The organism is Rhizobium sp. 05L429, assembly GCF_056397645.1.
The window spans coordinates 1-57,671 of sequence record NZ_JBFTNV010000031.1; the positions used below are offsets into that span (position 1 = coordinate 1).

The 57,671-nt window shown below is 61.0% G+C and carries 47 protein-coding genes and 1 pseudogene; 22 read left to right on the top strand and 26 right to left on the bottom strand.

The features are described 5' to 3' along the window. Nucleotides 1-826 precede the first annotated feature (826 nt). Complete coding sequence (locus AC1DNW_RS26700; RefSeq protein ID WP_477854893.1) at nucleotides 827-1,846, bottom strand: 1-aminocyclopropane-1-carboxylate deaminase/D-cysteine desulfhydrase; 1,020 nt, start codon at nucleotides 1,844-1,846, stop codon at nucleotides 827-829. Between the two features lie 165 nt (nucleotides 1,847-2,011). On the opposite strand from AC1DNW_RS26700, the gene AC1DNW_RS26705 reads away from it, so the two are divergent. Next, a complete protein-coding gene (locus AC1DNW_RS26705; protein WP_477854894.1) occupies nucleotides 2,012-3,847 on the top strand; it encodes an ABC transporter ATP-binding protein in 1,836 nt (611 codons plus the stop codon). An 84-nt stretch (nucleotides 3,848-3,931) separates the two neighbouring features. On the opposite strand, the gene AC1DNW_RS26710 is transcribed toward AC1DNW_RS26705, so the two are convergent. The 6 genes from AC1DNW_RS26710 to AC1DNW_RS26735 are packed head-to-tail and all read right to left on the bottom strand — an operon-like array spanning nucleotide 3,932 to nucleotide 10,372. Next, nucleotides 3,932-4,753 carry a sulfurtransferase gene (locus AC1DNW_RS26710; RefSeq protein ID WP_477854895.1) on the bottom strand — a complete coding sequence of 274 codons (822 nt, stop codon included), beginning with the start codon at nucleotides 4,751-4,753 and terminating at the stop codon, nucleotides 3,932-3,934. A 26-nt stretch (nucleotides 4,754-4,779) separates the two neighbouring features. Then, complete coding sequence (locus tag AC1DNW_RS26715) at nucleotides 4,780-5,763, bottom strand: hypothetical protein (protein WP_477854896.1); 984 nt, start codon at nucleotides 5,761-5,763, stop codon at nucleotides 4,780-4,782. Continuing rightward, entirely contained in the window at nucleotides 5,760-7,115 is a 1,356-nt protein-coding gene (locus AC1DNW_RS26720) for a M20 family metallopeptidase (protein ID WP_477854897.1), read from the bottom strand. Before AC1DNW_RS26720 ends, AC1DNW_RS26715 begins: the two co-directional genes overlap by 4 nt. Beyond that, entirely contained in the window at nucleotides 7,112-8,032 is a 921-nt protein-coding gene (locus AC1DNW_RS26725) for an ABC transporter permease (protein ID WP_113295935.1), read from the bottom strand. The genes AC1DNW_RS26720 and AC1DNW_RS26725 overlap by 4 nt, the downstream gene beginning before the upstream one ends. A 5-nt stretch (nucleotides 8,033-8,037) precedes the next feature. After that, the gene (locus tag AC1DNW_RS26730) at nucleotides 8,038-8,877 is read right to left on the bottom strand and encodes an ABC transporter permease (protein ID WP_113309937.1); all 840 of its coding nucleotides are present in this window, start codon (nucleotides 8,875-8,877) and stop codon (nucleotides 8,038-8,040) included. 7 nt (nucleotides 8,878-8,884) lie between these two features. Next, the gene (locus tag AC1DNW_RS26735) at nucleotides 8,885-10,372 is read right to left on the bottom strand and encodes an ABC transporter substrate-binding protein (protein WP_113295913.1); all 1,488 of its coding nucleotides are present in this window, start codon (nucleotides 10,370-10,372) and stop codon (nucleotides 8,885-8,887) included. Nucleotides 10,373-10,587: 215 nt separating this feature from the next. On the opposite strand from AC1DNW_RS26735, the gene AC1DNW_RS26740 reads away from it, so the two are divergent. Both AC1DNW_RS26740 and AC1DNW_RS26745 read left to right on the top strand, forming a co-directional pair. After that, the gene (locus tag AC1DNW_RS26740; protein WP_477854942.1) at nucleotides 10,588-11,238 is read left to right on the top strand and encodes an FCD domain-containing protein; all 651 of its coding nucleotides are present in this window, start codon (nucleotides 10,588-10,590) and stop codon (nucleotides 11,236-11,238) included. Next, nucleotides 11,235-13,547, top strand: coding sequence for a molybdopterin-dependent oxidoreductase (locus AC1DNW_RS26745; protein ID WP_477854898.1), 2,313 nt, complete (start codon nucleotides 11,235-11,237; stop codon nucleotides 13,545-13,547). The genes AC1DNW_RS26740 and AC1DNW_RS26745 overlap by 4 nt, the downstream gene beginning before the upstream one ends. 113 nt (nucleotides 13,548-13,660) lie before the next feature. Here AC1DNW_RS26745 and AC1DNW_RS26750 read toward each other — a convergent pair whose 3' ends face one another. From AC1DNW_RS26750 to AC1DNW_RS26785, 8 genes and pseudogenes are all read right to left on the bottom strand, one after another. Next, nucleotides 13,661-14,512, bottom strand: a complete 852-nt coding sequence (locus tag AC1DNW_RS26750; protein WP_477854943.1) for a substrate-binding domain-containing protein — start codon at nucleotides 14,510-14,512, stop codon at nucleotides 13,661-13,663. Between the two features lie 24 nt (nucleotides 14,513-14,536). Beyond that, nucleotides 14,537-14,803, bottom strand: a pseudogene (locus tag AC1DNW_RS26755) (LacI family DNA-binding transcriptional regulator); the annotation flags it as partial. After that, a complete protein-coding gene (locus AC1DNW_RS26760) occupies nucleotides 14,772-15,626 on the bottom strand; it encodes a DeoR/GlpR family DNA-binding transcription regulator (protein ID WP_477834957.1) in 855 nt (284 codons plus the stop codon). The gene AC1DNW_RS26760 and the pseudogene AC1DNW_RS26755, both read right to left, overlap by 32 nt. Nucleotides 15,627-15,728: 102 nt before the next feature. Further along, nucleotides 15,729-16,151 (bottom strand): RidA family protein, encoded by a 423-nt coding sequence (locus AC1DNW_RS26765; RefSeq protein WP_113295909.1) that lies wholly within the window; start codon nucleotides 16,149-16,151, stop codon nucleotides 15,729-15,731. Nucleotides 16,152-16,186: 35 nt separating this feature from the next. Beyond that, nucleotides 16,187-17,836, bottom strand: coding sequence for a hydantoinase B/oxoprolinase family protein (locus AC1DNW_RS26770; protein ID WP_477854899.1), 1,650 nt, complete (start codon nucleotides 17,834-17,836; stop codon nucleotides 16,187-16,189). Continuing rightward, nucleotides 17,833-19,887: a hydantoinase/oxoprolinase family protein gene (locus AC1DNW_RS26775; protein WP_477854900.1), complete on the bottom strand. Its 2,055-nt coding sequence runs from the start codon at nucleotides 19,885-19,887 to the stop codon at nucleotides 17,833-17,835. Before AC1DNW_RS26775 ends, AC1DNW_RS26770 begins: the two co-directional genes overlap by 4 nt. Before the next feature lie 37 nt (nucleotides 19,888-19,924). Then, the gene (locus tag AC1DNW_RS26780) at nucleotides 19,925-21,238 is read right to left on the bottom strand and encodes an NAD(P)/FAD-dependent oxidoreductase (protein WP_477854901.1); all 1,314 of its coding nucleotides are present in this window, start codon (nucleotides 21,236-21,238) and stop codon (nucleotides 19,925-19,927) included. A gap of 22 nt (nucleotides 21,239-21,260) precedes the next feature. After that, nucleotides 21,261-21,974 (bottom strand): SDR family NAD(P)-dependent oxidoreductase, encoded by a 714-nt coding sequence (locus AC1DNW_RS26785; protein ID WP_113309942.1) that lies wholly within the window; start codon nucleotides 21,972-21,974, stop codon nucleotides 21,261-21,263. A 276-nt stretch (nucleotides 21,975-22,250) separates the two neighbouring features. Here AC1DNW_RS26785 and AC1DNW_RS26790 point away from each other — a divergent pair, with 276 nt between their 5' ends. Genes AC1DNW_RS26790 through AC1DNW_RS26805 form a run of 4 tightly spaced genes read left to right on the top strand, consistent with a single transcriptional unit; the run spans nucleotide 22,251 to nucleotide 27,312 of the window. After that, on the top strand, nucleotides 22,251-23,960 hold the full coding sequence (locus tag AC1DNW_RS26790) for an ABC transporter ATP-binding protein (RefSeq protein ID WP_477854902.1): 1,710 nt from the start codon (nucleotides 22,251-22,253) through the stop codon (nucleotides 23,958-23,960). Beyond that, nucleotides 23,960-24,931, top strand: a complete 972-nt coding sequence (locus AC1DNW_RS26795) for an ABC transporter permease (RefSeq protein ID WP_113295904.1) — start codon at nucleotides 23,960-23,962, stop codon at nucleotides 24,929-24,931. The genes AC1DNW_RS26790 and AC1DNW_RS26795 overlap by 1 nt, the downstream gene beginning before the upstream one ends. Then, on the top strand, nucleotides 24,931-25,755 hold the full coding sequence (locus AC1DNW_RS26800; protein WP_113295903.1) for an ABC transporter permease: 825 nt from the start codon (nucleotides 24,931-24,933) through the stop codon (nucleotides 25,753-25,755). The genes AC1DNW_RS26795 and AC1DNW_RS26800 overlap by 1 nt, the downstream gene beginning before the upstream one ends. A gap of 27 nt (nucleotides 25,756-25,782) precedes the next feature. Beyond that, the gene (locus AC1DNW_RS26805; RefSeq protein WP_477854903.1) at nucleotides 25,783-27,312 is read left to right on the top strand and encodes an ABC transporter substrate-binding protein; all 1,530 of its coding nucleotides are present in this window, start codon (nucleotides 25,783-25,785) and stop codon (nucleotides 27,310-27,312) included. Between the two features lie 186 nt (nucleotides 27,313-27,498). On the opposite strand, the gene AC1DNW_RS26810 is transcribed toward AC1DNW_RS26805, so the two are convergent. From AC1DNW_RS26810 to AC1DNW_RS26830, 5 genes are all read right to left on the bottom strand, one after another. Then, nucleotides 27,499-27,669, bottom strand: a complete 171-nt coding sequence (locus AC1DNW_RS26810) for a substrate-binding domain-containing protein (protein ID WP_477854904.1) — start codon at nucleotides 27,667-27,669, stop codon at nucleotides 27,499-27,501. A gap of 167 nt (nucleotides 27,670-27,836) precedes the next feature. Further along, complete coding sequence (locus AC1DNW_RS26815; protein WP_477854905.1) at nucleotides 27,837-28,358, bottom strand: sarcosine oxidase subunit gamma; 522 nt, start codon at nucleotides 28,356-28,358, stop codon at nucleotides 27,837-27,839. Beyond that, entirely contained in the window at nucleotides 28,351-31,284 is a 2,934-nt protein-coding gene (locus AC1DNW_RS26820; RefSeq protein WP_477854906.1) for a sarcosine oxidase subunit alpha family protein, read from the bottom strand. Before AC1DNW_RS26820 ends, AC1DNW_RS26815 begins: the two co-directional genes overlap by 8 nt. Next, nucleotides 31,281-31,559: a sarcosine oxidase subunit delta gene (locus tag AC1DNW_RS26825; protein WP_477854907.1), complete on the bottom strand. Its 279-nt coding sequence runs from the start codon at nucleotides 31,557-31,559 to the stop codon at nucleotides 31,281-31,283. The genes AC1DNW_RS26820 and AC1DNW_RS26825 overlap by 4 nt, the downstream gene beginning before the upstream one ends. A 12-nt stretch (nucleotides 31,560-31,571) precedes the next feature. After that, nucleotides 31,572-32,822 (bottom strand): sarcosine oxidase subunit beta family protein, encoded by a 1,251-nt coding sequence (locus tag AC1DNW_RS26830; protein WP_477854908.1) that lies wholly within the window; start codon nucleotides 32,820-32,822, stop codon nucleotides 31,572-31,574. A gap of 88 nt (nucleotides 32,823-32,910) precedes the next feature. Between AC1DNW_RS26830 and AC1DNW_RS26835 the strand changes: the two genes are divergently transcribed. The 8 genes from AC1DNW_RS26835 (at nucleotide 32,911) to AC1DNW_RS26870 (ending at nucleotide 40,780) form a co-directional block, all read left to right on the top strand. Then, complete coding sequence (locus tag AC1DNW_RS26835) at nucleotides 32,911-33,870, top strand: GlxA family transcriptional regulator (RefSeq protein WP_477854909.1); 960 nt, start codon at nucleotides 32,911-32,913, stop codon at nucleotides 33,868-33,870. A gap of 74 nt (nucleotides 33,871-33,944) precedes the next feature. Then, the gene (locus AC1DNW_RS26840) at nucleotides 33,945-34,628 is read left to right on the top strand and encodes a helix-turn-helix domain-containing protein (protein WP_037098373.1); all 684 of its coding nucleotides are present in this window, start codon (nucleotides 33,945-33,947) and stop codon (nucleotides 34,626-34,628) included. Nucleotides 34,629-34,718: 90 nt separating this feature from the next. Next, nucleotides 34,719-35,615 carry a class II glutamine amidotransferase gene (locus AC1DNW_RS26845; protein WP_113309949.1) on the top strand — a complete coding sequence of 299 codons (897 nt, stop codon included), beginning with the start codon at nucleotides 34,719-34,721 and terminating at the stop codon, nucleotides 35,613-35,615. A gap of 55 nt (nucleotides 35,616-35,670) precedes the next feature. Beyond that, complete coding sequence (locus AC1DNW_RS26850) at nucleotides 35,671-36,357, top strand: GltB/FmdC/FwdC-like GXGXG domain-containing protein (protein ID WP_113309950.1); 687 nt, start codon at nucleotides 35,671-35,673, stop codon at nucleotides 36,355-36,357. Nucleotides 36,358-36,374: 17 nt separating this feature from the next. After that, entirely contained in the window at nucleotides 36,375-37,703 is a 1,329-nt protein-coding gene (locus AC1DNW_RS26855) for an FMN-binding glutamate synthase family protein (protein WP_477854910.1), read from the top strand. An 80-nt stretch (nucleotides 37,704-37,783) separates the two neighbouring features. After that, a complete protein-coding gene (gene glnT, locus AC1DNW_RS26860) occupies nucleotides 37,784-39,091 on the top strand; it encodes a type III glutamate--ammonia ligase (protein ID WP_113309952.1) in 1,308 nt (435 codons plus the stop codon). A gap of 102 nt (nucleotides 39,092-39,193) precedes the next feature. After that, nucleotides 39,194-40,078: a formyltetrahydrofolate deformylase gene (gene purU / locus AC1DNW_RS26865; RefSeq protein WP_477854911.1), complete on the top strand. Its 885-nt coding sequence runs from the start codon at nucleotides 39,194-39,196 to the stop codon at nucleotides 40,076-40,078. Nucleotides 40,079-40,081: 3 nt separating this feature from the next. Continuing rightward, nucleotides 40,082-40,780: a tetrahydrofolate dehydrogenase/cyclohydrolase catalytic domain-containing protein gene (locus AC1DNW_RS26870; RefSeq protein WP_477854912.1), complete on the top strand. Its 699-nt coding sequence runs from the start codon at nucleotides 40,082-40,084 to the stop codon at nucleotides 40,778-40,780. Between the two features lie 5 nt (nucleotides 40,781-40,785). On the opposite strand, the gene AC1DNW_RS26875 is transcribed toward AC1DNW_RS26870, so the two are convergent. Then, nucleotides 40,786-41,805, bottom strand: coding sequence for a substrate-binding domain-containing protein (locus tag AC1DNW_RS26875; RefSeq protein ID WP_113311558.1), 1,020 nt, complete (start codon nucleotides 41,803-41,805; stop codon nucleotides 40,786-40,788). 291 nt (nucleotides 41,806-42,096) lie between these two features. Between AC1DNW_RS26875 and AC1DNW_RS26880 the strand changes: the two genes are divergently transcribed. The 6 genes from AC1DNW_RS26880 to AC1DNW_RS26905 all read left to right on the top strand — a co-directional run bounded on the left by AC1DNW_RS26880 (nucleotide 42,097) and on the right by AC1DNW_RS26905 (nucleotide 49,137). Then, nucleotides 42,097-43,458 (top strand): ABC transporter substrate-binding protein, encoded by a 1,362-nt coding sequence (locus AC1DNW_RS26880; RefSeq protein WP_113300722.1) that lies wholly within the window; start codon nucleotides 42,097-42,099, stop codon nucleotides 43,456-43,458. A gap of 170 nt (nucleotides 43,459-43,628) precedes the next feature. Next, a complete protein-coding gene (locus tag AC1DNW_RS26885) occupies nucleotides 43,629-44,642 on the top strand; it encodes a carbohydrate ABC transporter permease (RefSeq protein WP_113300721.1) in 1,014 nt (337 codons plus the stop codon). A gap of 1 nt (nucleotide 44,643) precedes the next feature. Further along, the gene (locus AC1DNW_RS26890) at nucleotides 44,644-45,807 is read left to right on the top strand and encodes a carbohydrate ABC transporter permease (RefSeq protein WP_113311557.1); all 1,164 of its coding nucleotides are present in this window, start codon (nucleotides 44,644-44,646) and stop codon (nucleotides 45,805-45,807) included. A 35-nt stretch (nucleotides 45,808-45,842) separates the two neighbouring features. Then, nucleotides 45,843-47,495 carry a beta-galactosidase BglA gene (bglA, locus tag AC1DNW_RS26895; protein ID WP_113311556.1) on the top strand — a complete coding sequence of 551 codons (1,653 nt, stop codon included), beginning with the start codon at nucleotides 45,843-45,845 and terminating at the stop codon, nucleotides 47,493-47,495. 21 nt (nucleotides 47,496-47,516) lie between these two features. Next, nucleotides 47,517-48,608, top strand: coding sequence for an ABC transporter ATP-binding protein (locus AC1DNW_RS26900; protein ID WP_477854913.1), 1,092 nt, complete (start codon nucleotides 47,517-47,519; stop codon nucleotides 48,606-48,608). Between the two features lie 175 nt (nucleotides 48,609-48,783). After that, on the top strand, nucleotides 48,784-49,137 hold the full coding sequence (locus AC1DNW_RS26905; RefSeq protein WP_477854914.1) for a hypothetical protein: 354 nt from the start codon (nucleotides 48,784-48,786) through the stop codon (nucleotides 49,135-49,137). Between the two features lie 124 nt (nucleotides 49,138-49,261). Here the strand turns inward: AC1DNW_RS26905 and edd are convergent, their stop codons facing one another. From edd to AC1DNW_RS26930, 5 genes are all read right to left on the bottom strand, one after another. Next, nucleotides 49,262-51,091, bottom strand: a complete 1,830-nt coding sequence (gene edd / locus AC1DNW_RS26910; protein WP_113311554.1) for a phosphogluconate dehydratase — start codon at nucleotides 51,089-51,091, stop codon at nucleotides 49,262-49,264. Between the two features lie 67 nt (nucleotides 51,092-51,158). Next, nucleotides 51,159-51,857, bottom strand: a complete 699-nt coding sequence (pgl, locus tag AC1DNW_RS26915) for a 6-phosphogluconolactonase (RefSeq protein WP_113311553.1) — start codon at nucleotides 51,855-51,857, stop codon at nucleotides 51,159-51,161. A gap of 16 nt (nucleotides 51,858-51,873) precedes the next feature. Continuing rightward, nucleotides 51,874-53,349 carry a glucose-6-phosphate dehydrogenase gene (gene zwf, locus AC1DNW_RS26920; RefSeq protein WP_477854915.1) on the bottom strand — a complete coding sequence of 492 codons (1,476 nt, stop codon included), beginning with the start codon at nucleotides 53,347-53,349 and terminating at the stop codon, nucleotides 51,874-51,876. A gap of 135 nt (nucleotides 53,350-53,484) precedes the next feature. Further along, nucleotides 53,485-54,780, bottom strand: coding sequence for an NAD(P)/FAD-dependent oxidoreductase (locus tag AC1DNW_RS26925; RefSeq protein ID WP_113311552.1), 1,296 nt, complete (start codon nucleotides 54,778-54,780; stop codon nucleotides 53,485-53,487). A 9-nt stretch (nucleotides 54,781-54,789) separates the two neighbouring features. Further along, the gene (locus AC1DNW_RS26930) at nucleotides 54,790-56,226 is read right to left on the bottom strand and encodes a glutamine synthetase family protein (RefSeq protein ID WP_113300712.1); all 1,437 of its coding nucleotides are present in this window, start codon (nucleotides 56,224-56,226) and stop codon (nucleotides 54,790-54,792) included. Between the two features lie 129 nt (nucleotides 56,227-56,355). On the opposite strand from AC1DNW_RS26930, the gene AC1DNW_RS26935 reads away from it, so the two are divergent. Then, nucleotides 56,356-57,537, top strand: a complete 1,182-nt coding sequence (locus AC1DNW_RS26935; RefSeq protein ID WP_477854916.1) for a BaiN/RdsA family NAD(P)/FAD-dependent oxidoreductase — start codon at nucleotides 56,356-56,358, stop codon at nucleotides 57,535-57,537. Nucleotides 57,538-57,671 lie beyond the last annotated feature (134 nt).

Genomic DNA, 57,671 nt, shown 5'->3' on the forward strand with positions numbered 1-57,671 from the left:
CCGCAACGTCGCCCCCGCAACGTCGCCCGCGCATCGATCGCCCGCTGACCGCACAGCATTCACTCTTTGAAGCTGCTTGACGCCCGCTGATGATGCGGGCGTTTTTGCGTCGATGTCCACTGTCTGCGATCGAGTCCTGCCATCGATCTTTCCCGATCTTTTCGACTTGCCGTTCTTGCATGGGTGCAGTGCAACATAAGCAATAGTAAGTGGTTCGTAGTCGGCGTACAGATAACCGCATCGAAGCGATGCATCTCCTCCCGCAGAGCTTCGAGTTTCAGACGGCCCACTCCTCCTCCCAGGGTCGTCTGTATGAACAGCGGCACTCCTCCTCCCAGTCGCTGTTCAATTCTTTTCGAAAGCCTGCCGCACCTCCTCCCGCGGCAGGCCTTTTCGTTTTGGGCTATTCTCCCGAAGGTCAAGATTGAGTTGCAGTCGACATACGCTGCCTTCGAGGTTCGCGTCCGTCAGCAAAAGAGCGAGGGGCGCTCTAGTTGAGCAAATTTGCAGGAGGTTGTTCTCCTTCAGCGGGTTCTGAAAGAAGCTCGCAAATTTGCATCCAAGCACGCCCGCTATCTTTCCCAGGGAGCCAATCCCGAGGTTGCTTCCGTTCGATCTGAGAGATCGAGACCCTCTCTAAGTTAGCTTCCAGTGCAAGACGCTCCTGTGAGAGGCGGCGCGACCCCAACTTACGCGCATTCCAAGTGACCTGGGCTTCTGCCTACCGCTGCCCCCATAGGCAGCGGCGAGATTGGAACGGTTCGTGCAAAGTATGCAAGAGCCGCGCGCTGTGGTCTCTCTGATCAGGCTGTGGTCATGACGTCTGTCATAAGCCTGATAGTCTCGTCTGGATATCGTTTGTAAGCAGGCCCGCATAGGGGTAGAGCGCTGGCGAGCCGCCGCAATGAATGAAGAGGACGTGTGAGCCTTTTGCGATCGAGCCGTTCTCGACGCATCCGATGATGCCGGCGACAGCCTTGCCGGTATAAACTGGGTCGAGCAGCATGCCCTCGCGGTTACCGGCGAGCTTGATCGCCGCGTTGCCGGCTTCCGACGGGATGGAATAACCAGGGCCGATATAGTCGTTCTCGATGCGGATTTTGTCAGCGGTCCAGCGCTTGTCGAAGCCCAGCAGTTCGGCGCCAGCGTTGGCCATGACGGCGATACGCTCGCTGAAGGGAACGGCGCTGCCGGTGACCGCAATGCCGACGACTTCGGCCTTTGGCATGAACATGGCGCAGCCGATATGCAGGCCGGCCAGCGTGCCGCCCGAGCCGACGGGGGCGACGATATAGTCCGGCGCCGGGGTGCCGGCGGCGCGATACTGTTCGGCAAGTTCCTTGACCGCATTGACATAACCCATCGCGCCAAGCGCAGAGGCGCCGCCGAGCGGAATGATATAGGCCTTTTCGCTGCGCGCCTCGGCCTGGTCGGCGTGGTACTTCATGCGCGGATTGATCTCGGTGAAATAGGCATCCGGATCCAGGAAGTCGATTTCGKCGCCGAACAGATGGTCGAGAAGCAGGTTGCCCTGGTAGAGATCCGGGCGGTTGCCGCGCAGAACGAGGATCGGCTTCATGCCGTATTTGCGGGCGGCCGCGGCCGTCATGCGGGCATGGTTGGACTGGTGGCCACCGGTCGTGATCAGCACCTTGATGCCCTGCGAGACCGCATCAGCCATCAGATATTCCAGCTTGCGGACCTTGTTGCCGCCACCGCCGAAGCCGGTGAAGTCGTCACGCTTGACCGACAGGGAGATCCCCAGCTCGGCGCTGAGGCGCTCCAGTTTCTCGATCGGGGTCGGCAGGAAGCCAAGGGAAAGGCGGGGGATCTCTTCAAGCTTCATGAATTCGCTTCTTCCATTCTCACCCGCAGAAATCCCGCGGGCGATTTACTGACATCGATATATCATATATCCTGTATCCACGGTGGCAAGGCGCTTTTATTTGTGGCATGCAACATGGGCAGGCGGTGAGGGTGTCACCGCTCCGGAGTTCGAAAGGATCGGCGCATGGCAGAGACAGTGATCAGCGTTTCCAGCCTGAAGACCTCTTTTCGCCGGAAGGGTCTGTGGCTGCCGGTGGTGCGTGACGTCTCGTTCGACGTCGCCGCCGGTGAGACGGTGGCGCTGGTCGGTGAATCCGGCTCCGGCAAGAGCGTGACCGCCATGTCGATCATGCAGCTCTATGAGCGGCATGCCTGCCGCATCGAAGGTTCCGTCAGGCTGGAAGGCCAGGAACTGCTCGGCCTGCCGGAACGGAACATGCGCGACATCAGAGGCAATCGCATCGCGATGATCTTCCAGGAGCCGATGACGAGCCTCAATCCGTCACTGAGGATCGGGGACCAGATTTCCGAAGTGCTGGTAGCCCATCGTGGCCTCTCCTTCTCGAATGCGGCGAAGGAAGCGCTCGGCCTGATGGAAAAGGTGCGCATTCCCTCCGCCGCCAGGCGCATGCAGGAATATCCGCACCAGCTTTCCGGCGGCATGCGTCAGCGCATCATGATCGCGATGGCACTTGCCTGCCGTCCCAAACTGCTGATCGCCGACGAACCGACGACGGCGCTCGATGTGACGATCCAGGCGCAGATTCTTGAACTCATCAAGCTCCTGCAGGAGGAAGAGGACATGGGCGTGCTCTTCATCACCCATGACATGGGCGTGGTCGCGGAAATCGCCGACCGCACCATTGTCATGTACAAGGGCGAGGCGATCGAACGCGGCCAGACGGAAAACATCTTCGCCGAGCCCCAGCGCGCCTATACCAAGGCACTGCTCTCTGCCGTACCGAAGCTCGGGTCCATGAACGGCGCCTCCGGCCCGGCGCGCTTTCCGCTGATCGACGTGGAAAGCGGCGCTCCGGTCGAGATGCCGCCGGTCGAGGATACCGTTTCGGCAAAGCCGGTGCCGCTGATGCAGGTCCGCGATCTCGTGGCACGGTTTGACATTGGCGGCGGTTTCCTGGGTTCCACCTCCGGCCGGGTGCATGCCGTCGAAAACATCTCCTTTGACCTGAAGGCCGGCGAGACGCTGGCGCTGGTCGGCGAAAGCGGCTGCGGCAAGTCGACCACCGGCCGCACGATCATGCGGCTGCTCGATGCCAATTCCGGCTCGGTCAAGCTCGATGGCAGGGAGATCCTCGGCCTCACCGGCCGGGAAATGCGCGACATGCGCCGGCATATCCAGATGATATTCCAGGACCCGTTCGCCAGCCTCAATCCGCGTATCGAAGTGGGTGACGCGATCGCCGAACCGCTGCTGGCGCATGGCATCGCATCGGGCAGGCGCGACGCGCGTGAGCGGGTTGCCGACCTGATGGTCAAGGTCGGGCTGCAGCCGGACATGGCTTCCCGCTTCCCGCACGAATTCTCCGGCGGCCAGCGGCAGCGCCTCTGCATCGCCCGGGCGCTCGCAATGGCGCCGCAGATCATCGTCGCCGACGAAGCGGTCTCCGCACTCGACGTGTCGATCAAGGCRCAGGTCATCAACCTGATGCTCGACCTGCAGGAAAACCTCGGCCTCGCCTATCTCTTCATCTCCCACGACATGGCCGTGGTGGAGCGGATGAGCCATCGGGTGGCGGTCATGTATCTCGGCGAGATCGTCGAGATCGGCCTGCGCCGGGCGATCTTCGAGAACCCGCAGCATCCCTACACAAAACGACTTCTGGCCGCCGTACCGATCCCGGACCCGACGCGGCGCGGCATCCGCCGCGGGCTGAGCAACGATGAGATCAAGAGCCCTGTCCGGCCGCTCTCCTACGCGCCGCCGAAGCGCGATCATATCGAGGTCTCGCCGGGGCACCGGGTACAGGCCTGGGGCGACKAGTGGGGCACCGCGGCGTAAATTCTCCGGGCGGAGGATTTGACGCGATAACGGCCGCAGAACTGGTTGAAACCATCAGGGTCCAGGACTGGCCTCAAGCTAGCCTCAGACCTCCTCGGCCTGGCCGATCTCGATCGGCAGCGCCGCATTGCCGGCCCATTCGTGCCAGGAACCGGTATAGATCTTCACCTTGTCGTAGCCGGCGAGCCTGAGGCCATAAAGCGCCGTGGCGGCGCGGGCGCCACGATGACAATAGGTGATGACCTCGCGTTCCGGCGAAAGCCCCGCTGCTTTGGCAATCGCACGGATCTCGGCGGCGGAACGGTATCTGCCGTCCTGCAATAGATCCTCGTAGAAGGCGAAATGCGAATGCGGGATGCGGCCGGGCCTGGCGCAGCAGGGATGGACGAAAGTGCCTTCGAACTCGGTGCGGCGGCGCGTGTCGAAGACGTCGGCGCCATCGGCCTCATGGGCCAGGACCTGCTCCGTGGACGCGACGAGCTCGCGGCGGAACGGTATAGCCGATGGTTTGGCCTGGCGGATCGCATCCGCAGCGCCGGTTCCCGGCGCGGTCTCGCCGCCGGCGGCTTTCCAGGCCTGGATGCCGCCGTCGAGGATCAGCCCACCTTCCAGACCGACGAGTTCGTGGAACCAGAGGCCACGCGGCGAGATCATGCCGGTCTGTTCTTCGAAGAACACCGGGAAGCAGTTCTTGCCGAGGCCGAGCCGTTCGAAAGCGCCGCGCCCGCCGGCGGCCATGCCGGCAATACCGGCTTCGTCGCTCTCGGGTATGAAGTAGTCGTAGACGTTGAGGCTCACTGCCCCCGGCAGCGTCTCCTCGCGCCAGTCCGCCTCCGGGCGGACGTCCACCGGCACGAGTTTTCCTTGCGGCAATTGCGACATGAGTTCCGCGGCAGTGATGATCATGGCCGGATCCTTTCAGGGAATGCGTATCAGACGGAAGGCAGCACGGCGCCTATATTCAAGTCGGCCGCACGGTGCAGCAGGCGGGCGGCGAAGGCGATGTCGAAGACGTTGAGGCCGAAGCTGGAAAAATAGAGCGACGCGCCGGCAGATGGTTGCCAGCCGTCCAGAAGGATAGCTGGCAGATCTGCTGCCACGCTGTGGGGGCTGAACTCCCCCGCKCGATACATTTGAAACAGGCTCTTGGCGCTCTTCTCGGCAAAGTCGCCCCAGAGATCGACGGCGACGATATCCRTCGCCGCGATCGTTTCGAACAGAACCTCATGGAAGCCGATCTGCATGATCAGCCGGCCGGGCCGGACTGCCGACGCACCGATGAAGGGGGTTGGCGCCGAGGTGCAGGAGATCACAACGTCAGCCTCGCCCAGCGCCTCGTCGAGATCGTCATGTGCGAGGATACGCGTGGCACCCGGTGTCACCTGATCCAGCAACCGGTCGAGATGGGCTTTCGTGCGGTTCCAGAGATGGATCTCCCGGAGGAAAGGGTACAGCTGCAGCAGCATGTCCAGATGGGTTTCGGCATGGGCGCCGGCGCCGAGCAGTGTGACGGACGTTATCCCGCCCGGTTTCAGCGCCCGCATGGCGATGGCGGAAACGGCTGCCGTGCGCATGCGGGTCAGAAGCGCGCTTTCGACGCTGCCGACAGGCGCGCCGTCCGAGAGCCGGTTTATGATCGTAGTGCTGCTGATGCTCGGCAGGTCGCCTGTCGGCTCTGCTCGATGGACCGTCCATTTCAGGCCGGCTGCATCGTAGCGGCCACCGACGAAGGCCGGCAGGCTATAGGCCTTGTTGCGGGGATCGGCGCCAAGCGGCATGACACTTTCGGCAACCATGCCCGCCTGTCCGTCGCGCAGGAGCCTGATCGTTGCCTCGACGTCCTCGACGGCTGCCGCCCAGTCCAGGGCGCCGGCCTTGATCGCGTCCGCGCGGGAAAGGTGGAGGATGGTATTCACGGCGTAGTCTCCTCGGCTTCGTCGGCAACCAGATCGAGCCACAAGGCGATAGAGTCGATGAAGCGGCGGAAGCCCTCGAGTGTCATGAACTCATCGATGCCATGGGCATTGCCGCCACGGCCAGCACCGGCCAGCAGGAAAGATTTCGCATGGCGGGCAAAGGCGTAGGCCGGTGCTGCGCCGATTGCCCAGGGCCAGATCTGCGGGCGTGCAAACGCCGTCTTTTCGTAACTCTTCAGAAGCGGCCCGACACCTCGCGCATCGGCCGCGAAGCGGGAACCGGGATAGCTGTCGGCGACCGTCAGGACCGCGCCGGGGACCGCGTCGATTATCTCCCGATACCGGGCAAGAAAATCGGCGGGGTCGAGAGACGGTGGGGCACGGAGCTCGAAACTGGCTCGGGCACCGTAAGGTATGACGCCGTCGGAGCCCAGAGGCATGCTTTCAAGGCTGGAAATATTGAGGGAAGCGGTCGAAAGGACGTGCTCGAGCAAGGTGCGGCCATCGCCTTCCAGCGCGAAGCTTTCCGTTCTGCGGAAGCGCAGCTCGCCCGCAGGATCGAAGGTCGAGGCCAGTATCGCGACGACAGCCATCGCCTCCTCGTCTATCACGATCCTTGCAAGTTCGCCGGTCGGCGGCTTGCCGATCAGCGAAAGCACCTCGATCAATCGGCTGGCGGGATTGGCGATCCAGGGCGCGTTGCTGGAGTGGATTGCAGCCTTCGGCCCGCCCCAGGCACCGGATTCCACCTTTATTTCGCCCTTTGCGATGCCGGAGAAGCCGAGATAGATGCGCGGCGCTCCACCGCCATATTCGCAGAAGGACGGAAAGATTGCCGACACGCTCGGCCTTATCGGGCAGGCGGTGTCGGCGAGATAGTCACGCATCGCGCCGCTGCCGCTTTCCTCTTCGCCATCAACAAGGATTTCGACATTGACCCGAAGTTTTCCCGCATCGGCCAGCGCCTTGACGGCCAGAAGCATGCCGGCGAGCGGACCCTTGTTGTTCTCGGCCCCGCGGGCGACGAAGCTCTCACCGATGCCGGGCAGATCGACGATGCCGCCGCTGAACGGATCGACCGACCAGCCTGCCGGCGTCGCCGGCATCACGTCATACATGTTGTAGAGAATGACCGAGGCCTTGGCGCCGACATCGACGCGGGCGTGGATCACCGGCGGTCGGTTCCCCGACGGGTTGGAGCAGATGATCTCGGCGCCGAGCTGGTGCTGCAGCCAGCAGCGGATTTCGTCGGCCTGGGCGCGCAGTGCCCTGTCGTCGCCCTTGACCGAAGGGATGGCGCACCAGTCCTGCGTCAGTTGCAGCGCCTCGTCGACAGTCCAGTCGTCGATCATAGCCTTATCCTCGGGTTAAGCCAGACATAGGTAAGGTCGACCAGGAAGTTGACGACCACGAAGACGGCAGCGGCAAACAGCACGACGGCCTGCACGACGGGAAAGTCGCGGTTCTGGATGGCTTCGACGGCAAGCCGTCCGATGCCAGGCCAGGCGAAAATGATCTCGGTGATCAGAGCGCCGCCGAGCAGCGAGGCGAAATACATACCCTGAACAGTGATAACAGGGATCAGCGCGTTGCGCAGCGCATGGTGGACGATGATGCGCCAGGAGGAGATGCCCTTGGCGCGGGCGGTGCGAATGTAGTTCTCGCCCAGCACTTCGATGAGGCTGGCGCGCACGAGCCGGGTGATGGCACTCAGATAATAGGCGCCGAGCGCGATCGATGGCATGATCAACTGGGCGGCGCTGCCGATGCCGCTCGACGGCAGCCAGCGAAGCTTTAGCGAAAAGAAGATGATCAGCAGCAGTGCCAGCCAGAAGACCGGGATCGCTTGGCCGAGCAGCGAAATGATGCGGATTGCGAAATCGATGGCGCTGTTCTTGCGGATGGCAGCGATGGTTCCGAGCAGGAAGCCGAGCAGCGAACTCCAGACGAGAGCCACGCAGGCAAGCAACGCGGTGGCCGGCAGGCGTTCGATAAGGAGATCGAGCGCCGGGCGATGAAAGCGCAGCGAGCTGCCCAGCTCTCCCGTCACGGCACTTGCAAGGAAGCGACCATACTGGACCCAAATCGGATCGTTGAAGCCCATCGCCTGGCGGAAGGCCTCGATTTCTTCACGCGACGCGTCCGGCGACATCATCAGCGCAGCCGGATCGCCGGTGAGGAACAAGGCAAAGAAGACGATCGCCGAGACGCCGAACATGACGACGATGCCCTGAAGCACTCGTCCGGTGATGAAACTCAAGGTCTTCATGGTCTTCAAGCGTTCCTGCTGTCGGCACGTCGCACGAGCCAGTCGCCAATAAGATTGCAGCCGACCACCAATGCGCCAATGACGAGGCCCGGATAAAGCACCAGCCAATTGGCAAGCAGGATATAGGAGCGGCCTTCGCCGATCAGGTTGCCGAGGGTCGGGGTGGGTGGCTGCACGCCAAGGCCGAGAAAGCCGACGGAGGCTTCCAGGATGACCAACCTCGGCAGGTCGAGCGTCATCAGCACCGTCTGCGGCCCGACGATGTTCGGCAGCACATGGCGGAAGATGATGACCATGTCGGACAGGCCGATCGATCGCGAGGCATCGATATATTCCAGCTCGCGGATTTCCAGCGTCTTGGCGCGGGCGACGCGGGCGAAGACCGCCCAGCCGGTGACGCCAAGCACGACGACGAGATTGCCCATGCTCGGGCCGATCACCGCAACGATCAACAGGATGAGAAGAATGAAGGGAATGGCGAGCTGCACGTCGACAGCGCGCATGATGATGATGTCGAACCAGCCGCGATAATAACCGGCGATCATGCCGAGCGTCGTGCCGAGCACGACGGAGATCACCGATGCAGCGACGACGATCGATAGAGAGATGGCTGTACCGAGGCCGAGCCGGGCGAGAAGGTCTCGCCCGAGCTGGTCGGTTCCGAGCGGATGGAATTGCCCGCCGATAACCGAAAGTGGCGGCTTGAATGTCGCAGTCAAGGTTCCCCGTACTGCGTCGACCGGCCAGAGGAGCGGCACGAAGACGCAGAGCACCAGAACCGCGACCAGAAGGAACGTTGCGAACAGGGCATCCGCATTGTTCCGGACATTCCAGAACCGTGTCATGCTTKACTTACTGCTTCCTGATGTCGAAGACTGGGATACGGGCATCGGGGCGCCCTTCGAAGGTAACCGACTTCGCCTTACCGTACAGCGCGTCTTCTTGGTAAAGCGGGATCACCGGAGCCTGTTCGGCAGCGAGATCCTGGATCTGGGCCAAGACCGCTTCACGTTTGGCAGGATCGACGATCGAGCGGCTTTCGTCGAGCAACTTGTCGAGTTCCGGAATGGACGCCGTGGAATAGGGTTCACCCGTCTTGAAGATGGCGTAAACGGCCGCATCGGCATCCAGCGTCTGGGTCGAGCCCCAGCCCAGCATGAAGATCGGCCCCTTGCGCGGAACCTGCTGGACATAGACGGACCAGTCGAGGACTTCCTGTTCGACCTTGACGCCGATATCGCCGAACTGCTGGGCGATCGCCTGGGCGACTTCGCCGTCCTTCATGTAACGGTGAGTAGACTGCATCTTGATCGAGAAGCCGTTCGGGAAGCCAGCTTCGGCCAGCAGGGCCTTCGCCTTCTTCGGGTCATAGGGGGTCACTGGCAGATCTTTGTAGCCGAAGTCGGCCGCACCCACCTGCGTGCCGCGGGGCGATGCCATGCCCTGCAGGATGTTGGTGACGATCGATTGGCGGTCGATTGCGGCGTTCAGCGCCTGGCGGACCTTGACGTTGTCGAGCGGCTTTTCGCTCATCACGAGGCCGAGATAGATGGTCAGGCCGCCGTTCTTGACCTGCACGAGGTCGGCGTCCGGGCTTTCCTTGATTATCGGTGCGATATCGACAGGGACGTTTTCGATCAGGTCGACTTCACCGGTGAGCAGCGCGGTGATACGGGCAGTCCCATCAGGGATGGCGCGCCAGGTGACCTTGTCGATCGACGGTGCGCCACGCCAGTAATCCTTGTTGGCTTCCAGAATGACGTGCTGGTCGGGAACGAACTCGACGAACTTGTACGGGCCAGTGCCGACCGGCTTGCGGGCGAAGACGTCGTTTCCGACTTCCTTCACGTATTTCGGCGGCACGATATAGGCCGGATAGCGGCTCATTCGGGTCGGCAGAAGCGGATCCGCGCTCTTGGTCTTGATGCGAACGGTTAGCGGATCGACCACCGAGACGCTGTCGATCGTCCGGATATAGGAAACCGTGGGAGACTTGGCATTCGGATCGAGAACGCGGTCGAGGGTGAATTTCACGGCTTCGGCATCGAAGTCCTCGCCGTTGTGGAACTTAACGCCCTCGCGCAGCTTGAACTCCCAGGTCGTGTCGTCGATCGCCTTCCAGGAGGTCGCAAGCCCCGGGACGAGCTTCATATCCTTGTCGCGCATGACCAGCGTATCGAAGATGTTGTCGACGATCGTCGCGCTTTCCCGCAGGAAACCGGGGTCCATCGCCGTGGTGGAGGCGCCGCGTCCGACGACGAGATCGGCAGCGGCAGCGATTGCCGTGGTCAGGGGCAGCAGCATGGACGCCGCAAGTGCGAGGGCAGCAAGTCTTTTCATGGGGCCTTCACTTCCTTTGGAGTTCGTATTCATATCCGATTTCAGCCCCAGGCTTCCTACAGGGAAGGGCTGTTGATAGGTGAACGATATATGATATATCCTATCTGGACAAGATATAGGCAGTTTCGAATCCGTGGTAAAAAACGGGCAAATTTTCTACCTGCGAGGATGATGTGAGTACGGCTTTGTTCAATGTGGCTCCGCGAAAGAGCCTTGTGACACATGTCGAGGATGAGATCCGCATGGCTMTTATCGAAGGTCGGCTGGAGCCGGGGACACGGCTTGTCACAAAGGACCTGGCCGACTCGCTMGGAATGAGCATTACGCCGGTGCGTGAAGCGCTGGTGCGTTTCGCAGCCTCCGGCGTGCTGACGGCGGAACCTGCGCAATCATTTCGGGTGCCGACGATGACAGTGGCGCAATATCGCGAGATTTCCGAGATCCGCAAATCGGTCGAGGGCCTTGCTGCATTCAAGGCTGCAAGCCAGATCAGCGGCAAAGAGATTGCGCAGATGCGGGTTCTTCTAAAAAAATACCTGGCAGCGAAGACGGCGAAGGACCAGCATCTGGCCCTTGCCCTGAACAAGGAATTTCGCTTCGTACTTTATGCCTCGGCTCGCATGYCGACCCTTCTGGGTGTCATCGAAATGCTTTGGCTGAAGGCGGGCCCCGGCTTTAATTATCTCTATCCGGAAGCCCAGTCCGCTTCCGACGATCATCACAATTATGACGATCTGATGCAGGCTCTGCAGGAGAAGAGCGCAGAGGCGGCCCGCGCCGCGATCGAACATGCGATCTCCGACGGTGCGCGGATCGTCATAGAAGCATTGAGGCAGCGCGAAGCGCCATTAGCGGCGGCGAGATGATGGACCACGCAAAAAGCTCCAACATCAAGATCCGTACTGCTGCCCACTGGGGCGTCTACGAGATCACGCCCGAAGTCACCGGCGGGGTGTCGATCCGCGGTGCGGCGGAGGATGCCGATCCGTCTCCGATTGGCCTCCATATGGCATCAGAAACGCTGAAGTCGGTGCGGATTGCAAAGCCTTCGATCCGCAAAAGCTGGTTGCAAAGTGGACCGGGCGCCAACCCGCATTTGCGCGGCCGCGAACCTTTCGTCGAGGTGGAATGGGACGAGGCGCTCGATCTTCTGGCGCGCGAATTTCAGCGTATACGCGAAAATTTCGGCAATGAGGCTATCTTCGGAGGCTCTTATGGCTGGGCCAGCGCCGGTCGGTTTCACCACGCGCAAAGCCACGTGCACCGTTTCCTCAACCTGTTCGGCGGTTATGTCGGCAGCGTCGACAATTATAGTCTGGCGGCCGGGCGGGTAATCCTGCCGCACGCGATCGCATCGACCGAGATCCTTCTCGACCAACACACGTCATTCGACGTGATGGCGCAGCATACCGAGCTGTTCCTCACCTTCGGCGGCGTGCCGGTGAAGAATGCCCAGATGTCTGCCGGGGGCGCCGGGCGCCATCGCGTGACGGCCGGCATGAAGGCGATGAAAATGGCTGGTACGCGCTTTGTCAATGTCAGCCCGGTGTCTGATAACATGCCGGTTGACAGCGAATGGCTGGCTATCCGCCCGAACACGGACGTGGCGCTGATGCTGGCGCTTGCCTATGTGCTGGATGCCGAGAAACTTGCCGATTTCTCGTTCCTGCAAAGCCATTGCGTCGGCTATGATCGTTTCAGGCCCTATCTCCTCGGCGAGAACGACGGCATTGCCAAGTCCCCGGAATGGGCATCCGTAATCTGCGGTATCGATGCCCGACGGATCACCTCGCTGGCGAGGGAAATGGCGACGAGCCGGACGATGATCAACGTCTCATGGTCGCTGCAGCGCGCCGTGCATGGCGAACAGCCATTCTGGATGACGGTGACCTTGGCGGCCATGCTGGGCCAGATCGGCCTGCCCGGCGGCGGTTTTGGCGTTGGCTACGGCGCCTTGAATTCCGTAGGCCACGACAATCCCCGCTTCAAGTTCGGTGCTTTTCCGCAGGGGCGGAACCCGGTTTCCATTTTCATTCCGGTCGCGCGCATCACCGACATGCTGCTCAAGCCCGGTGACGGCTTCACCTATAATGGCAAGGCTTTTGTCTATCCCGATATCCGGCTGGTCTATTGGGCAGGCGGTAATCCGTTCCATCATCATCAGGATCTCAATCGCCTMTTGCAGGCTTGGCAGAAGCCCGAGACCATCGTCGTCAACGAACCCTACTGGACGCCGACGGCGAAGCTTGCCGACATTGTGCTGCCTGTTACCACTCCGCTGGAACGCAACGATATCGCATCCTCCGGCGGCGAAGACCTGATCGTTGCGATGAAAAAGGTCCAGGAGCCTTTCGGACAGGCACGCAATGATTTCGATATTTTCGACGATCTTTCCAAGCGGCTCGGCATCGACTACTCGGAAGGTCTCGATGAAAGCGGATGGATGAAGCGCATCTATGCACTGGGCCGCGACAACGCCGCCGCAAGGAGCATCGATTTGCCCGAGTTCAGCGATTTTTGGGAGACCGGCCTCGTCGATCTTGCGCCGCAGGCGAAGCCGGTCGTGATGTTGGAGGCCTTCCGCCACGCGCCGGACGACAATCCCGTCCCGACCCCCTCCGGCCGTATCAAGATTTTTTCTGAAACCGTTGACAGCTTTGCACTTGAAGATTGCCCTGGTCACCCGACCTGGTTCGAGCCACCGGAATGGCTGGGTGCGGCTTCGCGGGGCGACCAGGAACTGCACATGATTTCGGATCAGCCCGTGCGCCGACTACACAGCCAGTTGGACGCCAGCCCGCACAGCAAAGCAGGCAAGATCAAGGGCCGTGAGCCGATCTTCATGAATTCGGAGGACGCGCAGGCCCGAGGAATTATCGGAGGTGATCTCGTCGAGATCCACAATAAGCGCGGGCGGGTAATCTCTGGTGTGGTGATTTCTGACGCGATCATGCCAGGTGTTGTGAGGCTGTCGACAGGCGCATGGTTCGACATGGATCACGAGCGCGATCTGGAGCGGCACGGCAATCCCAATGCCTTGACCCTGGATACACCGTCATCATCACTATCACAGGGTTGCAGCGCGCAAACCTGCCTTGTTCAAGTTAGAAAGATTGACGTTGAACATGCCGGAGTCGTCGAGGCGTTTGCTCAGCCTCATTTCGAAGCGAGATGAAATGCAAGCACTCGTGAACACGATCCCCCAGGTCGCGGCCACATTCGCATGGGCCGCCATCGTCCCGGTTCTTCAGGACTTGGATCTGGAAAGATGTGGTCGCCTGAACAGGGTTAGGACGTGACATTGTTTCTCCCACAGCTCGCCCGGACGAGAAATTCATATGGYACGAGCTGAGGCCCAGAGACTTCGTGATCGTCGCTCATCTGGCGCAGCAGCGTTTGTGCTCCCAGGAATCCGAGCCGCCGGCGTGGCACGGAAATCGTCGTCAACGCCGGACTGAAGGCTTCGCCAACCGGATGGTTGTCGAAGCCCATAAAGGCGACTTGGTCGGGCACCTTTATCCCGTGTTCCCTGGAGACCTGGATGGCGCCGAAGGCAAGCTCGTCGCTGGCGCACAGAATTGCATCGGGTAGATCACGTCTGCCGAGGATTGTGCGCATGGCATCACGCCCTGCCGCAATATCGAAGGAGCAGAGATGTTGCACGTCGGCGCGTTCTCCGAGGCCCGCCTGCTGCATCGCCATTCGATAGCCTAGCGCGCGGGCAGCGAAAATCGGGCTCTGTTCCGGACCGCCGATATGCACGATCCGACCACGGCCAAGTGACAGCAGATATTGTGTGGCTTCAATGGCTGCCTTTTTATTATCTATGCCGACGAAGGCGATCCCAGGGTTTTCTACCGGCCTGGAGATCGCAACGATTCTGCGATTGTAGTGCGACAGCTCTCCCAATTCTGTCGGCAGGTGGCCGTTAAGCAGGATGAGTCCGTCGGCTGTACCTGTGATCAATTGCCGGGCGAGGGCGATCTCCCTTTCTTTGCTTCCTTTGGTGCTGCCGACGATGACGCCAATATTGTGCTCTTCGAGAGCCTCCTCGATKCCTAATATGACATCGGGATGGGAGAAGGCGGCTATGTTGGGGACGATGACCAGGATCTGGCCGGCTTTGCGCGAGCGCAGCATGCGGGCATTATGATTTGCGACATAGCCGTTTTCCCTGGCAATGTCTGCGATCCGCGCGCGCGTCTGCGCCGTCACGGCCGATGACCCCGAAAGGGCTCGACTGACTGTCGACGGATTGACGCCTGCGAGCCTGGCAATATCGACGATCGTGACGTTCAAAGTCGATCGCGCTGCCTGTCCTGTCGACTTTTCTCTCGTCACGAGCAGCCAGCGCTGCCGTTTGAAAGAAAACGAGCGCTTTCCTGACGACCTCGCGAACTCATTCGGGCTCCTCCTGAACCACATCGACATAAGGTGCGATGATCAAGTCAGCCACGACAGCGGCGTATTTTGCCCTCTCGTCGGCATTCAGACCCTCATCGGTAATGATGCGATTGATCCTTTCGATCGGCGTCGTTCGGTAGATTGCCCGGCTGCCAAATCGACTGCTGTCGATCATGAGGGTTGTTTCGACTGACGCGTCGATCATGGCGCGCTGCAGTTGGACCAACTCCAGCGACGTGTCGCTGGCACATTCCGTATCCACTGCCTGCGAAGACAGGAACAGATGGTCGCAGCGCAACTCGCGAACGAAATTGATCGCGGTTTCCCCAAGCAGGGAATAGGCGCCCGGACGACAGATCCCGCCCGGCACTACAAGTTTGATATGGTCTTTATTGACGAGAACATCGGCCACATGCACGTCGTTCGTCACGACGGTCAGCGGCGTCGTCAGTTCTGCGATCACATAGGCGAATTGGTGAAGCGTCGAGCGGGAATCGATGAAGATGCTCTGCTCAGGTTGAAGTAGTTTTGCGGCCGCGACTGCGATCGCCCTTTTCTCCTCGACAGCCGTCTGGCGCGCTTCGTCGACCAGCTGTTCGAATGTCGTATTGCGACGAACGCGCACGGCACCGCCATGGGTCCTTCTCACGACACCCTGGGATGCGAGGAAATCGAGATCGCGACGGATCGTCGAGATGGAGGTGTTGAGACGCTTGGCGAGATCCTGGCTCGATGCGACCTGATTGGACGAAAACCATTCCATGATTTTCTCGCGCCGCTCGGCGGGCAAGAAGTCTTCTGATTGCGGTGTTTCCGTCTCAGCCAAGAGCAGACCCTCTTTCTTTCTCAATGGAGCGCGACCTTACAGAAACAGCAGCAAAACTGAAAGCAGAGGCAATGCCTCGCCGCGTGTGATCGGCCGCCCGGTCGTACCGGGCGGCCGGGATAGTTTCTAGAGGCTGACGTTGATATATTCCGAGCCAGCCGCGCCTACGCCCTTATACGCAGTCACCTCGATCTCGACACGGAAATCCGGGCCACCGAGCGGCGGGCACGTCACCGTGCTGCAGGGATCGACGCCGCGGAATTTTTCCCCGACATAGGCCATGACCGCCGGAGCGTCAGCAACGTTCGGTATGACGACGCGCGAACGCACGACATCTGCAAGCGTTGCGCCAACGGCTGCGAGAGCGCCTTCGATATTGTGAAAGCACTGCTTGGCCTGCTCGACTGGATCGGTCGACATTTCGCGGGTCTTGTAGTTGCGTCCGGCGGTATTTGACACGAACACCCAGTTGTCGACCGCGACCACGCGCGAATAGCTTTCCTTTTCCTCGTAGAGGCTGCCGGATTTGACTTTCGTTACCTTTACCACGGACAATATCCTTCCTTTGATGTGGGTTTGAGCGATCAGGCGGTTGCCGCCAGATTCGATTGTGTGGCGCCGAGGCCGTAGACTCGTTCGGCGAATTCGGCCGTGATACGCTCCTCCTTGACGTCTCGGCGGATGGCTTCCAGAGAGCGGCCGGAAGGCAAGCCGTAGCCGCCGCCGCCCGGTGTCACGAGCTCGACCACCTGCCCCGCCTTCAACTGCACGGTTCCCGGCAAGTTGTGCTCGCCGTTGCCGAAATCGAAATGTGACCCGCTCGCCTGCAGACCGCCCTCGAGCCCCCAGGGGTAGACCGACAGCCTTCCGCCCTCGACGCTGAAGCGGCAATCGGCCTCGATCCGATAGACGCGCCTCAAGCCCATGCCGCCGCGCCAGGTGCCGGCGCCGGCCGAGCCGTTGACGAGTTCATAGCGCAGGAGCGTCAGAGGATATTCGAGCTCGAGCGCTTCGACCGGAAGGTTGGACGTATTCGTCATGTGGACGTGCACGCCGCTGAGGCCGTCAGCCGTCGGGCGCGCACCGCCCCCGCCGCCAATGGTCTCGAGATAGACCCAGAGCGAACCGTCCTCGCGCGTGCCGGTAAACAGGGCACCGGTGCACGCACCGTTGCCAGCAGCCGTCACCCGGCCCGGTAGCGCCTTTGCGAGTGCGCCCTGGACAAGGTCGGCAACGCGCTGGCAGGCGGCGATGCGCCCGTCGACGGCGGCAGGATGCTTGCAATTGAGCAGCGATCCGTACGGTGCTTCGACGCTGATGGGGCGCGACAGGCCGGCGTTCGGTAGGATCGTCGGATCGATGACGGCCTTGACTGCGTAGTAGCAGGTCGCCAGAAGCGCGGTATAGATGACGTTCAGCCCGGCAGGCACCTGCGGCGGCGCATCGAAGGCGATGTGCATGGCATCGCCGTTGATGGTGATGTCGACGTTCAATTTCATCACATCGGCGAACTGGTTGCTGTCGAAATAGTCCGTAAAGCTGTAGACGCCATCCGGGATTGCGGCGATCCCAGCGCGCATCTTGCGCTCCGCATAGTCCTGCAGGGCATCGCCGGCGGCAAGGACGAGGTCTGCGCCGTATTTCGTGCACAAATCCTGCATGCGTTGGACGCAGAGCCGGTTTGCCGACATCTGGGCGCGAAGATCCGAAAGCCGCTCGTGCGGAACCTGGCAGTTCAGCAGGAACATGTCCTGCAGATCCTGTTGCAGCTGTCCCTGTCGATAGAGTCGTACCGGCGGGATGCGCAGGCCTTCCTGGTAAATATGGGCGTGGCCGCGATCGGCAAAGTCGGCGTGGTGGGCCGTATTGACGGCCCAGCCGACCATGATTTCGTCATGGTAAATAGGTTCGGCCAATACGATGTCCGGCAGATGCGTTGCACCTCCCTCATAGGCATCGTTGCCCATGAATACGTCGCCTGGTTTGATATCCTCAGCGGCGTAGCGCTTGTTAATGTGCGGGATGATACCGATGAAACTGCCGAGATGCATGGGAATATGCTCGGCCTGGCAAAGCGTGTTTCCGTGTCTGTCGAAGAGCGCAGTCGAGCAATCGCGTCGCTCCTTGATATTGGTGGAATAACTGGCACGCACCAGCGCTTCGCCCATCTCTTCGACGATCGACGTCAACGCGCTGCCGATAACTTCCACGGTGATCGGGTCGATCTTGCTCATGCCCGTGTCTCCAGAATGAGGTTGAGATAAGGGTCGACTGTCGCCTGCATGTCGGGGAGGATAACGGTGGTTGTGTCCATCTGCTCGACGATGGCCGGACCGGCGATGCGGTTGCCGGGCTTCAATTTTTCGCGGGCATAGACCGGGCAGGAGAGGAAGTCCTTTGCCTCATCCATATAGACCTGACGCGAGCCGATGACGGCCTCCTCACAGGTGGGGCCAGCATCCGGCAATGAGGCGAGTTCAGCCTTGTTGACGACGCCGGCCGCCTCAAGCCGCAGGGTCACGATCTGGATTGCCTCACCCTCGGCGACGAAGCCGAAGCGCTGCAGGTGAGCCTGTTCGAAGCCCTGCACCAAGGCAGCAAGGCTGTCCGGTCCCAGCGGACCCGCAGGCGCCTGGACCTGCAGTTCGTAATTCTGACCGACATAACGCATGTCAGCAGTACGATTGACGACACGCCGATCCGTCTCGATTGCCTCCTGATCGAACCACGCCACAGCTTGCGCTTCGAGCGTCTGGAAACCGTTGACCATTGGCTCGACGGCGCCTTCGTCGACCTTCATCAATCGGGATATGGCGAAGTCGGAGCGAAGGTCGGTCAAAAGCAGGCCGAGCGCGCAGAGCGTGCCGGGTGTGAGCGGCACGATGATGCGGCTCATATCAAGTTCCTTGGCGAGCCGGGCAGCGTGGAGGGGTCCTGCACCGCCGAATGCCATCAGCGCGTAGTCGCGCGGATCGTGTCCGCGTTGAACGCTGATCAGGCGGATGGCCTTTGCCATGTTTGCGGTTACGACCGAAATGATGCCCTGGGCCGTTTCCATCAGGCCGAGGCCGAGCTGATCGGCAAGGCGCTGGACGGCTTCGATTGCGAGGTCGCGGCGCACCTTCATGCGTCCGCCGAGGATTTCGACCGGGTTGAGTGTCTGCAGGACGATGTTGGCGTCGGTGACCGTCGCCTCCGTATTGCCACGCCCATAGCAGACCGGGCCGGGATCAGCGCCCGCCGAACGTGGACCGACCTTCAGGAGACCACCGCTGTCGACGAAGGCGATCGAGCCGCCGCCGGCGCCGACCGTATGAATGTCGAGCATCGGCGCCTTGATCGGATAACCGTGGACATTGGCTTCTCCGGTCAGCTTGCAGATGCCGCCCTGCAGCAGCGCCACGTCGCTCGAGGTGCCGCCGACATCGAAGGTGATGATATTGTCGAAGCCGGCCAGTCGTCCGACCGCCTGGGCCGCAACGACCCCGGTGCTCGGACCGGATAGCACGGTGCGAACCGGAAGCTGTGCGGCCATGTCAAAGCCAATCACGCCGCCATTCGACTGCGTCAGTTGCGGGGCGACCGGCACGCCGAGTTCGCTCAGGCGCAGCTTGAGCCGGTCGATATACCGCTGCATGACCGGACCGAGATAGGCATTGACGACGGTCGTCGACATGCGCTCATATTCGCGAAATTCCGGCGCCACCAGATGCGAGGCGCTGACGAAGACATCGGGCATTTCTTCACGAAGGATCTCGATCACGCGCTGTTCGTGGGCGCTGTTTAAAAACCCATAGAGGAAGCAAACGGCAATTGCCTTGACGTCTTCCTCTGCAAGCTTGCGCACGGCCTCTCGCAGCTTCTCCTCGTCGAGCCCGCGATCCGCCGACCCATCGCATTTGAGGCGTTCGGGAACTTCCTGGCGCCGGTCTCGGCTGACCAGCGTTTCCGGCTTTTCGGCATTCATGTCATAGAGGCTTGGGCGCTTCTGGCGGCCGATTTCCAGGAGGTCGCGGAAGCCGTCGGTTGTGATTAAGCCTGTCGCGACACCCTTCAGCTCGATGAGCGCATTGGTGGCGACCGTCGTTCCATGGCCAAGGAAGACGACATGGGCCGAGGTGCTGCCGACGGTGGCAAGTCCTTCGGAAACACCGTCCGAAATGCCACGCGAAGGGTCGTCGGGGGTCGACGGCACCTTCCAGATGTCGAGCTTGCCGGTTTCTTCGTCGAACAGGCAGACGTCGGTGAACGTGCCGCCGGAATCTACGCCAATTCTCAATGCCATGTCTTCACCCTCTTTGGCCAAGGTTTACGCGGGCGGATCAGGCCGCCTTGGTCTTCTTGAAACGATCGAAGCGGAATGGTGCCGGATCCACGCTCGGCTGCGCGCCGGTTACGAGATCGGCCATCAGCTTTCCAGCGCCGGGACCGATGCCGAAGCCATGGCCGGAAAAGCCGCTGGCAATGAAGAAACCGGGAATGCCGCCGGCCGCACCGATGACGGGAACTGCGTCCGGCGTCACGTCGATCAGGCCGGCCCAGCTTTGCGTGATGCGGCTTTCTGCAAAGGCAGGAAAGGCCTTGACGAGATGCGCAAGGCCCTCGCGGTTGAAGCGTTCAAAGGGGACGGGATCGAGAATGCGCACCTGCTCGAACGGAGAGATGGCATCTGCTGCCCAGGAGCTCGGCGTTCGCCATTCCTGGATGAAGCGGTTGCCGACCCGCAATTTCAGTTCGCGCCAGCTTTTGATGAAGGTCGGAACGAAATCGGCAAAGAGGCGGAAGCTGTCTGGCACGATGGGCGCAATATTGGCATTGCGCATGGCGATCGAGAAACTGCCGTCCAGCCGTCGCCGGAATGAGAAATTGTCCGCACCGACCGGTAGCTCGGGCACGCCGTTGACCGATGTCGCGCGCGCCACGGAACCGAGGATCTTCAGCTGGGGAAAATCAACGCCGATGTTTCCGCTKAAGAGACGCGACCAGGCGCCGCCGGCAAGCACGACGGAGGAGCAGGCAATGCGCCCGCGTTCGGTGATCACGCCGCTGACGGCACCTGCGGAGCGTTCAATAGACCGAACCGCACATCCCGTTATTACGTGGGCTCCGGCGCGGATGGCGCCACGGGCAATTGCCGGGGCGGCCTTGAACGGTTCGGCACGGCCGTCGGTGGACGTGTGCAGGGCGGCCGTAAACCCACCGGTCATGCCCGGAAGGTGCTGGCGCAATTCCTCGCTTCGCAGCAGCCGGGAATCGAGGCCGAATTCGCGGGCGTGCACCAGCCAGGCCTCATATTCGGCCTCCTGGCGTGCATTGCGGCACAGATAGGCGATACCGGTCTGTCGAAAACCGGTTTCCTCGCCAATACGCGTGTTCATGCCCTTCCAGAGTGACAGGCTTTCCATCGCGAGCGGCAGTTCCGAGGGGTCGCGGCCCATCTGCCGCACCCAGCCCCAGTTTCGGCCTGACTGCTCGCCAGCGATCAGTCCCTTTTCGCAAACCGCAACCGAGATGCCGCGTTCGGCAAGCTCCAGTGCTGTCGATATGCCGACGATTCCKCMGCCGATGACGACGACATCCACCTTTGCCGGCAGGGCCTGCGTGGAAGGGACGGCGTCGGGAATGATACGTGACATGGTTCTATCTCGCCGGCATTGATCAGAGCGTGTCTTCGAGCCGGCAATTTACCAGCATCTCGGCCATGGCCGCATTGTTGGGAAGTTCGATGGCGGTGCGCACGAGAGATGCAAGCGTCTCCGGCTGGATCATGTCCTCGGGCTTGACCTTGTTGGTGTAGGAGCTCATCTCCGTGCGCACGAAGCTCGGACATATGGCCGTTGCACGAACGCCCTTTTCCCAAGCGACATGACGGGTCGTGTGGGTCAGCCCCATCACCGCAAACTTGGTCATGTTGTAGCCGACGAAGGCGTTCCTGACCCGTTTTCCCGACAGCGAGGCTATGTTGACGATGCGCCCCGCGCCTGTCTGTTCGAGATGAGGCATGCAAAGGCGCGTGAGGCGCAAGGGAGCCTTCACATTGACGGCCCAGAGCCGGTCAAGGGCCTCGTCATTGTCGTCCATCAGCGAGACATGCTCGCCGAGGCCGGCATTGTTCACGAGAGCATCGATCCTCTGGAACTTTTCGGCAGCTGCAGCCACCCATCGCTCCGATGTGGCCGGTTCAAAAGCGTCGAAATGCGCATAATGTAACCTGCCGCTCTCAGGGCCGAGCTCGGCTTCGAGCGCCTGGATGTTGCGCGCGCCGAGGCTGAGACGGTAGCCGTGCCCGATGAGTTCGCGGGCGATCGCCAGACCAATGCCGCGGCTTGCGCCCGAAATCAGCACCACGCGTGAATGTTGTTGCGTTGTCATTGTCCATTCCCCTGTCGCGACTGCGTGGTCACGCATTCGTTTGCATGAACGGTATGCGCGCTTTCGGTTTCTGACAAGCCGGTATTTGATAGAAATTCCAAAAAAAGCTTCAAAAACTATCATCAATAGAAAGTTTCTACCAAAATACAAACGTGTGCTTGACGGAGTTTGGCGCTTTGTGCCTTAATACTCCAAAATATGCGCATAAGCGCTCAAAAACTACGGGAACGGGTCCGCCGATAACGGTGGGCAGAAATCGCAGATCGGATGTGCGGTATGCCGGGTAGGGAAATTCTGAAAATCGACAATCTTTCCGTCGCCTTCCAGACGGGCGAGGGCCTGCGCGCTGCGGTCAATGGCGTGTCGCTTTCGCTGGTCGCGGGTGAGATCCTGGGTCTTGTCGGCGAAAGCGGTAGCGGGAAAACCATTCTGTCGCTTGCGGCAATGGGGCTTCTGCCGCCCAATGCCGTCGTCACAGGCGGACGCGTCGAGTTCGACGGCGAAAACCTACTGACGGCTCGTCCGGACATCCTGCGAAAGCTGCGCGGCAAGCGCATCTCGATGATCTTTCAGGATCCGATGGCCTCGCTGGATCCGGTCTTTTCATGCGGAAGTCAGATCATCGAGGCGATCCTTTTGCATGAGCGGATGAGCCGTCGCCAGGCTGGCGAGTGCGCCGCCGATCTGCTCGCAAGGGTCGGGATCGTCGATCCAGCGCGCTGCATGCGCTCCTATCCACACGAGCTTTCCGGCGGTCAATGCCAGCGCGTCATGATCGCCATGGCGGTGGCCTGCAAACCGGACGTTATCATCGCTGACGAGCCGACGACAGCACTTGACGTTACTGTCCAAAAGCAGGTGCTCGGTCTGTTGCGCGACCTCAACAGGGAGATCGGCGCCGCTGTCCTGCTCATCACGCATGATCTAGGCGTCATCTACGAGGTCGCCGACCGCGTTGCCGTTATCTATCGCGGCGATCTCATGGAGGAAGCCGTCACCGGCAACCTCTTTGCAGCACCCGGCAGTCCTTATACCAAGGCGCTGATAGCCTCGATGCCGTCGGTTTCCGCGCCGAAGAGCCGGCTACCGGTCATCGGAAGAGACGCAAGCGGTGCGATCGCGAGCGTTGTGGCAGCGCGACCTGCCGAACGCAAGCTGCGGGCGCCGGGACCGGAAAACGGCATACTCCTCAATATCCGCAATCTGACGAAGACATTCTGGACACGCGAGAGCGCGCTGTCGCCGCCCCAACCCTTCCGGGCCGTCGATGCTGTCAGCCTTGTTATTCCGGCGCGCTCCACGCTCGGACTTGTCGGCGAATCCGGTTGCGGGAAATCGACGCTCTCCCGGCTGGTCATGCGCTTGATGCAGCCCGACAGCGGTGCGATCGAATTCGATGGACGCGATCTCGCCTCGCTCGACCGCGACCGGCTACGCGCTGCACGGCGCGACTTTGCGCTCGTCTTCCAGAACCCATATGGCTCGCTTAATCCGCGCCAGACTGTCATGGACCTTGTCGCCGCGCCGATCGACATCCACGAGAAGGGGCGCAATCGCCAGGCGACGGTCGCAAGGCTGCTGGATGCCGTGGGGCTGCCGCGCGATGCCATGCGTCGCTATCCGCACGAGTTTTCGGGGGGACAGCGCCAGCGTATCGTCATTGCCCGGGCTCTTGCCCTCAATCCGAAACTTCTCATCTGCGACGAGGCGGTCTCCGCGCTCGACGTGTCCGTTCAGGCACAGGTCCTCAACTTGCTTCAGGATCTTCAGGAAGAATTCGATCTGACCTATCTGTTCATTTCCCACGACATGTCGGTCGTGCGCCATGTCAGCGATACGATTGCCGTGATGCAGAAAGGCAGGATCGTCGAGACAGGCCCTGCCGCAGATGTCTTCGACAATCCCAGGGCCGACTATACCCGCACGCTTCTCAATGCCGTGCCCAAGATCGGCGCGACCCTACCAAATGCTCTGGAGGCGCGCTGATGGAAACCCTGTCGACATTCGTCATCACGCTCGGATCGAGGCTCGTCACGGCGCTGATCCAGCTCTGGGTCATCGCGACGCTCGTCTTCTCCATCATGTACATCATGCCGGGGGACCCGGTCTTGCTGCTGCTCGGGCCGGAGAGCAATCCTTCGCCTGAAACTGTTGCCGCCATGCGCCATCAGCTCGGTCTCGACCAGCCAGTCCTGTCCCAATATTTCAAATGGCTCGGCAATGCGGCAACCGGCGATCTCGGCAATTCTCTCGACGGCGTTTCCGTCATGGAATATGTGTCCTCCAGTCTTCCAAAGACTATGGAACTTGCGAGCGCTGCAATCGTCCTTGCCGCCATCATCGGAGTGCCCGTCGGCATCGCTGCCGCCCTGCGGCGCGGCCGATTCCTCGACGGTCTTCTGACATCGCTTTCGACTCTCGGCATTTCGGTGCCGGTCTATATTCTCGGGTCGCTTCTCATTTTGCTGCTGAGCCTCAAGCTCGGTTGGCTTCCCTCGAGCGGCTATACGGACATTTCGCGCAACGCCTTCCTGCATTTCCAGAAACTGATCCTACCGGCGCTCACACTCGGCCTCGGTCTCGCTGCCTCAATCGCCCGCATGACGCGCTCGTCCATGCTGGAAATCCTGGGGCGCGATTTCGTGCGGTCGCTTCGGGCGAGAGGCATGCGCGAACGGCGCGTCATCTGGCTCCATGTTCTGCGCAATGCAGCGATCCCGATCGTGACGATCATCGGCCTGCAGCTTGGCAATCTGATGGGCGGCACGGTGCTCGTCGAAGCTCTCTACAATTGGCCCGGGCTGAGTACCCTTCTCGTCACAGCCGTCTCCAACCGCAACTATCCCCTGGTGCAGGGCAGCATCCTGACCATCGCGGCCCTGTTCATCCTGATCAATCTGTGTGTCGACATCCTCTACAGCCTGCTCGATCCACGAATCCGCCGGAAGCGCGCCTGATGACGAACATCCTCTTTCGCCGACCGCTGGTCGCATCCAGTCTCATTGTCGTGGTGGCGGTGCTCGCGATAGCAGCGGCCGGTCCTCTGCTCGCCCCCCACGATCCCCTCGCCATCAACCAGAATGCGGTCAACCAGGCGAGTTCGACGCAATATCTGCTCGGCACCGACGAGTTCGGTCGCGATATCCTATCGCGTCTTCTGGTCGGCATCCGCCCGACCATCCTGGTAGCCGTCATTTCAACCATAATCGCCGCCATCGGCGGCACGGCTTGCGGCATCGTCGGCGCCTACAGTCGGCCGGTGTTGGCCTTTTTCGTCATGCGCGGCGTCGATATCATGCTGAGCTTTCCGGCAATCCTGCTGGCCTTGCTTGCCGTCGGTTTCTGGCGCAGCGGCGTCGTCAGCCTCAGTGTCGTCATCGGCATCATTTTCATCCCGCAATTTGCCCGCGTTGCGCAATCGGCCGCCCTTCAGGTGATCAGACAAGAGTTCGTCGAAGCCGAACACGCAATGGGAGCGCGCTATCTTCGGGTCGTCTTGCGGGCGATCCTGCCCAACATTCTCTCGCCATTGGTCGTTCAGGCCACATTGACGATCGCAGCGGCGATCCTGCTCGAATCCGGCCTGAGTTTTCTCGGTCTCGGCATCGTGCCACCCGAACCCTCATGGGGCCAGATGATCGGCACGGCGCGTGGTTATCTCAGCCAGAATCCGATGTATGTCGTCTGGCCCTCCCTCTGCCTTGCGGTCACCGTCCTCGCCATCAACGTCCTCGGCGACGCGCTTCGTGACCATCTCGATCCGAGACTTCGCGAAAACTGACAGTCATCAACAAAGAAAGGGAACATCATGAAGAGAATTCTCCAAATGGCTCTCGTTGCAGGCCTTCTGGGCTTGACCGCGACAAGTGCCCTCGCCGGCGGCACCCTCTATTTCGGGCTTTCGGGAGAGCCTTCGACCCTCGATACGGTCATTCAGCCCGGTACATCCGGCCGCACCGTCAAGCTCGCCATCCATCGCGGACTTGTTAATTATGGCGTCGATGGAAAGATCACGCCGGAGCTTGCCGAAAGCTACGACATCAGCCCCGACGCGAAGGAGTTCACTTTCCATCTCCGTCAGGCCAAGTTTCACGATGGTTCGCCGGTGACAGCTACAGATGTGAAGGCATCGCTGGAAAGAATTCTCGATCCAAAGGGAAAGGCGGCGTTCCGCAATGAGCTTTCGATCATATCGAAGATTGAAACCCCAGATGAAAAGACCGTAAAACTGACCCTGTCGAGCCCATCGGTTGCGCTTGTCGACTATCTGGCGCTGCCGGAATCCGTCATTGTGCCGGCGGCCTGGCTTGCCAAGAATGCCGACAATCCGACCGCCTCGCCGATCGGCGCCGGTCCCTTCAAATTCGCAGGTTGGACGCGCGGACGGGAGATCGTCGTCAAGAAATTCGACGACTACTACAAGCCAGGAAAGCCGGATCTCGACGAAGTCCACTACGTCTTCTACAGCGACGAAAATACCCGTGTGAACGCCCTGAAATCGGGTGACGTCGACATTATCGACTATGTTCCGGCTAAGGATGCAGCGGATCTCGAAAAAGGCCCCGATACTGAGCTTTTGAGAAACACGGGTCCCTTCATGGGGCTTCAGTTCAATACAAAATTTGAACCGTTTTCAAAACCAGAAGTTCGTCAGGCCATCGCCTATGCCGTGGACCGCAACGTGATCATCAATACTGCCTTCAACGGCCTCGGTAGCCCGATTTACGGCATCGCCATTCCAAAGGGCTATATGGGCTATTCCGAATCCAAGGCGAACTATTTTTCACACGATATCGAGAAAGCAAAAGCACTGCTCGCCAAGGCTGGATATCCGAATGGCTTCGAGGCGCGATTGCTCGCATCCTCTCAATATAGTTTCCACCAAAATACAGCGATCGCCATTCAGTCGGAGCTCGCCAAAATCGGCATCAAGGTCAAGCTCGATTTGCCGGACTGGGCTAGCCGCATGTCCAAGGCAACCTCTGCCGATTACGATTTTACGGTGCTCGGCAGCCTCGGCGAGATCACTGACGCCGATTGGCTGAGCAACTACTACTATGGTGGCGACAAGCTCGTTCGGACCAACAATTCTCCATATTTCAACGATCCGCAAATCRATGAGCTGCTCGACAAGGGCAGGGCGACCGTCGACAAGGACGAAAGAGCGAAGGTCTATGACGCCTTCGTCGACAGAGCGCTTGAACTGTCGCCGCTCGTCTATTTCATGTGGCGCGAACAGAACTACGCAGTGAAGAAAGGCGTGACMGGCTTTACGAATATGCCGGGCTTCCTGACGTTCCAGTCGGGCCTCAGCATCGAGAACACCAAAGTGGAATAAGACAACAGCTACCGGACGCTTTGGCGTCCGGTAGCATCAATCTTTGCCGTTCTTCATGGTCCATCATTTTAATCGGGGCTGGACGTTCGCCGCGGAGCAAGGACGAGCTTTCGCGGATGACGAGTGCGCCCGGAAGGAGCGTCAGGGTCGGAGGGGGCAAGGGACCGTGCGTCTCCATGAGTGTGATCAGCGTTCGACAGCCGCTTTGGCCAACGTTGCGCCGTTGTTGCGAACGCTGGTGAGAGTCGTATCAGAGAACTCTCCGAACTCGATGTTGTCACAGCCCACGATGGACAGCTCTTCGGGAACGGACACGCCATTGACCTTCGCCCAACGCGAGCTGCTGCACTCGGCCACGACACGGTATCGGCATTTTCCTAAGGTTTCTCGGCGCTTGCCATCGCGCTTGCGGTTACGATAGCCTGCATCGGCTAAGACCGAAGCATGTTCATCGATCCTTGCCCTGCACCGTACGCGGGACTTTCTTGTCCAACGGCGAACCCAGATCGGCAACGAGCTCGCGCTCAGGCTGCGACGACGCGTTCGAACATCTCATACAGATCCTCAGCAAAGCTGCGCAGCACCGTGAGCTCGAAGCGCATCGCCTGCGTGCGCGTCAGCTGGACGGAGACATGTCCGAAAAGTGTGACGGCCGATTGGCCGACGGGGAAGGCGGCGCGATCGAGATCGACTGCCGTTCCCCGAGCGAGCACGTCCGCAGCGCGGGGACCGGAAAGAGCGATGCGGATGCGGCCATGGCTCTGGTCGCAGACAAAGCCTCTGCCTCTCAAATGATCGGCAAGGAGCGTGATATGCGAGGGTGGCAGGCTTTCCTCGCCCGTTATGTACCATTGCTGATAACCGGCCTGCCGCACAGCGCTCGTTGCCAGTCCAGCGGCAGAGAGCGCGTTGATGAGGCTATCGCCATCGATTGCGCCCATGACATGCAGGAGGTGGCCCTCCGGCAGCGGCTCCAGCCGAATGCCGGAGCCTTCAACTGTCTCCTTGCCCGTGAGGGCCGGCTTGTGTTCGGGACGTTCAGGCATGGAGCTTCTCGTTATCGGGATCGATGAAAACGGGACTGCAGAGCACCGCCTCGGTGAATTCGTTTCTCAGGCCATTCCAGATTAAGACCTTTTCGCCTATTCGCTCCGGCCCGTGCTTGACGAGCGCAAGGCCGATCGTATGGCCAAGACTCGGCGAAAAAGCACTCGAGGTCACATAGCCCTGGTCGTTTTCAAGAGTGGCGGCGGCATGTTCGGCAAGGATGTGAGAACCGGTGCGGAAGCTCGTCGCGGGATCAAGCGGCTTGACGCCGACGAGGCGGGGGCGGTCCTCGGCCTGCAAACCTTCGCGGGCGAGCATCGCCCTGCCGATGAAGTCGGGCTTGGTGGCCGAAACCATGCGGGCGAAGCCGAGATCGCCTGGCGTCACCGTTCCGTTGATCTCGGCATGGGTGACATGGCCCTTCTCGATGCGCATGACCCCGAGCGCCTCGGTACCATACGGGCAGATGCTGTGCGTCTTACCTGCCCGCATGATCTGGTCGGCGACCCATTCGCCGTAGCCGGCGGGCACGGCAAGTTCATAGGCGAGTTCGCCGGAGAAGGAGATCCGGAAGAGTCGTCCTTCGAGCGAGCCGCCGAGGAGCGAGACCACGCGAGCACTCATGAAGGGGAAGGCGGCATCGGAAATATCCTCGTCGACGATCTTGGAAAGGATCGCGCGCGATTTCGGGCCGGCGACCGCCATCTGCGCCCATTGGTCGGTCGAGGAGGCAAAACGGACGTCGAGCTCCGGCCAGAGCGTCTGCGCGCAGAATTCGAGATGGGTCAGCACGCCGGCGGCAAGCGCCGTCGTCGTCGTCATGAAGAAATGGTCCTCGGCGAAGCGGCTCGTCGTGCCGTCGTCGTAGATCATGCCGTCCTCGCGCAGCATGATGCCGTAGCGCGCCCGGCCGACCGGCAGCTTGGCAAAGCCGTTGCAGTAGACGCGATCGAGGAAGGCAGCGGCATCCCTGCCGAAGACCTCGATCTTGCCGAGGGTGGAGACGTCGCAAATGCCGGCATTCTGCCGGATGTTCAGAACCTCGCGATCGACGCTCTCTCGCCAGCTCGTCTCTCCCGCACGTGGAAACCAGGAGGAGCGGTACCACAGCCCGGTCTCGACGAAGACGGCGCCATTCTTCTTGGCCCAGCCATGTAGTGGTGACCTGCGCACCGGCTGGAAATGACGACCGCGCGAGCCGCCCGTCAGCGCGCCGAAGGAGACCGGCGTATAGAAGGGACGGAATGTGGTGGTGCCGACTTCGGCAGGCGACATGCCGCGGGCCTCGGCCAGGATGCCGATGGCATTGATATTGGAAAGCTTGCCCTGGTCGGTTGCCATGCCGCTGGTCGTATAGCGTTTGGCGAGTTCGACATGCCCATATCCCTCGCGAACGGCAAGGCCAAGATCTTTGAGGTGTACGTCGTTCTGATAATCGACGAAGGCCTTGCCCTTTCCGCCCTTGACGGACCAGAGCGGCTTCGATGATGCCGCGGTTTCCTCGACAGGCGCGAAGGCGGCCACGACCTTTGCGAAGCCGATCGCCTGCAGTGCCTCGACGGCCTTGGCCGCACCATCGCCGAGGCAGGCCTCCGTCGAGCCGAGCCCGGCCGCGGAGCCGGCGATCGACAGGCCCTGCTGGCGTTCCGGCGCCAGGAAGGCTGCCCTTTCCTCCGACCAGACCGGCCTGGCGCGGCGATGGCAGGCAAGGTGGATGATCGGGCTCCAGCCGCCGGACATGGCAAGCGCGTCCGCCTCGATGCGCTGTGTTGCCGAAGCGGTCTCGATCGTGACATGGCGCAGGCGTTTGCCACCATGCGCGTCGCGCACCCGGCTGCCGTTCAGCACGCGGGCGCGTCCGGACCAGGTATTGTCGGCCGCATCACGGCTGTCGACGATGGCGGCGACATCGACACCGGCGGCTTCGAGCGCGCCCGCCGTGCGATAGCCGGACGCACTACTGGTGAAGATCACGGTGCGGGCGCCGGGCGTCACCGCCTGGCGGCCGAGATAGCTGTGCATAGCACCAGCCATCATCACGCCTGGAATATCGTTGCCGCCGAAGACGAGCGGCCGCTCTTCGGCGCCCGAGGCGAGGATCGCCTGTTTGGCGATGATGCGCCAGAGGCGCTCGATGGGCCGATGCGGATCGGGTAGTGCCACATGTTTTTGCACGCGCTCGACAGCGCCGAAGACATTGTCGTCGTACCAGCCGACGGCCGTGGTACGTGGCAGGAGACGGACGTTCGGCAGACCCTCGAGTTCATTGAGCATGTCCTGCAGCGCGGTGCCGCTTTCGAGGAGCAGGCTGCCGCCGAGCGCGAAACCTTCGTCGGCGACGATGACGCGGGCACCAGCGCGTCCAGCCGTCAGCGCCGCTGCAAGGCCGGCAGGCCCCGCGCCGATGACGAGCAGGTCGCAGTGAGCCCAGCATTTCTCGTAGGAATCCGGATCGGGCTCGTAGGACGCCTTGCCGAGACCGGCGGCTTTGCGGATCAGCGGCTCGTAGAGCTTTTCCCAGAGGGCGGCCGGCCACATGAAGGTCTTGTAGTAGAAGCCGGCGCTCAGGAAGGGCGACAGCAAGCCGTTGATGGCGCCAATGTCGAAGCCGAGCGAGGGCCAGCGGTTCTGGCTGCGGGCGATGAGCCCGTCATGGAGTTCGATCATCGTGGCACGTGTATTGGCCTCCGTGCGGCCGCCAGTGCCCGTCGTGACGAGCGCGTTGGGCTCAGCCGCGCCCGCCGTCAGGATGCCGCGCGGCCGGTGATACTTGAAGCTGCGGCCGACGAGCTGGATGCCGTTGGCAAGAAGGGCGGAAGCGAGCGTATCGCCGGGATGGCCGGCCAGTTGTCTGCCATCGAAGGTAAAGTTCAGCGTGCTCGATCGGTCGATCCGCCCACCGCCGGGAAGCCGCGAACTCGTCATGCCGCACCTCCGAGCTTGGCAATCGCGGCATCGCTGACGGTGTGAACGGCGTGGGTGACAGTGTCGCGTTCGACAACCAGCCAGCGCCGGCAGCCGGAGGAATGGTGCCAGTACTCCTTGTGCCGTCCCCTCGGATTGTCCCGCAGATAGACGTAGTCGTACCAGGCGTCAGCGCCGGCATCGGCTGCCGGCCGGGTGAGGCTTGCATCGCCACGGATGGTGAATTCCTCCTTGGGACGGATGCCGCAATGCGGGCAGGAAATCAGGCTTGCCATGGCGTCATGTCCTCAATGCAGGTTGGGCTGGGCGCCAACGCCCTTTTCGTCGATCTGGTAGCCGCGCCGGAAGCGGTCGAGGCGCAGTTCCCGCGCCGTCTCGTGCGGCTCGTTGCGGGCGATCAGATGGGCGTAGCAATAGCCGGAGGCAGGTGTGGCCTTGAAGCCGCCGTAACACCAGCCGGCATTCAGGTAGAGATTGTCGATATGGGTGCGGTCGATGATCGGCGAGCCGTCCATGCTCATGTCCATGACGCCGCCCCAGCTGCGCAGATATCTGACCCGCGTCAGCGATGGGATCATTGCCACGCCGGCTTCGGCGACGTGCTCGACAGTGGCGAGATTGCCGCGCTGGGCATAGGAATTGTAGCCGTCGATATCGCCGCCGAAAACGAGGCCGCCCTTGTCCGACTGTGAAACGTAGAAATGGCCGGCGCCAAATGTGACGACGGTGTCGATGAAAGGTTTCAGCCCCTCGGTGACGAAGGCCTGCAGCACATGGCTCTCGATCGGCAGACGCAGGCCCGCCATGTCGGCGACCACGGTGGAATTGCCGGCGGCAGCGAGCGCCAGCTTGCCGCAACCGATGAAGCCCCTGGTGGTCTCGACGCCTGTCACACTGCCATTCTCGCCGCGAATGCCGGTGACCTCGCAATTTGTGATGATGTCGATGCCGCGGCTGTCGGCGCCGCGGGCATAGCCCCAGGCGACCGCATCGTGGCGCACCGTGCCGCCGCGCGGCTGGCGGAGGCCGCCCATKACGGGGAAGCGGGCATTGTCGAAATCGAGGAAGGGCAGCATCTTGCGGACCGCGGCCCGGTCGAGGAGCTCTGCGTCGACGCCGTGCAGGCGCATGGCATTGCCGCGCCTTGTATAGGCATCGCGCTGCGCATCGGAATGAAAGAGGTTCAGCACGCCGCGCTGCGAAACCATGGCGTTGAAGTTGAAATCCTGTTCCAGCCCTTCCCAGAGCTTCATCGACAACTCGTAGAAGGGGTTGTTGCCGGGCAGCAGGTAGTTGGAGCGGATGATCGTCGTGTTTCGGCCGATATTGCCGGAGCCGAGATAGCCCTTCTCCAGCACGGCGACGTTGGTGATACCGAACGTCTTGGCGAGATAATAGGCCGTCGAAAGACCATGGCCGCCGCCACCCACGATGATGACGTCATAATGCGGCTTCGGCGAAGGCTGGCGCCAGGCAGGTGCCCAGCTGTTGTTGCCGCGAAGCCCGTTTAAGAAGATGGAGAGAGCGGAATAGCGCATGGATAGATCCGGTGGGAGCTGGTGCCATGATGCCAGAAAGGCGAGGTGTGACTTGCCTGTTTAGGACATTTATCGATAAGAAAGGGACATGGCGTCTATCGAAACAAAAAACCTGCATTCCATCGGCTTCATTCTTCTGCCGGGATTTGCCCTGATGTCCTATGCCTCGGCGAGCGAGCCGCTGCGCGCGGCCAACCTGCTTGCCGGGCGGGAAATCTACCGCATCTCATGCTTTTCGCCGGAAGGCGGGGCGGTGTTGTCTTCCGGCGGCGTACCCGTCCCGGCCGCGCCGCTTCCCGGTCGCGGTTTCGGGCTCGGCACTGTCTTCGTCTGCGCCGGCGGTTCTCCGCGCGACTGGCACTATCCGGCCGTGCTTTCCTGCATACGGCAGCTCGCGCGCGAAGGCGTACGCATCGGCGGCATTTCGGGCGGTCCCTATCTGCTGGCCGCGGCCGGGCTGCTGACAGGCCGTGACTTTACAATCCATTGGGAGCATGCGCCGGCGCTTCTCGAAGCCTTTCCCGACCTGTCGCCGCGCCAGGCGCGTTTCGTCGTCGACGGCAACCGCATTACCTGCGGCGGCGGCATTGCGCCGCTCGACATGATGCATGCGCTGATCGCCGAGCGTATGGGGCCGGATTTCGCCCGCCGGGTCAGCGACTGGTTCCTGCATGCCGAGGTCGCTCAGCCGACAGCGCCGCAGCGCGCTTCCCTTGCCGAGCGCTACGGCGTGCACCATCCGGGCTTGCTGAGCGTCGTAGAGAAGATGGAGGAAACCATCGAGATGCCGCTCAACCGTGCAGCCATGGCCCGCATTGCCGGGGTGACGCCGCGCCATCTCGACCGCCTGTTCGCCGCTCACCTCGATACGACCTTCCTCGAGCTATACAGACGCATCCGGCTGCAGCACGCCCGAAGGCTCCTTGAGCAGAGCCCGCTGTCGATCTCCGAGATCGCCATTGCGACAGGTTTTTCCGGCGCTGCGCATTTTTCGCGCCTCTTTCGCGGCCTCTACGGCACCAGTCCGAGTTCAGTCCGCAGGCTCTGACTTTCTTCAGGGTTGAGAAGATTTCACTCTGGCGATAGGGTGCTTGCAAAGAGCGAGTGCGCGAAGGACCGTGAATGAAGATCAAGCTGGATGAAACGTCGAGCCAGGAGCATGCCCATGCGGTTCGTCAGGCCCTGTCCCAGAATCCGCATGCGGTGCGCGAGCCGAAGGAAAACAATCTCGAAATGGCGATCGGCCATGAGGTTCGCGCCTATCGCAAGAAGCTCGGCATTACCGTAACCGACCTTGCTGCCGCGACCGGCATTTCGCTCGGCATGCTGTCGAAGATCGAGAACGGCAATATCTCGGCATCGCTGACGACATTGCAATCGCTCTCGCGCGCCCTCGGCGTGCCGTTGACGGCCTTCTTCCGCCGGTACGAGGAGCCGCGCAACGCCGTCTTCGTCAAGGCGGGGCAGGGCATCGAGCTTGAGCGCCGCGGCACACGCGCCGGCCATCAGTATAATTTGCTCGGCCATATCGACAACAACAGCAGCGGCGTGATCGTCGAGCCCTATCTCATCACGCTGACCACGGATTCGGATGTCTTTCCGACCTTCCAGCATGAGGGCATGGAGCTGATCTACATGCTGGACGGAGAGGTCGTCTATCGCCATGGCGACCAGCTTTTCCCGATGCAGCCGGGCGACAGCCTGTTCTTTGATGCTGATGCGCCGCACGGGCCGGAAAAACTTGTGAAATTGCCGAGCCGATATCTCTCCATCATCAGCTATCCGCAACGCGGCAAGAATGACTGACTTGCCTTAAAAGAAAAAAATATTCCTGCAGGTTGAAAACCCAAAACAGACCTGATAGTCATTTTGCAGACGCGAAATGGAGGTTCTGTCATGTGCGGAATTGTGGGTCTCTTCCTGAAGGATAAAAGCCTGGAGCCGGCGCTCGGCGCGATGCTGTCATCCATGCTGGTGACGATGACGGACCGCGGACCTGATAGCGCCGGCATTGCGATCTATGGCGCAAGCAGCGGCGACAGCGCCAAGATCACCGTCCAGTCCGCCAAGCCGAAGAAGGATTTCTCGGGCCTTGAGGCTGAGCTGGAGAAGGAACTCGGCACGGAGGTCTCAATCGACATCAAGAGCACCCATGCCGTCGTCACCCTGCCGAAGGACATGCTCGAAGAGGGCCGCGCCGCTATCGCCGAGCTGCGCCCCGACATCCGCATTATGAGCAGCGGCGACGCGATCGAGATCTACAAGGAAACCGGCCTGCCGAAGGACGTCGTTTCGCGTTTCGCCGTCAATTCCATGGCTGGAACACATGGCATCGGCCATACCCGCATGGCGACGGAATCGGCAGTCACCACGCTCGGTGCCCATCCCTTTTCCACCGGCTCCGACCAGTGCCTCGTCCACAACGGCTCGCTCTCCAATCACAACAACCTGCGCCGCGAACTCAAGCGCGAAGGCATGACCTTCGAGACTGAGAACGACACCGAGGTTGCAGCCGCCTACCTGACCGCAGAAATGGCCAAGGGCAAGAATCTCGGCGAGGCTCTGGAAGGCGCCGTCGACGATCTCGACGGCTTCTTCACCTTCGTCGTCGGCACCAAGTCCGGCTTCGGCGTCGTGCGCGATGCGATCGCCTGCAAGCCCGCCGTCATGGCCGAGACCGACCGGTACGTCGCCTTCGGCTCCGAATACCGCGCGCTCGTCAACCTGCCCGGCATCGAGGCCGCGCGCGTCTGGGAGCCGGAGCCTGCGACCGTCTATTTCTGGGAACGCTGAGGGCTGCTGCGGCCGCCCTCATCCCATCGGCTCGATTTCATTTCAGGACGATTTCATGCCCACATTCGATCTTGCGGTGACCCCGCTTCGTGACCTCAATCAAGCCCTGCATGACGTGGCGTCAGGCGATAACGACCTGCAGTTCGACGTCGTCAATCCGCGCGGCCACCATGCCGTCGCCGCCGGCGTGCATGCGCCCGTCAGCATCGATATCCACGGCAGCGTCGGCTATTACTGCGGTGGCATGAACGAGGAGGCGGTCATCACCGTGCACGGCTCGGCCGGTCCGGGTGTCGCCGAAAACATGATGTCCGGCCGCATCACCATCAAGGGTGACGCCAGCCAGTATGCGGGCGCCACCGGCTGCGGCGGCCTGCTCGTCATCGAGGGCAATGCCTCTTCGCGCTGCGGCATCTCGATGAAGGGCATCGATATCGTCGTGCGTGGCAATATCGGCCACATGTCCGCCTTCATGGCGCAGGCTGGCAACCTCGTTGTGCTCGGCGACGCCGGCGATGCGCTCGGAGATTCCCTATACGAGGCCCGCATCTTCGTGCGTGGCAAGGTCGAGAGCCTCGGCGCGGACTGTATCGAGAAGGAAATGCGGGCAGAACATATCGAGCTTCTCTCCGCTCTGCTCGCAAAGGCGGGCATTACCGATGCGCTGCCGGAGGAGTTCAGCCGCTATGGTTCTTCCCGCAAGCTCTACAATTTCAACGTCGACAATGCCGACGCCTATTGAGTTTATCGAGGTTTTCCATGAGCTATCAGAACCCGCCCACAAAGCCTCGCCTTTCGGCAACCTTCGATGAATACACGATGTCGGAAATCCGCCGCGCTGCGGCGACCGGCATCTATGATATCCGCGGTGGCGGCGCCAAGCGCAAGCTGCCGCATTTCGACGATCTCTTGTTCCTCGGCGCCTCGATCTCCCGCTATCCGCTCGAAGGTTACCGCGAGAAGTGCGGCACCAATGTCGTGCTCGGCTCGCGTTACGCCAAAAAGCCGATCGAACTCAAGATCCCGATCACGATCGCCGGCATGAGCTTCGGTTCGCTCTCCGGTCCGGCGAAGGAGGCGCTCGGCCGTGGTGCCACGATCGCCGGCACCTCGACGACAACGGGCGATGGTGGCATGACGGAGGAAGAGCGCGGCCATTCTGAGACGCTCGTCTACCAGTACCTGCCGTCGCGCTATGGCATGAACCCGCGAGATCTGCGCCGCTGCGACGCGATCGAGATCGTCGTTGGCCAGGGTGCCAAGCCCGGCGGCGGTGGCATGCTGCTCGGTCAGAAGATTTCCGACCGCGTCGCCGAAATGCGCACGCTGCCGAAGGGTATCGATCAGCGTTCGGCAAGCCGTCATCCCGACTGGACCGGGCCCGACGACCTTGAGATCAAGATCCTTGAACTGCGCGAGATCACCAACTGGGAAAAACCGATCTATGTGAAGGTCGGCGGTGCGCGCCCCTATTACGACACGGCCCTTGCGGTGAAGGCCGGTGCTGATGTCGTCGTGCTCGACGGCATGCAGGGCGGTACTGCGGCAACGCAGGAAGTCTTCATCGAGCATGTCGGCATGCCGACGCTCGCCTGCATCCGCCCGGCCGTGCAGGCGCTGCAGGATCTCGGCATGCACCGCAAGGTGCAGCTCATCGTTTCTGGTGGCATCAGGAATGGCGCCGATGTGGCGAAGGCTCTGGCCCTCGGCGCCGACGCCGTCTCCATCGGCACGGCCGCCCTCATCGCCATCGGTGAGAATGATCCGCGCTGGGCGGCCGAATACGAGGCGCTGCACACGACGGCGGCCGCCTATGACGACTGGCATGAAGGCAAGGACCCGGCCGGCATCACCACGCAGGATCCGGAACTGATGAAGCGCGTCGATCCGATCACCGCCGGTCGTCGCCTCGCCAATTACCTCAAGGTCATGGCGCTGGAGGCGCAGACGATCGCGCGCGCCTGCGGCAAGAATCATGTCCACAATCTGGAACCGGAAGACCTCTGCGCATTGACGATCGAGGCTTCCGCAATGGCGCAGGTGCCGCTCGCGGGAACGAGCTGGATACCGGGCAAGGGAGGCTACTGATTTCTACCGGCCGGGCAAAAAGTCCGGCCGCTTCGCATCCATAACCAAAGTGTCTCTGAGAAATCCAAAGGGGAACGAGAATGACACTGGACCTTGCTGCTTTTGCGAAAGACAAAGGCATCAAATATTTCATGATCAGCTATACTGACCTTTTCTCCGGCCAGCGCGCCAAGCTGGTGCCGGCGCAGGCGATTGCCGGCATGCAGGAAGAGGGTGCGGGTTTTGCCGGGTTCGCTACCTGGCTCGACATGACGCCCGCCCATCCCGATCTCTTTGCCGTTCCCGATGCCACCTCCGTCATCCAGCTTCCCTGGAAGAAGGACGTCGCCTGGGTAGCGGCCGATTGCATGATGGAGGGCACTCTCGTGGCGCAGGCGCCGCGCAATGTGCTGAAGAAGCTCGTCAATAAAGCCGAAGCGGCGGGCAAGCGGGTCAAGACCGGCGTCGAGGCCGAATTCTTCCTGATCACCGCGGACGGCGAACAGATTTCCGATGGCCGCGACACGGCTGAAAAGCCCTGCTACGACCAGCAGGCCGTCATGCGCCGCTACGACGTCATCGCCGAGATTTGCGACTATATGCTGGAGCTCGGCTGGGGCGCCTATCAGAACGACCACGAGGATGCCAACGGCCAGTTCGAGATGAACTGGGAATTCGACGATGCGCTGAAGACGGCCGACAAGCATTCCTTCTTCAAGTTCATGGTCAAGTCGATCGCCGAAAAGCACGGGCTTCGCGCCACCTTCATGCCGAAGCCCTTCAAGGGCCTGACCGGCAATGGCTGCCATTGCCATATCTCGGTCTGGGACAATGATGGCGAGGTCAACGTCTTCGCCGACAGGACAGCCGAATTCGGCTTGTCGGCGGAAGGCAGGCACTTCCTCGGCGGCATCATGAAACACGCTTCGGCGCTTGCCGCGATCACCAACCCGACCGTCAATTCCTATAAGCGCATCAACGCGCCACGCACGACCTCGGGCGCCACATGGTCGCCGAATACGGTAACCTGGACCGGCAACAACCGCACCCACATGGTGCGCGTGCCAGGCCCCGGCCGCTTCGAGCTGCGCCTGCCTGATGGTGCGGTCAACCCCTACCTGCTGCAGGCAATCATCATTGCGGCCGGTCTTGACGGGCTGAACAGCAAGGCAGATCCCGGTCCGCATCACAATATCGACATGTATGCGGAAGGGCATCTGGTGAAGGACGCGCCGCGTCTGCCGCTGAACCTGCTCGATGCGCTGCGTGCCTATGACGCCGACGAGGGTCTGAAGGCTGCGATCGGAACCGAGTTCTCCGCCGCCTATCTCAAGCTCAAGCACCAGGAATGGAATGCCTTCTGCTCGCATTTCACCCAGTGGGAACGCGATAGCACGCTCGATATCTGAGCCGACCGGTTGAGGTTTTGACATCAAGCGCCTGCGGGCCGGAGCATCAACGCGCCGGCCCGGCTGGTGGCCTATGCTTCAAGTGACGAAGGAAGAGATGGCATGAAGAGCTACGTACTGACGGTATCCTGCAAGTCGACGCGCGGCATCGTTGCAGCGATCTCGGGTTATCTCGCCGAACAGGGCTGCAACATCGTCGACAGCTCGCAATTCGACGATCTGGACACTGGCCAGTTCTTCATGCGCGTCTCCTTCATTTCCGAAGAAGGCCTCTCCGAGGCCGATATCCGCGCCGGCTTCACCAGCATCGCCACGCGCTTCGGCATGACTTACGATTTCCACGACAGCGAGAAGCGCATGAAGGTGCTGCTCATGGTGTCGCGCTTCGGCCATTGTCTCAACGACCTGCTCTACCGCTGGAAGATCGGCGCGCTGCCGATCGATATCGTCGGCGTCGTCTCCAACCATTTCGATTACCAGAAGGTCGTCGTCAACCATGACATTCCCTTCCACCATATTCCCGTTACCAAGGCCACCAAGGTGCAGGCGGAAGCCCATATCATGGAAGTGGCTGAGCAGACCGGCACGGAACTGATCGTGCTCGCTCGCTACATGCAGATCCTGTCAGACGAGATGTGCCAGAAAATGTCGGGCCAGATCATCAACATCCACCATTCCTTCCTGCCGAGCTTCAAGGGCGCCAATCCCTATAAACAAGCCTATGAGCGCGGCGTGAAGCTGATCGGCGCCACGGCGCATTATGTGACGGCCGATCTCGACGAAGGCCCGATCATCGAGCAGGATACGGCGCGCATCACCCATGCGCAGAGTGCCGAAGACTACGTTTCGATCGGCCGCGATGTCGAAAGCCAGGTGCTGGCGCGCGCCATCCACGCCCATATCCACCACCGTACCTTCATCAACGGCAATCGTACCGTCGTCTTCCCGGCAAGCCCGGGCAGCTACGCCTCCGAGCGCATGGGCTGAGCCATGGTCAAGGTCATCGACGGCAAAGAAGTCGCGGCATCGGTCATCGAAGCCGTGAAATCGGCAAATGCTGCGCTTGAAGCCGCCAAAGGCATCAAGGCCGGGCTTGCAGTCATCATCGTCGGCGACGATCCGGCGAGCCACACCTATGTCAGCTCGAAAAGCCGAATGGCCAAGGAATGCGGGTTCAAATCCATCCAGCACACGTTGCCGGTGGAGACAAAGCAGGAAGAACTTGCAACGCTCGTCGCCTCGCTCAACGCCGATCCCTCGATCCATGGCATTCTCGTGCAACTGCCATTGCCGAAACATCTCGAGTTCGGCAAGCCGATGGCACAGCTCCTGCTGAACGCCAACGCGACAGTTACCATCGGCCATTCGCGCACGAAGAACCTCGCCGAGATCTGCCGCAACGCCGATATTCTGGTGGCCGCCGTCGGCCGTCCGGAAATGGTCAAGGCCGACTGGGTGAAACCCGGTGCCACTGTCGTCGACGTCGGCATCAATCGCATCGCGGCACCCGAGCGGGGCGAGGGCAAGACCCGCCTTGTCGGCGACGTCGCCTTTGCGGAGGTCGCGCCGGTTGCCGCAGTCATCACGCCGGTGCCGGGTGGCGTCGGTCCCATGACGATCGCCATGCTGATGGCCAATACGGTGATTGCCGCCCATCGTTCGGTTGGGCTTACGCCGCCGAGTTTCTGATCATCTTACGGGGCAGGGCCTGTCGAGGCCCTGACGATCAGCTCTGTCTTCCAGAGCTCCTGTTCGGGGAAGGGACCTGCCTGCTTGACCGTGCCGATGAGCCTCTGTGCAATGCGCACGCCCGCAGCGCGTAGCGACGAGCGGGTCGTCGTCAGCGGGACGGAAAAGTTTTCCGGCTTCAGCAGCGGCAACACGTCGTCATGGGCGATCAGCGAAATATCCTCGCCAAGCTTGAGCCCGGCCTGATTGACGGCCCGGATCGCGCCGAGTGCCAGAACCGTACTGGAGCACAGGATGGCAGTCGGCCGATCCGGAAGCTGCAGAAAGCGCTCCATGGCAATCAGCCCTTCCTCATCCGTCATGACCGTGTGGCTCGTGTAGTCCTCCAGGAGCTCCAGCCCGCGTTCTGCGAGTGCTGCGATGAGGCCGTTCCTGCGGCGAATGGCGAAATCGAGATGCGCCGGCCCGTTCATCATTGCAAAGCGCGTATGGCCGAGCTGCAAGAGAAGTCTCGCAGCATCGTAGAAGGCACCCTCGTTGTCGATGTCGAGATAGGGATAATCCGGTTCAGAACCGAAGGAGCGACCATGCACGACGAAGGGCATGGAAAGCGATTTCAGCATGGCGAGCCGCGGATCGTGGCCGCGCATATAGGCGACGAAGAGTGCATCCACATTGCCGCTGATCGCCAGCCGGCGCAATGCTGCAACCTCGTCGTCGGGATCGGCGGGCATGATGACGAAGTGGAAGTCGTGGCGCACCGCTTCCTCGCCGAGGCCGGTCAGGAACTCGCCGAAATGAACGTCGGACTGATGGCCGGGTGCTGTCGGCATGACGAGGCCGATCGAGCCGGCCTTGCCGGTCGCAAGCCGCTGGGCGGCCTTGTTCGGCCGGTATCCGGTTTCCTTGACGGCCCGAAGCACGCGTTCCCGGGTCGCTTCGTTGACCTCGGGGTAACCGTTGAGCGCGCGGCTCACAGTCGTCTGCGAAAGCCCCAGCAATTCCGATAGCTGTTTAAGATTCACCTGCTATGCTTCCTCCCGGCCTGCCCTGTGGCCGCAAACGCCCTCCGCCTCCCATGGCACCCAAAGCGCTTTTAATTATGTAGCATCTACAGCGCTTGACTCAAGAAAAAACGCTCCATATTTCCCATCAGGTCTCGCTGCGGCGCGATAATCAGGCTGTATTCGGGGCGTTTTCGCGAAATGGCTTGACTTCACTCCACCGAAAGTGAATCAGTTGGCGTGTCAAAGCGCTTTGAGATTTCCTTTGAATGAAATTCAGCGTGGTTGGGATTGTGATGGGAGGTTGATCACATGAAAAAGACATTCTTTATGGGCGTTGCACTCGTGGCGCTTTTTGCCGGCGCTGCATCGGCCGCGGATCTGAAATTCGCGCCGGGCCAGGACGCCAAGTTCAACTGGAAGAGCTATGATGACTTCAAGGCTGCGCATGCCGACCTGAAGGGTCAGCAGCTGACGATCTTCGGCCCTTGGCGCGGCGAAGACGAAGCTTTCTTCCAGAGCATTCTCGCTTATTTCGTCGAGGCGACCGGCGTCGACGCCAAGTATTCCTCGTCCGAAAATTATGAGCAGCAGATCGTCATCGATACGCAGGCAGGCTCCCCGCCGAACATTGCGGTCCTGCCGCAGCCGGGCCTTTTGGCCGATCTCGCCGGCAAGGGCTACCTGACGCCGCTCGGCGACGATACCTCCAAGTGGATCAAGGATAACTACGGCGCCGGCGACAGCTGGGTCGGCTACGGCACCTACAAGGGTAAGGACGGCAAGGAAGCCTTTTACGCCTTCCCATACAAGGCCGACGTAAAATCGCTCGTCTGGTATGTTCCCGAGAACTTCGAAGAAGCAGGCTACAAGGTCCCGACGACCATGGAAGAACTGCACGCCCTGACAGACCAAATCGTCAAGGACGGTGGCGTTCCCTGGTGTATCGGTCTCGGTTCTGGCGGCGCGACCGGCTGGCCGGCGACCGACTGGGTCGAAGATATCATGCTGCGCACGCAGAAGCCTGACGTCTACGACAAGTGGACCACCAACGAAGTGAAGTTCACCGATCCGGCTGTCGTTGCCGCCATCGATGAATTCGGCAAGTTCGCCAAGAACGAGAAGTATGTCGACGGCGGCGTTGCAGCCGTTGCTTCGACCGACTTCCGCGACAGCCCGAAGGGCCTCTTCGCCGTTCCGCCGAAGTGCTACCTGCACCACCAGGCTTCGTTCATTCCGTCCTTCTTCCCTGAGGGTACGAAGCTCGGCACGGATGCCGACTTCTTCTACATGCCGACTTATGCTGCCCATGCCGATCTCGGCAAGCCGGTTCTCGGTGCAGGCACGCTGGTCTCCATCGCCAAGGACTCTCCGACGGCACGCGCCTTCATCGACTTCCTGAAGACGCCAGTCGCGCATGAACTCTGGATGGCGCAATCGAGCTTCCTGACCCCGTATAAGGGCGTCAATGTCGACGCCTATGCCAACGAGCAGATGAAGAAGGAAGGCGAGATCCTGACCTCGGCCACCACCTTCCGCTTCGACGGTTCGGACCTGATGCCCGGCAAGATCGGCGCCGGCGCGTTCTGGACCGGCATGGTCGATTTCGTCGGCGGCAAATCCGCTCAGGACGCCGCAGCCGAAATCCAGAGTGCTTGGGACGGCATCAAGTAATTTCCCATCAGTCCATGCCGCCGGGTGACCGGCGGCATCACGGAATGAGCGGCCGGGTTCCAGAGGGGGAGCCCGGTCGTGCTGGATCCTGTGGTCAAACACCTAAGCTATATTGACGGTATCCGGCATTAACCCTTCAAAATAAGACAGGGAAGCAGGGGAGGGACGAAATGCTGTCGCAGATAGTGTCCGCTTTGGGCGTCGTGGTCGTAGCCGTTTTTGCTTGCTCGGCCTATTTCTTTTTCTCGAACAAGATCCTCGATCTCGCATTGCCGGTGAAGGACGGTGATATCCGTCGGGCCTCAACCAATCTGAACCGGCGCGCTATGATCCGCCCCTGGCTGTTTCTCGGCCCGGCGCTCTTCCTGCTGATCGTCTATCTCGTCTATCCCGTCGTTGCGACCTTCATCCTGTCTTTCTATGACCGGACCGGCGAGCAGTTCGTCGGCGCGCAGAATTACCTGTGGGCGTTTAACGACCGCGAATTCCGCCAGTCGATCTTCAACAACATCCTGTGGCTCGCCGTGGTGCCCGCCGCCTGCACCTTCTTCGGCCTCGTCATCGCAGTCATGACCGACCGCATCTGGTGGGGCAATATCGCAAAAAGCATCGTCTTCATGCCGATGGCGATCTCTTTCGTCGGCGCTTCCGTCATCTGGAAGTTCATCTATGAATACCGCGGCGGCAACGATGTGCAGATCGGCCTCCTGAACGCCATCGTGCAGACATTCGGCGGCACGCCGGAGGTCTGGATTTCCGTTCCTTTCTGGAACAATTTCTTCTTGATGGTGATCCTGGTCTGGATTCAGACCGGCTTTGCCATGGTTATCCTCTCTGCCGCACTGCGCGGCATCCCGGAAGAGACGATCGAGGCTGCCGTCATCGATGGCGCCAATGGATGGCAGATCTTCTGGCGCATCATGGTGCCGCAGATCTGGGGCACGATCGCCGTCGTCTGGACGACGATCACCATCCTTGTTCTCAAGGTCTTCGATATCGTGCTCACCATGACCAACGGCCAGTGGCAGACCATGGTGCTGGCGAACCTGATGTTCAACTGGTTGTTCCGCGGCGGCGGCGATTCCGGCCGAAGCGCTGTCATCGCCATCATCATCATGCTGGCGGTGACACCGATCATGGTGTGGAACGTGCGTCGCGCCAATGCCGAGCTGAAGGGACGCTGAGATGACCACAGCTGCAAGCTACTTCAAGATCGGCCCGGCCCGTCTCTTCGTTCACTTCTGCGTTCTCATCATCGTCGTCATCTGGCTGGTGCCGACGCTCGGCATCTTCGTCAGCGCGCTGCGCGACAAGGATCAGATCACCGTCTCCGGCTGGTGGACCGCCTTTGCCGGCTCGACCCAGACCGTGGCCGCGCGTCTCGGCACGCCCGATCAGGCCAAGCAGGAAGGCGATATCTACGTCATCACCGGCAATGTCCTGGCCGACCAGCCCGGCCGCTCGGTCAAGGCCTTCGGCGTGCGCGTCCAGCAGCCTTCGGCCTTCGAGGCCGGCCAGACCGCCGATCTCGGCGACGGCGAAAGCATCGTCATCAATAGCGACGGCAGCTATCGCTATATGAAGAACGCCGCCTTCGCTCCCGACGAGCGTCCGCGCCGCATCTATGTCGCGGCATCGGCACCGCCCGAATTCACCCTGCGCAACTACCAGACGGTTCTCGCCGGCGAGGGCATCGGCCAGTCTTTCATCAACTCTCTGACGGTGACCATACCGGCCACCATCATCCCGATCCTGATCGCCGCCTTCGCAGCCTATGCGCTGAGCTGGATGGAATTCCCAGGCCGGGCGCTGCTGATCGCGCTCGTCGTCGGCCTCATCGTCGTGCCACTGCAGATGTCGCTCATCCCGCTGCTGCGTCTCTATAATGAGATCGGCTCCCTGATCGGCCAGCCGTCGAAGACCTATCCCGGCATCTGGCTGGCGCATACGGCCTTCGGCATGCCGCTCGCCATCTATCTCTTGCGGGCCTATATTTCCGGCCTGCCCAAGGAGATCATCGAATCCGCCCGTGTCGATGGCGCCAGCGACTTCGAGATCTTCACCCGCATCGTATTGCCTCTCTCCTTCCCCGCGCTCGCGTCCTTCGCGATCTTCCAGTTTCTGTGGGTGTGGAACGACCTGCTTGTGGCCATGGTCTTCCTCGGCACCGACAAGGATCACCTCGTGCTGACCGGAGCGCTGAATGCGCTGCTCGGTTCGCGCGGCGGCAACTGGGAAATCCTGACGGCATCGGCCTTCATCACCATCATCATACCGCTGCTCGTCTTCTTCTCGCTGCAGCGTTATCTGGTGCGCGGCCTGCTGGCGGGGTCGGTCAAGGGGGGCTGATCCATCCCAAGACGCAATTTCAAACAGGATATTCCATGAGTGTGGCTTCCCAATCCCTTCTGACCGCCGACAAGGACTGGTGGCGCGGCGCGGTGATCTATCAGATCTATCCGCGCTCCTACCAGGATTCGAACGGCGACGGCATCGGCGACCTGAAGGGCATCACCGCCCGCCTGCCGCATGTTGCAAGCCTCGGCGCTGACGCGATCTGGATTTCGCCCTTCTTCACCTCGCCGATGCGCGATTTCGGCTATGACGTCTCGGACTATGAAAATGTCGATGCGATCTTCGGCACACTGATCGATTTCGACACCTTGATTTCCGAAGCTCATCGTCTTGGCATCAAGGTGATGATCGATCTCGTCGTCTCGCATTCCTCCGACCAGCATCCCTGGTTCGTCGAAAGCCGCACGAGCAAGACCAATGCCAAGGCCGACTGGTATGTCTGGGCCGATGCCAAGCCTGATGGTACGCCGCCCAACAACTGGCTGTCGATCTTCGGCGGTTCGGCATGGGCGTGGGATCCGACGCGCATGCAATATTACATGCACAACTTCCTGACCTCGCAGCCGGACATGAACCTGCACAATCCAGAGGTTCAGGATCGCCTGCTTGATGTCGTCCGCTTCTGGCTGAAGCGCGGTGTCGATGGGTTTCGCCTCGACACGATCAACTTCTACTTCCACGACAAGCTCTTGCGCGACAATCCGGCGCTCGCCCCGGAACGCCGCAATGCGTCGACGGCTCCCGCCGTGAACCCCTATAACTTCCAGGAACATCTATACGACAAGAACCGTCCGGAAAATCTCGAATTCCTGAAGCGCTTCCGCGCGGTTCTCGAAGAGTTTCCGGCCATCGCCGCTGTCGGCGAAGTCGGCGACAGCCAGCGGGGTCTGGAAATCGTCGGTGAATACACCTCCGGCAACGACAAGATGCACATGTGCTATGCCTTCGAATTCCTGGCGCCCGATCCGCTTACGCCTGAGCGCGTCGAGGAAGTCATGAAGGATTTCGGTGCCGCGGCTCCCGATGGCTGGGCCTGCTGGGCCTTCTCGAACCATGACGTCATGCGCCATGTCAGCCGTTGGGGTTCCTTGGTCGCCGACCACGACGCCTTCGCCAAACTTTACGCCTCGCTGTTGATGACGCTGCGCGGTTCGGTCTGCCTCTATCAGGGCGAGGAACTGGCGCTGACCGAAGCCGATCTGGCCTATCAGGATCTTCAGGATCCCTACGGCATCCAGTTCTGGCCGGAATTCAAGGGGCGTGACGGCTGCCGCACGCCGATGGTGTGGGACAGCCAGGTCGCCCAGGGTGGTTTCTCGACGGTCACGCCCTGGCTGCCGGTGCCGGTCGAGCACATCCTGCGTGCCGTCAGCGTGCAGCAGGGTGACGACAATTCCGTGCTGGAGCACTACCGCCGCTTCATCGCCTTCCGTAAGCAGTATCCGGCTTTCGCCAAGGGCGAGATCGAGTTCGAGGATCCGCAGGGCGACGCGCTGGTCTTCACCCGTGAATTCGGCAACGAGACGCTGCTCTGCGTCTTCAACATGGGGCCGACGGAAACCAATGTGACCCTGCCGGCGGGCGACTGGCAGGCTTTGACGGGCCACGGCTTTACCAGCAACAACTACGGCGACAAGATCGATATTCCGGCCTGGGGGGCGTATTTCGCCCGTCTCGCTTAAGGATCAGGAGGGGAGAGGAAAATGACTGGACTGACGCTTAAGGATATCCGCAAATCCTATGGATCGGTGGACGTGCTTCACGGCATCGACCTGGAAATCAAGCAGGGTGAATTCATCGTTTTCGTCGGCCCCTCCGGCTGTGGCAAATCCACGCTTCTTAGAATGATCGCCGGCCTTGAGAACATCACCGGCGGTGAGATGTATATTGACGGCATGCTCGTCAATGAAGTGCCGCCTTCCAGGCGCGGCATCGCCATGGTGTTCCAGTCCTATGCGCTCTATCCGCATATGACTGTTTTCGACAACATGGCCTTCGGGATGAAGATCGCCCGCGAAAACAAGCAGGAGATCGACCGCCGCGTGCGGGCGGCGGCCGAGACGCTGCAGCTTACGAAATATCTAGACCGCCTGCCGAAGGCACTCTCGGGCGGCCAGCGCCAACGTGTGGCCATCGGCCGTGCCATCTGCCGCAACCCGAAGGTATTCCTCTTCGACGAGCCGCTCTCCAACCTCGATGCTGCGCTGCGCGTGGCAACCCGCATCGAGATTGCCCGCCTGAACGAGCAGATGGCCGATACGACGATGATCTATGTCACGCACGACCAGGTCGAGGCGATGACGCTGGCGGACCGCATCGTCGTGCTCTCGGCCGGCAATATCGAACAGGTGGGGCCTCCGCTGGAGCTCTACGAGCGCCCGGCGAACTTGTTCGTCGCAAAGTTCATCGGCTCCCCGGCCATGAACATCATCCCGGCAACGATCACCGACGTCGGCGAGACGACGACGGTGACGCTGACGGGCGGCAAGTCCGTGACGCTCGATATCACCACTGCTGCACCCGAGAAGGGCAAGCAGGCAAGCTTCGGCGTTCGCCCCGAAGATCTGCGCGTTGCAAGCCCCGATGAGGACTATCTGTTTGAAGGCGAAGTCTCGATCGTCGAGCAGCTCGGTGAAGTGACGCTGCTCTATATCGAGGGCCTGGTTCAGGGTGAGCMGATCATCGTCAAGCTGCCCGGCATCTATGATGTGAAGAGGGGCCAGAAGATGCATTTCGCCGCCGATCGGCAGAAGCTGCATCTCTTCGATGCGGCAGGTCACACCTACAGGAAATGACCATCCATTTTTGGTGGAATCCTTCTTCCTGAGGGTGTGGAGGGGAAGGATTCTTACTTTCTGTTAAATATGCGGTGCTAGCCTTTTCCCAATCAAGACTGAGGGAACCAGGGCCGTGGCCGCATCGAATCCAACACCCCCAAAATCGCACTTCCTGGCGAAGGAAGAATCTTTCATGTACGACCGCGAAGCGCGGTTCAAGATGGAAGACACGATGAACGCCGCGCGCATCGAATATACGGAGAAGGGCGTTATGCATGCCGCTTCGCGTCGATGCGACATCGTCCGTATATCGATGAGCAGCGCGATCCTCGCGATCCTCACGCAGTACACGCTGCCGAAGCAGTTCTATCTGGATATTCCCGATGCCCGCATCACCAMGGTGGGCTGCCTGCTGATGAAGACCTTTCCGAACAACACGATCGAGGTTCGCTTCCTGCGCCTGCTGACGCAGAAGGAGCTGAACAAGATCTTCGTCTACAGCACCCACCCGGCTCACAAGGATTACGTCCTCGATATMCGCGCGTAACAGTCTCGCGTCTCGCTGGATATGAAAAACCCGCGGTTCTTGCCGCGGGTTTTTCTATTCTCAAGCAATTCCAGCAAAAGTGTACAGCGGTTTTGCGTCCGGAATTGCGCGAAGCAAAGAGAAATCAGTGATGGGTCTGGAAGAGCACGCTCGCACCCTGGTCTGACGGACCGACCGCATGGCGGAACGGCGCGAAGAGCTCGCGGCCCATGCCAAATTCGTTGTCCGAGAGGTCGATCATCACAGGCTCGCGCTCTGCCATGTCGGCCGCATCGACAAGAACTTCGAGTGTACCCCTGATGGCATCGAGGCGAATGATGTCACCATCCCTGATGCGAGCGATCGGGCCGCCATCGACCGCCTCGGGCGTGACGTGGATCGCCGCCGGCACCTTGCCGGACGCTCCGGACATGCGTCCGTCGGTCAAGAGTGCCACGCGGAAACCGCGGTCCTGCAACACGCCGAGTGGTGGCGTCAGCTTGTGCAGTTCAGGCATGCCGTTGGCCTTGGGCCCCTGGAAGCGCACGACGGCGACGAAATCTCGGTTGAGCTTGCCCTCCTTGAAGGCGTCCTGCAGTTCCTGCTGGCTGTGGAAGATAATCGCCGGCGCCTCGATGATGTGGCGCTCTGCCTTGACGGCGGAGATCTTGATGACCGCCTTGCCGAGATTGCCGCGCAGCATCTTCAGGCCGCCGTTTGCCTGGAAAGGCGTTTCGATGCTGGCAAGCACTTTCGGATCATGACTCTTCTCCGGCGAGGCCTGGCGCACGACACCACCGTTTTCGCCGAGCTGCGCATCGACCGTGTAGGCTTGGAGACCATGACCGAAGACCGTGCGCACATCGTCATGCACCAGGCCCTGCTTCAGCAATTCCTTGATGAGGAAGCCCATGCCGCCGGCAGCCTGGAAGTGGTTCACGTCAGCTAGCCCGTTCGGGTAGACGCGGGCAAGCAGCGGGATCAGTTCCGAAAGCTCGGCAATGTCCTGCCAGGTCAGCAGGATGCCTCCGGCGCGTGCCATGGCGACGAGGTGCATCGTATGGTTCGTCGATCCGCCGGTCGCATGCAGGCCGACCACACCGTTGACGACAGAGCGTTCGTCGATCATCTCGCCGGCCGGCGTGAACTCGTTGCCGAGCGCGGTGATGGCGAGCGCCCGCTTGGCAGCCTCGCGGGTCAAAGCTTCGCGCAGCGGCGTGCCGGGATTGATGAAGGAGGAGCCCGGCATATGGAAGCCCATGATCTCCATCAGCATCTGGTTGGAGTTGGCCGTGCCGTAGAAGGTGCAGGTGCCGGGGCCGTGATAGGACTTGGATTCGGCTTCCAGCAACTCCGCGCGGCCAACCTTGCCTTCGGCAAAGAGCTGGCGGACGCGCGACTTCTCGTCGTTCGGCAAGCCTGTGGTCATCGGTCCGGCCGGAACGAAGATCGCCGGCAGGTGGCCGAAGGAAAGGGCTGCGATGACGAGGCCGGGCACGATCTTGTCGCAGACGCCGAGGAAGAGCGCGGCGTCGAACATGTTGTGCGACAGGCCGACACCGGCGGCCATCGCGATCAGGTCGCGCGAAAAGAGCGAAAGCTCCATGCCGGGTTGGCCCTGGGTGACGCCGTCGCACATGGCCGGCACGCCACCGGCAACCTGGGCAATACCGCCGGCCTGCGCCGCCGCCTCGCGGATAATAGCAGGATAGGTCTCGAACGGCTGGTGGGCCGAGAGCATGTCATTATAGGCGGTGATGATGCCGAGATTAGGCACGCGGTCGCCCGCAAGCGCATCCTTCTCGGCGGGGGAACAGATGGCGAAGCCGTGAGCAAGGTTGGCGCAGCCGAGAACGGAGCGGTTGACGCCCTTTGAGGCGGCAGCGCGCAGGCGCTCCAGATAGCGCTCGCGGGTCGGCTTCGAGCGTTCGACAATGCGATTCGTAATCGCAGCAATACGTGCGTGAGCGGACATGGAAAATCCCTGCCTTGTTCTGGTTCGTCTGTATCTGTTCGCCGACTTCGGCGGCTGTGAGGCCCTGTCAGGGAGCCCAGTAGATCTCGACCGGGGAAGTAGCCCGGCGCAGAATGGCGCGGATAGGCATTTCTGCCTCTTTGCCGTCACCCTCTGCCTTGGCGAGAACGTCTTTTTTGCCTTCGCCCTCAATATGGAGAATGAGCAGTTTGGCATCTTCAAGAGCGGAGAAGGTGAAAGTGAGGCGTGGTTCGCCAGCCCCTTCCGCTTCCATGGTGATGATGCCGCGCGGCGTCTGGGCATCGAGCGCGACGCTCAGATTGCTGCCGCCGGGGAAGAATGAAGCCGTATGGCCATCGCCGCCCATGCCGAGGATCACAACGTCGAAGGGGATGCCGATCTCGGCGCTCTTTACCGTTGCAAGCTTTGCAGCCTCCTCGACGGAGTTCGCTGGCTGGTAAAGCGGCACGAAACGTGCCGCCTTCGCCTTGTTCTGAAGGAGATTGGCATCAACCAGCAGATGGTTCGAGCGCGGGTTGTCGGACGGCACGAAGCGTTCGTCGACAAGTGTGATCGTCACCTTGGCCCAGTCGATATCGTGCGCCGAAAGCGCCTGGAAGAAGGCTTTCGGCGTGGAACCRCCGGAAACGGCAATGCTTGCCGCCCCGCGGGCTGCGATGGCTGCCGAGAGGGCGCCGGAAACCTTGTCTGCAAGGTTGGTGGCGAGTTCTGCGGCGTTTGCGAAGGAATGCAGTGTCGATGCCATATCCTAAAACCTCGGACTAGATGTCGTCGTGCCAGGTGCGGCCGTCGCGTTCGATCAGCGCGATGGCCTGGCTCGGGCCCCAGGTGCCGGCCGTGTAGCCCTGCACCTGCTGACCGGTCGATTCCCAACCCTTGAGGATCGGGTCGACCCACTGCCATGCGGCTTCGACTTCGTCGCGGCGCATGAACAGCGTCTGGTTGGAACGGATGACGTCCATCAGCAAGCGCTCGTAGGCATCAGGGTTGCGGACGTTGAAGGCCTGGGCGAAGCTCATGTCGAGCGAGACATTGCGCAGACGCATGCCGCCCGGACCCGGATCCTTGATCATCAGCGACTGCTTGACGCCTTCATCCGGCTGCAGGCGGATGATCAACTGGTTCTGGCTGATGCGGCCGGCGGCCTGGTCGAAGACCGAGTGCGGGATCGGCTTGAAGGTGATGACGATTTCCGAAACGCGGCCGGCCAGACGCTTGCCGGTTCTGATATAGAAGGGAACGCCTGCCCAGCGCCAGTTGTTGATCTCAGCCTTGATGGCGACGAAGGTCTCCGTGTTGGAAACGCCGCCTTCAAGCTCCTCCAGATAGCCCTTGACCGGGCCGCTGCCGGAAGCGCCGGCGCGGTACTGGCCGCGAACCGTCGCCTGCTCGACGTTGGAGGCGTTGATCGGTTTAAGCGCGCGCAGCACTTTCAGCTTTTCGTCGCGCACGGCTTCCGAATCCATGGAGGAGGGGACTTCCATCGCAGTCAGGCAGAGCAACTGCAGGATGTGATTCTGCACCATGTCGCGCAGCGCGCCCGCTGTGTCATAGTATCCGGCGCGGCCTTCGAGGCCGACGGACTCGGCAACGGTGATCTGCACGTGGTCGATGTAGTTGGCATTCCACAGCGGCTCATAGAGCGCATTGGCAAAGCGCAGCGCCATCAGGTTCTGCACTGTCTCCTTGCCGAGATAGTGGTCGATGCGGAAGATCTGCTCTTCCTTGAAGACGCGGCCGATATTGTCGTTGAGCTGCAAGGCCGAAGCAAGGTMGCGACCGATCGGCTTTTCGACGACGATACGGGTCGACTTGGTGATCAGCTTGTGTTCGTAGATCTTCTGCGCGATGTCGCCGAAGATGCCCGGAGCGACAGCGAGATAGAAGGCGCGAACGCGTTCCTTGCCCTCATCGAGCAGCTTCTTGAGATGATCCCAGCCGGTGTCGGTGCGGGCGTCGACGGAAACGTAGAAGAGACGGGCACAGAACTTTTCGACTTCCGCCTCGTCATATTCGCCTTTCTTCAGGTGCTCCTTGAGCGCGTCCTTGGCGAACTTGCGGTATTCCTCATGCGAAAGCGGGCTGCGCGAAGCGCCGATGACACGGGTCGGTTCGGAGAACTGGCCCTCGATCTGGCGGTGGTAAAGCGCGGGCAGAAGCTTGCGCTCTGCAAGGTCGCCGCTGCCGCCGAAGACGACATAATCAAAAGGCTCAACGGGGATGATCTGGCTGCTCATGAGCTTGTCTCTCAATCAGGCTTGGTTGGTGGCCGTTTTAATCTAATCGATTTAAAAAAGCCAGTGTGCGGTGCAATGAATCTGTCGGACATCGGTTTTAGAGCGAATCGTCCGGAGAGGAAATCCGCAATCGAACTAAAACTTGTCGCGGAGGGCGAACCACGACAAGGCAAGRAAAAGCAGAGGCGTCCGCATGCGTGCGCCGCCCGGAAATGCGGGGATATCGAGCGCCTTGAAGAGATCGAGATCGGCCGATTTGCCCAACACCATTTCTGCGTAAAGCTTGCCACAGTAATTTGACAGCATGACGCCATGGCCGGAATAACCGCCGATTGAGGTAACACCCGGCATGACCTCCCGCACGAAAGGTTCGCGCGGCATGGTGATGCCGACCGAACCGCCCCAGGCATGGGTGATCTCAATATCCTTCAGCGCCGGATAGATCTCGGCGATCTGCCGGCGAATATGCTCGGAAATGTCGCGCGGATTGTCAGCCGTATAAGCTTCGCGCCCGCCGAAAAGCAGCCGCCCATCCTTTGATTTTCGGAAATACCGCACGACGAAACGCGAATCGGCCACCGCCTCGCCACCAGGTATCACATCAGGAAACCGGTCGAGCGGAACGGTCGCGCCGATGAAGGAGCGGATCGGCATCACATGGCTTTCCGTCACCGGCTCCAGATCGCCGATATGCCCATCGCAGGCAATCAGCACCCGGTTGGCGGTAATCGTGCCGCGTTCGGTCTCGATCGTGATCCGGCCGCCGGCCTGGCTGATCGATGTCGCCCTGGTCATTTCGAAAATATCTGCGCCCGCATTGGCCGCTACCCGGCCGAGGCCTATGAGCAGCTTCAATGGATGTATATGGCCGGTGCCGATATCGCGGACGCCGCAATAGAAGCGCTTGGAGCCGAGCCGCTCCTGCGTCTCCTCGCGGTCCATGAAACGGATATGCGGATAGTCGTAGCGAAAGGCCGCGATCTCTGCATTCTCGTAGTATTCCCGCTTGTAGCTTTCCTTATGCGCGACATTGAGCTGGCCGGGCACGTATTCCATATCGATCTGGTGCTCGGTCGCAAAATCCATCAGATGCCGCTTGGCATCCTCGGCAAGATCGAAGAGCGCCTTCGAGCGCTCGTAGCCGATCTTCTTTTCGAGCTCCTCCGGCCACCAGCGCTGGCCGGTGCCGAGCTGCCCGCCATTGCGTCCGGAGGCGCCGTCGCCGAGCCTCACGGCCTCGATCAGCGTGACCGAGACGCCGGCTTTGGCGAGATTATAGGCGGCCTGCAGACCTGTATAACCGCCGCCGATGATGGCGACATCACACTGCCTGGAGCCGTCGAGCGCCGGATAATCAGGGCGCTCGCCGGCTGTTGCCTGATACCAGGATAGGCCGGGTGCGATGGGGCTTTGCCATATCTTCTCAGTCATCGCGCCCCCTTATACGTTCAGAAGGAGGAATTCCCGCTCCCAGGGGCTGATCACCTGCATGAAGGTTTCGAATTCGCCACGCTTCACGCCGGCATAAAGCCCGATGAACTCGGCGCCGAAGACTTCCTCGAAGGCCGGTTCGTCTTCAAGCAGAGCCACGGCTTCCAGCAGGCCGCGCGGCAGGTCGATCGAGCCTTCATTGGCGGCATCCTCGGTCGGCGCCGTCGGCTCGATTTCCTTCATGATGCCAAGCAGGCCGGAGGCGAGCGAAGCGGCGAGCGCAAGATAAGGATTGGCATCCGAACTCGGCAGGCGGTTTTCCACGCGCCGCGCCTGCGGATCGGAAACCGGCACGCGGAAGGCCGTCGTGCGGTTGTCGTAGCCCCAGGCATTGTTGACAGGACAGGACATGTCAGGCTGCAGGCGGCGGTAGGAATTCACATAGGGCGCCAGCATGGCGAGCGCGCTCGGGACGTATTTCTGCATGCCGCCGATGAAGTGGAAGAACTCCTTCGAGGCCGAGCCGTCGGCATTCGAGAAGACGTTCTTGCCCGTCTCGATATTCACCACCGACTGGTGGATATGCATCGCGGAGCCCGCCTGGCCCTGCATCGGCTTGGCCATGAAAGTCGCATAAATATTGTGCTTTAGCGCCGCCTCGCGGATCGTGCGCTTGAACAGGAAGACCTGGTCGGCAAGCTCGATCGGATTGCCGTGGCGGAGGTTGATTTCGAGCTGCGCAGGTCCTTCTTCGTGGATCAGCGTATCGATCTCGAGGCCTTGCTTTTCCGAGAAGTGATAGATGTCGTCGATCAGTTCGTCGAACTCGTTGATGCCGGCGATCGAATAGCCCTGTCCGCCCAGGATCGAACGGCCCGAACGTCCCTTGGGTGGGTGCAGCGGATAGTCCGGGTCGTCATTCTTGGCGACGAGATAGAATTCGATTTCCGGCGCCACGATCGGCTTCCAGCCACGCTCGGCATAGAGGCCGATAATACGCTTCAATACGTTGCGAGGCGTATAGGGAACTTCCTCTCCATCGGAATTGACGATGTCGCAAATGACCTGCGCAGTCGGGTCCGTTTCCCAGGGTACCACGGACAGGGTGGAAAGATCCGGCACGAGCTTCAGGTCGCTGTCACGCGGCTCGTAGCGGAAGCTCTCGGTTTCCTCCGGATATTCGCCTGAGATCGTGTGGCGGTAAATAGCAGAGGGCAGCGCAAGCGATGTGTTGGAGGTGAACTTCGACGTCGGCATCATCTTGCCGCGCGGCACGCCGGCAAGGTCAGGGGTGATACATTCGATATCTTCGATCCCGCGGTCCCGCAGCCAGCGCGCCGCTTCCTTCCAGTTCGCAACACCGCGCAGAGATCCGGGATCAGGAGGGGATTTCTTGGAGGCGGGTACGTTTCTGGCAGGCTTCAGCGTCGTCTTTTTTGGGGACATGACACACCGGGTTGCGTTGATCGTGACGCCATCATAACCAGAGTTTGGCAATTGGCGAGGGGGGCAAAGGCGTTGACATCAGCCCCTTGATGGAAAAAGAAGACGCGATTTTGATAAGGAAAACGGATTTTGCAGCGCAAGAGCGATGTGATCGTCATCGGTGCCGGTGCCGCGGGTATGATGTGCGCCATTCGCGCCGGACAGCGCGGTCGCACCGTGACGCTACTTGATCATGCCCGCGCGCCGGGCGAGAAGATCCGCATTTCCGGTGGCGGTCGCTGCAACTTCACCAATATCAATGCCGGCCCGAAGCATTTTCTCTCCACCAATCCGCATTTCTGCAAGTCGGCGCTTGCCCGTTTCACCCCGACGGATTTCATCGCCATGGTCGATCGTCATGGGATCGCCTGGCATGAAAAGACGCTTGGCCAGCTGTTCTGCGACAACAGCGCCAAGGACATCATCTTCATGCTGCTCGACGAGATGCGTGCGGCAGGTGCCGCATKGCATCTCGGTGTCGAAATAACAGGCGTTGAAAAGACCGAAAGCGGCTTTCGTGTCTCGACATCGGAAGGTCTCTTCGAGGCGGCTTCGCTCGTTATCGCAACGGGCGGAAAATCCATTCCGAAGATGGGAGCGACCGGCTTTGCCTATCGTGTTGCCGAGCAGTTCGGACTTGATGTCACCGAAACGCGCCCCGGTCTTGTCCCTCTGACGCTCGATCCCGTTTTGCTCGAAAGCATCGCGCCGCTGTCCGGCATCTCTGCACCTGCCGAGATCCGCCACGGCAAGACCGCCTTTCGCGAAGCGCTGCTCTTCACCCACCGGGGCCTCAGCGGTCCTGCCATCCTGCAGATATCATCCTGCTGGCGGGAAGGCGACACCATCACCATCGATATCGAACCGGATGTCGATATCGCCGCGCATCTGAAGAAGGCAAAACAGATGAACGGGCGCCAGTCGGCGCAGACCGCACTCGGTGAAATCCTGCCGAAGCGTCTGGCGCAATACATCGTCGAACGCGAGGCGGTCGCCGGCAACATGGCCGACCTCTCGGACAAGCTGCTGACCCGACTTGCCGACGCCGCCCAGAACTGGTCCGTCAGGCCCTCCGGCTCCGAAGGTTACCGCACGGCGGAAGTCACACTCGGCGGCATCGATACATCAGCGCTCGATTCCCGCAGCATGCAGGCTAAGACTGTTCCCGGCCTCTATTTCATTGGCGAATGCGTTGACGTCACTGGCTGGCTCGGCGGCTATAATTTCCAGTGGGCGTGGGCCTCCGGTTTTGCGGCCGGTGAGGCATTGTAAACGCTAATATTTGTAGACGTGAAACCTTTCCGGCGATTCAAGACTTCTTAAGATTGCCTGCGCCATCCTGTCTCAATGGCAAGTCGGCAAAGCCGTTCCTAAATTAAGCTTTACCGGCAAGCTGTTTTGTTGGA

Bases quoted from the DNA above. Each gene is read 5' to 3' on its own strand.
- AC1DNW_RS26730 (WP_113309937.1), bottom strand. From the start codon at position 8,877: ATGACACGGTTCTGGAATGTCCGGAACAATGCGGATGCCCTGTTCGCA.
- glnT (WP_113309952.1), top strand. From the start codon at position 37,784: ATGACACTGGACCTTGCTGCTTTTGCGAAAGACAAAGGCATCAAATAT.
- AC1DNW_RS26725 (WP_113295935.1), bottom strand. From the start codon at position 8,032: ATGAAGACCTTGAGTTTCATCACCGGACGAGTGCTTCAGGGCATCGTC.
- AC1DNW_RS26850 (WP_113309950.1), top strand. From the start codon at position 35,671: ATGCCCACATTCGATCTTGCGGTGACCCCGCTTCGTGACCTCAATCAA.
- edd (WP_113311554.1), bottom strand. From the start codon at position 51,091: ATGTCCGCTCACGCACGTATTGCTGCGATTACGAATCGCATTGTCGAA.
- AC1DNW_RS26785 (WP_113309942.1), bottom strand. From the start codon at position 21,974: ATGACAACGCAACAACATTCACGCGTGGTGCTGATTTCGGGCGCAAGC.
- bglA (WP_113311556.1), top strand. From the start codon at position 45,843: ATGAGTGTGGCTTCCCAATCCCTTCTGACCGCCGACAAGGACTGGTGG.
- AC1DNW_RS26735 (WP_113295913.1), bottom strand. From the start codon at position 10,372: ATGAAAAGACTTGCTGCCCTCGCACTTGCGGCGTCCATGCTGCTGCCC.
- AC1DNW_RS26800 (WP_113295903.1), top strand. From the start codon at position 24,931: ATGACGAACATCCTCTTTCGCCGACCGCTGGTCGCATCCAGTCTCATT.
- purU (WP_477854911.1), top strand. From the start codon at position 39,194: ATGAAGAGCTACGTACTGACGGTATCCTGCAAGTCGACGCGCGGCATC.
- AC1DNW_RS26930 (WP_113300712.1), bottom strand. From the start codon at position 56,226: ATGTCCCCAAAAAAGACGACGCTGAAGCCTGCCAGAAACGTACCCGCC.
- AC1DNW_RS26870 (WP_477854912.1), top strand. From the start codon at position 40,082: ATGGTCAAGGTCATCGACGGCAAAGAAGTCGCGGCATCGGTCATCGAA.
- AC1DNW_RS26885 (WP_113300721.1), top strand. From the start codon at position 43,629: ATGCTGTCGCAGATAGTGTCCGCTTTGGGCGTCGTGGTCGTAGCCGTT.
- AC1DNW_RS26835 (WP_477854909.1), top strand. From the start codon at position 32,911: ATGGCGTCTATCGAAACAAAAAACCTGCATTCCATCGGCTTCATTCTT.
- AC1DNW_RS26880 (WP_113300722.1), top strand. From the start codon at position 42,097: ATGAAAAAGACATTCTTTATGGGCGTTGCACTCGTGGCGCTTTTTGCC.
- AC1DNW_RS26815 (WP_477854905.1), bottom strand. From the start codon at position 28,358: ATGCCTGAACGTCCCGAACACAAGCCGGCCCTCACGGGCAAGGAGACA.
- AC1DNW_RS26825 (WP_477854907.1), bottom strand. From the start codon at position 31,559: ATGGCAAGCCTGATTTCCTGCCCGCATTGCGGCATCCGTCCCAAGGAG.
- AC1DNW_RS26820 (WP_477854906.1), bottom strand. From the start codon at position 31,284: ATGACGAGTTCGCGGCTTCCCGGCGGTGGGCGGATCGACCGATCGAGC.
- AC1DNW_RS26845 (WP_113309949.1), top strand. From the start codon at position 34,719: ATGTGCGGAATTGTGGGTCTCTTCCTGAAGGATAAAAGCCTGGAGCCG.
- AC1DNW_RS26775 (WP_477854900.1), bottom strand. From the start codon at position 19,887: ATGGCATTGAGAATTGGCGTAGATTCCGGCGGCACGTTCACCGACGTC.
- AC1DNW_RS26795 (WP_113295904.1), top strand. From the start codon at position 23,960: ATGGAAACCCTGTCGACATTCGTCATCACGCTCGGATCGAGGCTCGTC.
- AC1DNW_RS26720 (WP_477854897.1), bottom strand. From the start codon at position 7,115: ATGATCGACGACTGGACTGTCGACGAGGCGCTGCAACTGACGCAGGAC.
- AC1DNW_RS26890 (WP_113311557.1), top strand. From the start codon at position 44,644: ATGACCACAGCTGCAAGCTACTTCAAGATCGGCCCGGCCCGTCTCTTC.
- AC1DNW_RS26710 (WP_477854895.1), bottom strand. From the start codon at position 4,753: ATGATCATCACTGCCGCGGAACTCATGTCGCAATTGCCGCAAGGAAAA.
- AC1DNW_RS26855 (WP_477854910.1), top strand. From the start codon at position 36,375: ATGAGCTATCAGAACCCGCCCACAAAGCCTCGCCTTTCGGCAACCTTC.
- AC1DNW_RS26790 (WP_477854902.1), top strand. From the start codon at position 22,251: ATGCCGGGTAGGGAAATTCTGAAAATCGACAATCTTTCCGTCGCCTTC.
- AC1DNW_RS26770 (WP_477854899.1), bottom strand. From the start codon at position 17,836: ATGAGCAAGATCGACCCGATCACCGTGGAAGTTATCGGCAGCGCGTTG.
- AC1DNW_RS26840 (WP_037098373.1), top strand. From the start codon at position 33,945: ATGAAGATCAAGCTGGATGAAACGTCGAGCCAGGAGCATGCCCATGCG.